The following is a 57,671-nucleotide window of genomic DNA, read 5'->3' as shown; positions in this document are numbered from 1 at the left end:
GCGCAGCACCGATTCCACCGCGATCGGCTTGGCCCAGCGGCGGCCGGAGCGGGCACCGGTGAGCACCGCGATGCTGTCCGCCATCCGGCCCGCCTGGGCGGTCGAGTGGTCCAGCCGCAGCAGGTCGCCGAGGACCTCCTCGTCGTGCCGGTGCTGCATCTCGCGCAGTTCGGCGTGCATGCTCGTGGCCAGCGCCTGGACCCGGCCGGCGGCGGTCGCGCAGACCGCGAGCGCGGCGGCCCGCAGCCGCTCGCCGCGGCCGACCTCCTCGCCGACCGCGCGCAGCAGCGCGTACTGGGGGTGCTGGCGGTGGGCGGCCAGCGCGCTGTCCACGGACGCGCCCCCGCGCAGCTTCTTCACCACCTCGGGCAGTGCGCCCTCGGGGATCCGCTCCAGTTCGGCCCGCTCGGCGGCGGCCCGCTCCCGCTCCGCGTCGGCCGCGGCCCGCTCGGCCTCCAGCTCGGCCCCCAGCCGGGCCAGCTCGGCGTGCGCGGCGGTGAGGTCCGCCTCGACCCGGGCGTGCTCGGCGCGGGCGGCGTCCCGTTCGGCGAACGCGGCGGCGGCCCGGTCCTGGGCGGCCGTCTCGGCCTGTCGGGCGGTGCCGGCGGCGACCAGCGCGGCCCGGGTCTCCTCGTGCTGGGCGGCCAGGTCCCCGGTCAGCCGGCGGGCGCGCTCGGCGCCGCTCGCGGCCAGGCCGACCACGATCAGCCAGAGCACCGCCACGGCGGCCACCGCGAGCGCGGTGAGCGGTTGGTGCGCGCCCAGGGCCCGGCCGATGCCGACCGGCGCGGCGACCAGCGCCAGCAGCACGGCGGCCGCGGTCAGGGCGACGGTGCGCGGCGCGGAGCGGCGGCGCGGCCGACCGTCGGGGCTGGTGGCTTCTCTCATCGGGGCGGTCCTCGGCAACGTCGGCGGGCGGCGGCGCGGGCGGCGGGTCGGCGACGGTTGCGGCCGCCGACAGCTGGTCGGGCGCATACCAGACCGCCCGGTGGCGTCGTGAAACGCCTCCGGGCGGCTGATCGGTTCACGCTTTCGGCCGATCATATCGATTCAGACATTGCCCTCAACCCGCTAGTTGACGGTCAATCTCCTTCATTCACACCGAGGACACCGCACGGCGACACCTTCCACCCCTTCCAGGCACCGCGCTCAGACCAGTTCGGCCTCCACCGCCCGCCGGACGGCCGCCGTGTCCAGCCCGTGGTCGGCGACGACCAGCACCCCGAGCCCCTCCCCCTCGCGGAGCACCCCGAGCAGTAGGTGCGCCACCCCGATCTCCTTCGACTTCAACCGCAGCGCCTCCCGCAACGACAGCTCCAGCGCCTTCTTCGCCGGGCGCGAGAACGGGATGTGCCCGGTCGCGGAACCCCCGGAGCGGAACCGGCCCCAGCGCTTGCGCCCCTCCTCCGGCGGGGCGTCCAGCGCCCCCTCCCCGAAAGCCGCCTCGACCGCCTCCCGCACCGCGTCCAGGTCGACCCCGATCGTGGCCAGCACCTGTCGGTCCCCCTTCCCCCGCAGGCGGCGCACCGCCTGCCGCACCGCCTCCTGGTCCAGCCCGGCCTCCGCCAGCACGGCGATGGCCGGGTCCTCCGGCCGGTCCAGGACCCCCAGCAGGAGGTGCTCCGTCCCGACCCGGTCGTCCCGCAGCTGCCTCGCCTCCTCCTGGGCGATGACCACGGCCCGCCGGGCCCCCTGGGTGAACCGTTCGAACATCGCTCAGCCTCCGTCCTCGCCCTTGCCGGGCCCCCGTCGTGCGTGCTTCTTGTGCACCGCCTGCCTGGTCACCCCGAGGCAGACCGCGATGTCCTGCCAGGACCAGCCCTGCGACCGGGCGTTGCCCACCTGGAGGGCCTCCAGACGGTCCGCCAGATCACGCAGGGCGCGGACCGCCCGGAGCCCCACGGCGGGGTCGCGACTGCTCGCGGCGGCCGCGAGCTCTCCACTCTCGCTCATGACGTCAACTCTGGTTGACATCCTCGGGAATGTCAACCTGTGTTGACAGCTCCGGCCGGCCGCCGCCGGGGGCTCAGCCGAACCGCCGCGCCAAGGCCTCCTCGAAGGTCCCCCGCCCCACCGCCCGCTCCGGCGTCGTCAGCCCACCCGCCCGCAACGCCCGCCCCGTCGCCCCCGGCACCCGCAGCGGCAGCACCGGCCGCCGCCGACCCGCCGCCCGCAGGTACGCCTGCGCCAACTCCCGGTAGGACCGCACCCGCGGCCCGCCCACCTCCGGCGCGAACCCGGCCGGCTCCCGCCCCACCAGCGCCACCAGCCGCTCCGCCACCTCCCGGACGTCCACCGGCTGCACCTCGGCGCCGCTCACCACCGGGAACACCGGCAGCCGCGCGCTCAGGTCGAAGGCCTTGAACAGCAGGTCGTGGAACTGCGTCGCCCGCAGCACCGTCCACCCCAGCCCCGACTCCCGCACCAGCCGCTCACAGTCGAGCTTCGCCCGGTAGTACGCGAGCGGCACCCGGTCGATCCCCACGATCGACACGTACACCAGGTGCCGAACCCCGGCCCGCCGGGCCTCCGCCACCAGCCGCCCGACCCCCGCCACGTCCTTCCGCCCCTGGGTGGTCGCGCAGTCCAGCACCGTCTCCACCCCGGCCACCGCCGCCGCGATCCCCGCCCCGCCCACCAGGTCCCCGACCACCCACTCGACCCCGTCCCCCGCCTCCCGCGCCCGCCGGCTCAACCCCCGCACCGCCACCCCGCGCGCCACCAGCAGCCGCACCACCTCCCGCCCCAACGTCCCCGTCGCCCCGGTCACCAGCACCGTCCCCGTCACCACACCACTCCTCTCACCGAGCACCGTCACCCCCTACGACCGGCCATCACCCCCATCCGTGACATCGGCGACCCGGGACAACGAGAAGAGGCGGGGCGAGGACGTGAAGTCCTCGCCCCGCCTCAGCGGTGGCTCACCCGCGCGGGGTCAGCGCCGCGGTCAGCTGCAGCCGCTGGTGGAGCCGCAGCCCTCGCAGAGGTAGCAGCTGCCGGCGCGGCGCATCTTGGTACCGCAGGAGAAGCAGAGCGGCGCGTCGGCGTTGAGGCCGAGCTGGATCTCCATCAGCTCCGTGGAGTTGTGGGCCTGCTTCGGGGCCGCCTTGGGCGCCTCGACAGCCGGGGCGGGGGCCGGGGACGGCTTGGCCGCGGCGACCGGGGCGGACTGGGCGAGGGACTCGGTGTCGAGCTCCTCGGCCTCCAGCGGCTCGTAGGAGCCGGTCTCCAGGTGGCGGGTGCGCTCCTCGACGGAGTGGATGCCCAGCGCCGAGCGGGTCTCGAACGGCAGGAAGTCCAACGCCAGGCGGCGGAAGATGTAGTCGACGATCGACTGGGCCATCCGCACGTCCGGGTCGTCGGTCAGGCCGGCCGGCTCGAAGCGCATGTTGGTGAACTTCGAGACGTAGGTCTCCAGCGGCACGCCGTACTGGAGGCCGACCGAGACGGCGATGGAGAAGGCGTCCATCATGCCCGCGAGGGTCGAGCCCTGCTTGGACATCTTCAGGAAGACCTCGCCGAGGCCGTCGTCCGGGTAGGAGTTGGCGGTCATGTAGCCCTCGGCGCCACCGACCGTGAAGGAGGTGGTGATGCCCGGGCGGCCCTTGGGCAGGCGCTTGCGGACCGGGCGGTACTCGACGACCTTCTCGACCACGGCGGCGGGGGCCTCCTCCGCCTTGGCCTCGGATTCCTTCTTCTTGGCCGAGAGCGGCTGGCCGACCTTCGAGTTCTCGCGGTAGATGGCGAGCGCCTTGACGCCCATCTTCCAGGCCTCGAAGTAGATCTCCTCGACGTCCTCGACGGTCGCGGCGGCGGGCATGTTCACCGTCTTGGAGATGGCACCGGAGATCCACGGCTGGATCGCCGACATCATCCGCACGTGTCCCATCGGGGAGATGGAACGCTCGCCCATCGCGCAGTCGAACACCTCGTAGTGCTCGGCCTTGAGGCCCGGCGCGTCCACCACGTTGCCGTGCTCGGCGATGTGGGCGACGATCGCCTCGATCTGCTCGTCCTGGTAGCCGAGGCGCTTGAGGGCGCGCGGGACGGTGCCGTTGACGATCTGCATCGAGCCGCCGCCGACGAGCTTCTTGAACTTGACCAGGGCGAGGTCGGGCTCGACGCCGGTGGTGTCGCAGTCCATCATCAGGCCGATGGTGCCGGTCGGGGCGAGGACCGAGGCCTGGGCGTTGCGGAAGCCGTTCTGCGCGCCGATGCGCAGCACGTCCTGCCAGGACTTGTTGGCCTGGAGCCAGACCGGGGCGTCCAGGTCGTCGAAGGAGACGGCGTCCAGGGAGGCGTCGGCGTGCTGCTTCATGACCCGCTGGTGGGCGGTGGCGTTGCGGGCGTAGCCGTCGTACGGGCCGACGACGCCGGCGAGTTCGGCGCCGCGGCGGTAGGCGGTGCCGGTCATCAGCGAGGTGATGGCGCCGGCCAGGGCGCGGCCGCCCTCGCTGTCGTAGGCGTGGCCGGTGGCCATCAGCAGGGCGCCGAGGTTGGCGTAGCCGATGCCGAGCTGGCGGAAGGCGCGGGTGGTCTCGCCGATCTTCTCGGTGGGGAAGTCGGCGAAGCAGATGGAGATGTCCATCGCGGTGATGACCAGCTCGACGACCTTGGCGAAGCGCTCGGCGTCGAACGAGTCGTCGTCGCGCAGGAACTTCATCAGGTTCAGCGAGGCGAGGTTGCAGCTGGAGTTGTCCAGGTGCATGTACTCCGAGCACGGGTTGGAGGCGTTGATGCGTCCGGACTCGGGGCAGGTGTGCCAGTGGTTGATGGTGGAGTCGTACTGGATGCCGGGGTCGGCGCAGGCCCAGGCGGCCTCGGCCATCTTGCGGAACAGCTTCTTGGCGTCGACGGTCTCGATGACCTCGCCGGTCATCCGGGCGCGCAGGCCGAATTCGGTGCCGTTCTCGACGGCGGTCATGAATTCGTCGTTGACGCGGACCGAGTTGTTGGCGTTCTGGTACTGGACGGACGTGATGTCGTCGCCGCCGAGGTCCATGTCGAAGCCCGCGTCGCGCAGGGCGCGGATCTTCTCCTCCTCCTTCACCTTGGTCTCGATGAAGGCCTCGACGTCCGGGTGGTCGACGTCCAGGACGACCATCTTGGCCGCGCGCCGGGTGGCGCCGCCGGACTTGATGGTGCCGGCGGAGGCGTCGGCGCCGCGCATGAAGGAGACCGGGCCGGAGGCGTTGCCGCCGGAGGAGAGCAGCTCCTTGGAGGAGCGGATCCGGGAGAGGTTGAGGCCGGCGCCGGAGCCGCCCTTGAAGATCATGCCCTCTTCCTTGTACCAGTCGAGGATCGACTCCATGGAGTCGTCGACGGACAGGATGAAGCAGGCGCTGACCTGCTGGGGCTGCTTGGTGCCGACGTTGAACCAGACCGGCGAGTTGAAGCTGAACACCTGGTGGAGGAGGGCGTGGGTCAGCTCGTGCTCGAAGATCTCGGCGTCGTCCTTGGTGGCGAAGTAGCCGTGCTTCTCGCCGGCCGCGCGGTAGGTGAGCACCACGCGGTCGATGATCTGCTTGAGGCTCCACTCGCGCTGGGGGGTGCCGACGGCGCCGCGGAAGTACTTGGACGTGACGATGTTGACGGCGTTGACCGACCAGAAGTCGGGGAACTCGACGCCGCGCTGCTCGAAGTTGATGGAGCCGTCGCGCCAGTTGGTCATGACGACGTCGCGCCGCTCCCAGCGGACCTCGTCGTAGGGGTGCACGCCAGGGGTGGTGTGGATGCGCTCCATCCGGAGACCGCCCTTCGGGGCCTTGGCACCCTTGGTCGCGGCCTTCTCGGACTTCGACCCGCGTGCGGAACCGCTCGTGGTGTCTGTCACTTCTCGCTCCTCCTCCTGGGCAAACGCCCGAAGTGCCCTGAAAAGTCCGGGCACCGCTGGTTCGTTCTTCCGGTATGCGGGCAGACGGGACCCGTCCGCTTGCGCACGGTTTGTAGTGTTCCGTGCCCCGATTTCGGGCACGCGTGGGCCCACGCGGGGCCGGTGTGCTGCTGCCGGCCCACGGGGGGCCGCATGGTGGTGGCTCCTGGGCGGGCCCGCGGGGGCCCGGCGCGCCTCCTAGGGCGCGGCGGCGGGAACGGGCACGCAGGTGCCGTCCGCCTCGGCGGCGGGCCGCTCGGCGCGGATCTCCGCGATGGCGGCCTCGAAGTCCTCGAGTCCGTCGTACGCCTGGTACACGCTGGCGAAGCGCAGGTAGGCGACCACGTCGAGGTCCCGCAGCGGGCCGAGTATGGCCAGCCCGACGTCGTGGGTGGTCAGCTCGGCGCTGCCGCTGGCCCGCACGCACTCCTCGACCCGCTGGCCGAGCTGGGCGAGGGCGTCCTCGGTGACCGGGCGGCCCTGGCAGGCCTTGCGGACTCCGGTGATGACCTTCTGCCGGGAGAAGGGTTCGGTGACGCCGCTGCGCTTGATGACCATGAGCGCGGCCGTCTCCACGGTGGTGAAACGGCGGCCGCAGTCCGGGCACTGTCGACGACGGCGAATGCAGCTGCCGTCCTCGGTGGTCCGGCTGTCGACAACGCGGCTGTCGGAGTGCCGGCAGAAGGGGCAGTGCACCTGGGGATCCCTCCCTGGCAGGACGTGCGGACCGGTTGAGTCTATGCGATGCGCCCCCGCCCTCGGCAAGCTGATCATGCGGCGCGACCACTAGTACTGGGCACGGAGAGGACTCTAGCCACTACATCTAGGTCTCAGGGGGAGGCGACACCCCTGGCGTGTCGGCGCCGATTAGACTTCCGGAGTCGACATCCGGTCGAACATTTACTCGATGTACAACAAAGCCTTGATCGAGTCAGTCAACTCCCGAATAATTCACTCGAACGTGTGTTTGGCGCAACCTTTCGATAGGAGGCGCGTTGGGCTGGAAAAGGGGAGAGGACAGCCGTCGAGAGGGGCCGCCGTGAACACCATCGAAACCAACACCATCCCGGTGCAGGAACACTCCCAGTTCAAGGTGGGGCAGCGCACCACGAATCAGCAGAGCGTGGACATCAGCATGGACCGTAGCGAAGACCACCGCCTCTCCGGCCCGGCCGTTTCCACCACGGGCCGCGTTCCCGACCAGCCGATCGAGCACTCCCCCACCATGGACGACACCACCCCCTCCCCGGCCCGCGCGATGCCCGGCCGCCCCCCCGGCATCCGCACCGACGAGGCCGGCCTCACCGAGCGCCAGCGCCGGGTGATCGAGGTCATCCGCGACTCCGTCCAGCGCCGCGGCTACCCGCCGTCCATGCGCGAGATCGGCCAGGCCGTCGGCCTGTCCAGCACCTCCTCGGTCGCCCACCAGCTGATGGCCCTGGAACGCAAGGGCTTCCTGCGCCGCGACCCGCACCGCCCGCGCGCCTATGAGGTCCGCGGCGTCGAGGTGGCCCGCCCCAACACCGCCGAGACGGCCGGGCGGCCCTCCACCTCCTACGTGCCGCTGGTCGGCCGGATCGCGGCCGGTGGTCCGATCCTGGCCGAGCAGACCGTCGAGGACGTCTTCCCGCTGCCCCGCCAGCTGGTCGGCGAGGGCGAGCTGTTCGCCCTCACCGTGCGCGGCGACTCGATGATCGAGGCGGCCATCTGCGACGGCGACTGGGTCACGGTGCGCCGCCAGCCGGTCGCCGAGAACGGCGACATCGTGGCCGCCATGATCGACGGCGAGGCCACCGTCAAGCGGCTCAAGCGCGAGGACGGCCGGATCTGGCTGATGCCGCACAACCCGGCCTACGAGCCGATCAACGGGGACAACGCCACCATCCTGGGCAAGGTGGTCGCGGTCCTGCGCCGCCTCTGACAGCGGCACCCGGCCGCCACCGCGCGCGGCCGGCACTACAACGGGAAGGGGCTCCACCGCGTCAGCGGGGAGCCCCTCCGTCGTCCTACCGCACGTGCCGGGCCGCTCAGCCCCGCTTCACCACCGGCCGCACCGGCGCCGCCGAGGCATCGATCGCCGCCAGCGAGCGCCGCACCTGGTTGCGGTCCGTGGTGTACCAGAACTCCGGCATCGAGGACCGGAAGAAGCCCCCGTACCGCTTGGTCTCCACCCGCGGGTCGAGCACCGCGACCACACCCCGGTCGTCCGCCGCGCGCACCAGCCGGCCCGCGCCCTGCGCCATCAGCAGCGCCGCATGGGTCGCCGCGACCGCCATGAAGCCGTTCCCGCCGTGCTGTTCGACGTCCTTCTGGCGGGCGCTCATCAGCGGGTCGTCCGGCCGCGGGAACGGGATCCGGTCCATCACGACCAGCTGGCAGGCCGAGCCGGGCACGTCCACGCCCTGCCAGAGCGAGAGGGTGCCGAACAGGCAGGTGGTGGCGTCCGAGGCGAACTCGCGGATCAACTCGCCGAGGGTGTCCTCCCCCTGGAGCAGGATCCGGTGGTCGAGCCGCTCCCGCATCGCCTCGGCGGCGGCCTGGGCGCCGCGCATCGAGGAGAACAGGCCCAGGGTGCGCCCACCGGCCGCTTCGACCAGCTCGGCCAACTCGTCGAGCATGTCGGGCCGTTCGGGGTCGCGACCGGGGTCCGCGAGGTGCTTGGCCACGTACAGGATGCCCTGCTTGGGGTACTTGAACGGCGAGCCGACGTCGATGCCCCGCCAGTGCGGGACGGAGTCCTCGCCGAAGCCGGAGCCGGCCTCCGGGTTGTCACCGGGGGTGCGCTGGTCCGGCAGCCTGGTCTCCTTGGGCAGGCCGAGCGAACCGGCCACCCCGTTGAAGTCCCCGCCGAGCTTGAGGGTCGCCGAGGTCAGGACGACCGAGCGCTCCTTGTACAGGCCCTCGCGCAGCAGCCCGGACACGCTCAGCGGCGCGACCCGCAGCGAGGCGGTGCCCAGCCCGTAGCGGTCGCTGCGCTCGATCCAGACCACGTCGTACTCGGAGCCCTCCAGCAGCCGGTCGGCGGTCTCGTGCAGGGTCTCCGCCGAGGCCATCGCCTGCTTGCGGACGGCGTCCTCGTCGCTGAGGCCCTTGTCCCGGGTCTCGCCGAGCGAGGTGATCACCTGCCGGGAGGCGTCCCGGATCGCGGTGACCGCGTACGCCAGGTACTCGGGCAGTTCCTCGACCCGGCCGGGCTGGGCGGTCTCCATCAGGCCGTGATAGTTCTCGGCGGCGGCCTGGAGGGCGTCCACGGCCTTCTCGTTGGCCAGCCGGGCGGCCCGCTTGACCGTCCGGTTGACGGCGCCGACGGTCAGCTCGGCGGTGGCCGCGCCGGTGACCCGGTTGACCAGCTCGTGCGCCTCGTCGACGATCAGCAGCCCGTGCTCGGGCAGCACCGGCGCGCCCTCGATCGCGTCGATCGCGAGCATCGCGTGGTTGGTGACCACGACGTCCGCGAGCTTGGCCCGCTCCCGGGCCTTCTCCGCGAAGCACTCCTGCCCGTACGCGCAGCGGGTCGCGCCCAGGCACTCCTTGGAGGTGACCGAGAGCTGCGCCCAGGCCTTGTCCGAGACGCCGGGGCTCATGTCGTCCCGGTCGCCGGTCTCGGTCTCGTCGGCCCAGTCGCGCAGCCGGAGCACGTCCTGGCCGAGCTTGCCGGTGGGGCCGCCGAGCGCGTCGACCGGGTCGAACAGGCCCTCGCCCTCGTCGCTCGGCGTGCCCTCGTTGGCCCGGTGCAGGCACAGGTAGTTGGAGCGGCCCTTGAGCATCGCGTACAGCGGGCGGCGGCGCAGCACCGGGTGCAGCGCCTCGACCGTACGCGGCAAGTCCCGTTCCACCAGCTGGCGTTGCAGGGCGAGGGTGGCGGTGGCGACCACCACCCGGTCGCCGTGGGCGAGGGCCGGCACCAGGTAGGCGAGGGACTTGCCGGTGCCGGTGCCGGCCTGGACGAGCAGGTGCTCGGAGTGGTCGACGGCGTCGGCGACGGCCTCGGCCATCCGCATCTGGCCGGGGCGCTCCACACCGCCGACGGCCTCGACCGCGGCGTGCAACAGCTCGGGGATCCGCGAGCGCGGAACGGCGACGGCTTCCTCGGCCTCGTCGCCGAGGTCCGTCGCGGGCTGGGATTCGGAGTCGTTCGTCATGACCCTTCCACCCTACGGGGCGGGGGCGACAATCCGGTCCCGTTGTCCGGGGCGGCGGCCGGGCAGCCGCACCTCCACGCCGACCAGGGCGTTCGGCACGGTGCCGTGCCGGACGGCGTGCGGGCGGTGCGGGCGGTCCTGGTAGCCGTCCATGAGCAGCCGGTTGCGGTTGAGGCAGAGCCGGTCGATCCGGGGCCGGAACAGGTCGAACAGGTCGAAGCGCTCGCGCAGCTCGGGGAAGCGGGCCTGGTAGCGGTGGATCTCCGCGCGCAGCAGGGCCCAGAACTCGGTCTCGGCGAGGCCGGACTGCGCCTCCAGCAGCGGGGCGAGGTAGCGGAAGACGCCGATGAACAGCCCGGAGTGGATGAACTGGCACAGCCCCTGGGGGTTCTCCCGCAGCAGCACGTCGGCGACCTCGGGGGGCAGTGCGCGCAGCTCGGGGAGGTCCTGGTCGCTGAGGTTGACGTCGTCGACGAAGTCCTTGACCGCGAGCCGGGCCGGGGTGCCGCGGTCGTCGAAGACCACGATGGCGTTCTCGCCGTGCGGGGAGAAGACCAGCCCGTAGCGGTAGAGGAAGTGCAGCAGCGGCGGCAGCAGCGCGGCGAACAGCCGGGCGGTCCACTCGGCGGGGGTGAGGCCGGAGCGGGCGATCAGTTCGACGGCGAGGGCGCGCCCGTCGGAGCCGCTCTGCAGCAGGGCGGCGAGGGTGCGGGCGCGCTCGTCGTCGGCCAGGAAGGGGCCGAGCGGTTCGCGCCAGATCGCGCCGAGCAGTTCCTTGTACTGGTACGGGGAGTCGGGCATCTCCCGGTAGAGCGGGTGGTCGACGGTGACGGAGGCGATCTCGCCGAGCAGGATCACCCGGCACTCGTCCCGCAGATACGGGTCGGCGTCGCGCAGCCCGTGCAGCCAGGCGGTGACGGCGGGCGCGGCGAGGGTGCGTTCGACCGGCAGTCCGCGCCAGACCAGGGTGTTGAGGATGGACAGCGGCAGCTTGACGGTGCAGCGCTCGGGGTGGGCGGTGTTGAAGAAGGAGCGGATGGACTGCTGGGGCAGCCGTGGGTCGCCGTCCGAGGCCAGCGGGACGATCTCGCCGGAGGCGATCCAGGGCGCGAACAGCGGCAGGACCGTCTCGTCCCACTGCCAGGGGTGGACGGGCAGCAGCAGGTAGTCGTCGGCGTCGGCGCCGAGCGGGGCGCGCAGTGCGGCCTCGTCGTCCAGTTCGCGGGCGTACAGCTGCTCGGGGCGTTCCAGGCCGGGCACGCCACGGTACTCGGCGAGCCGGCGGTGGACTGCGATCCAGGGCAGCGGCCGGGGGCTGCGGGCCTCCGGGGCCCAGCGGGCGGTGTCGGTGCCGGAGAAGCCGATCCGGCCCTTGCTGGGGACGATCCACGGGTGGCCGCCCTGCCGGCCCTCCAGGGCGGGGTGGTCGAGGTCGGCGAGCTCGGCGGCGGTGAGCGCGGTGGCGAGCTGGCGGGCGTCGGCGGTCAGCGTGGCGGACAGCTCGCGGACCAGGTGGGCGGTGGTGTCGCCGCGCATCCCGAGCGCGTCCCGGGCGTACGGGAGGAAGCGCAGCGGGTCCAGGCCGTCGGGGCGGGAGCAGCGGATCGACCCGGGGTCGACCTGCCAGCTGTCGTAGGCGCCGCGCCGGGCGGCGAAGCGGTACTCGGCCTCGGGGAGCTTCACCAGGTACTCGCCGTCGAGGGTGCCCGGGACGGGCTTGAGCAGGTCCTCGTAGGCGAACTCGCCGAGCATCTTGGCCAGCAGGGCGCGGCCGGCCCGCTGCCAGTGCCCGGCGGTGAGGTGCGGGGGCAGGTAGAGCGGCGGTTCAGCGGCCGACGGTTGCGGCACGGGTCAGCTCCTGGGGGTGGGGGACGACGGGGGTCTGCTCGATCGAGGCGCTCGCGGGCCCGGCGGCCGGGGCCGCCGTCCCGGGCGGCGCGAAGCCGGTCCAGGCGGTGCGGTCGGGCAGCCGGTGGACGGTCCGGCCGGTGACGGCGTTGAGGATGACGGCGGCCCGGTGGGCGCCGAGGCCGAGGTCGGGGGCGCCGACCCCGTGGGTGTGGAGTTCGGCGTTCTGGACGTAGAGGCCGCCGGTGAGCTCCGGCCGGGTGGCGACCCGGTGGTCGAGGTCGACCCGGTAGCGCCCGCTCTCGTCCCAGTCGATCAGGTGGGCGAGCGGTTCGAGCGCGGCCGGGCGGGCGGCGCGGTAGCCGGTGGCGAGCACCACGGCGTCGGTGCGCAGCAGGTGCTCGGCGCCGGAGTCGGTGTGCCGGCAGTCCAGTTCGAATCCGCCGCAGGGCCCGGGCCGGGCGGCGGTGACGGCGGTGCCGGGGGTGATCTCGACCGGGGCGGTGTCGATCGGGCGGCCGATGGTGCGCTCGTAGAGGTGGTCGTGGATCTCGGCGAGGGTCTCCGCGCTGGCGGCCTTGTGCAGCTGCCACTGGGAGGTGACCAGGGCGTCCCGGACCGGGCCGGGCAGGCCGTGGAAGTAGCGGGTGTAGTCGGGGGTGAAGTGTTCCAGGCCGAGCTTGGAGTACTCCATGGGGGCGAGTGCCCGGGTGCGGGTGAGCCAGCGCAGCCGGACCCCGTCGTCCTGGTGGCGGCGGAGCAGGTCGAGGAAGACCTCGGCGCCGGACTGTCCGCTGCCGACCACGGTGATGTCCCGGGCGCCCGCGAGCCCGGCCCGGCGGTCCAGGTACTCGGCGGAGTGGAAGGCCAGCGGGTGGTCGGCCAGGGCGGCGAAGGCCTCGGGGAGCACCGGCCGGGTGCCGACGCCGAGCGCGAGGTTGCGGGCCCGGACGGTGCTGCGCCGGCCGGTGGCGGTGTCGGTCAGCTCGACCCGGAACAGCGGGCCGTCCCGGTGCAGGGCGGTGACCTCGGTGCCGAAGCGGCAGTTGGGCAGCCGGTCGGCGGCCCAGCGGCAGTAGTGGTCGTACTCGCGGCGGGGCAGCTGGAAGCGTTCGGCGAAGTAGAACGGGAACAGCCGGTCCTGGGCGCGCAGGTAGTTGAGGAAGGACCACGGGTTGGTCGGGTCGACGAGTGAGACCAGGTCGGCCAGGAAGGGCACCTGCATCCGGGCGCCGTCCACCAGCATGCCGTGGTGCCAGCGGAATTCGGGGCGCTGGTCGCAGAAGAGCGTGCGCAGCCCGGGTACGGGTTCGGCGAGGGCGGCGAGCGAGAGGTTGAACGGGCCGATGCCGACGCCGAGCAGGTCGTAGGGGGGTTCGTGGGGTGTCGAGGTGTCCACAGGGGCGTCCTAGGCGGGAAGTGGCGCTTCGCGGTCGCGCACCATCAGGGCGGCGCGCTTGTCGGGCAGGTCGAGTTCGGCGGCGGCCCGGAATCCGGCCCGTTCGAAGGCTCGGACGGAGCGCCGGTTGCGGACGTCCGGTTCGGCCACCACCCGTCGGCAGTCGGGCCGGTGGCGCAGGACGAGGTCGGCGACGGCGGCGAGCAGCTGGGCCCCGAGGCCGCGGCCGCGGCTGGCGGCCGGGCCGAGCAGCAGGTGCACGCCGGTGTCGTGCGGGCGGGCGGGGTAGTGCCCGGCGAGCGGGTCGAGGTCGGCGCGGTAGACCTCCCAGTAGCTCATCGGGGTGCCGTCGAGCAGTCCGAGGCAGGGAAGGCTGCTTCCGTCGCCGTCCAGTTGGGCCCGGACGTGCCGTTCGGTGACGGCGGGCGGCCCGGCGAGCTCCCAGAAGGCGTCGACCTCGGGATCGTTCATCCATCCGGTGAGCAGCTCCAGGTGGTCGGGCAGCCGGACCGGGGCGAGCCGGAACCGGCCGGCCGGGGTGGGGACTTCGCCCCACCCGGGCAGCTCCTCGGGCATCAGGCGCCCGCCACCGGGTTGGGGATGTCCACGTACACGGACTGGGTGGCGACCGGGCCGACCAGTTCGTCGAGGCCGTTGATCCGGGTGAGCAGGTTGGCCTTGCAGGGCAGGGTGGGCGCGTCCAGCAGCAGGGCGGGCAGGGCGGAGCCGGTGGCGGCGGCCCGGGGGCCGGCCAGGAACCGGCGCAACCCGGCCAGCAGCACCGTTTCCTCGGCGAGGCCCTGGGAGCCGAAGGCGCCGATCAGCCCGAGCACGTGGTTGATGCCGAGGTAGTAGGCGAAGTGGTGGTCGATGACCTCGTCGGGCAGGAAGGTGTCGCTCTGCTCGCCGAGTCCGGGCAGCCGGGCGGTGAGCCGCTCGGCGGCGCTCTCCCGGTAGTAGTAGCCCTGGTTGTCGCGGTAGCGGCCGCCGCTGGGCCAGCCCTCGGCGTCCAGCAGGACGATGCTGTTCTGCTGGTGGGCCTCCAGGGCGATGCCGCCGCGGCCGTCCAGCCAGAGGACGGGCAGCACGACGGCGTCCAGGTAGCGCAGGAACCATTCGGCGGCCACGGTGCGCAGCGGGCGGCCGGTGCGGGCGGCGAGCGCGCGCAGGGTGTCGCCGAGGGCGGACGGCACGGTCACGCCGGTGCCGCGCGGCTGTTCCGCGACGAACCCGGCGACGCAGAGGGCGCGTTCGGCCGGTCCGAAGGGCTGGGCGCGCAGCACGGTGTCGAGCCCGCCGGGGTCGCCGAGGTCGGGGTGGTCGACACCGATCCAGGCGGGGTCGCGGACGATGTCGAAGCCGGGGTGGGCGGCCCGCCACTCGGCGGCGAGTCCGCGCTCCAGCAGCCGGTGCACCTCCAGGCCGCGGTGGAGTTCCTTGCGCAGGTTCTCCCGGCGGGAGTTGGTGATCCGCAGGCCGAGCGAGAGTTTGAGCATCCACGGGGTGCCGGGTCGGTAGACGGTGCGCACCGAGGAGGTGGGGTACCAGGGTTCGCCGGCCGGGCCGAGGTCGTGCAGCAGCCCGTCGGCGAGCAGCGCGGCGACGGTCGGGCGGTGGGCGAGTTCGCGGGCCTGCCAGGGGTGCAGCGGGAGGGCGGCGGTGCCGGGCGGGAGGGTCGCGTGGCCGCCGAGCAGGGTGGCGGTGATCCGGTCGGCGCTCTCGGCGACGGCGGAGCCGGCCGCGAGCAGGCCGCGGTCGACGGCGTACCAGTGGACCTGGAAGGAGCCGTGGAGTTCGGGCGAGTAGGCGGCGCTCTGGGCCGGGCCGAGGCCGTCGCGGCTCTTCGGGGTGGGGTGCAGGGGGTGGCCGAGCAGCAGGGACTGTTCGGCGGCGAGGAAGGCGGAGCGTTCCGGCCCGCCGGGTTCGGCGGCGGTGCGGCGGTGGGCGAGGATCTCGGCGGTGCGCACCACCGAGTCGGCGACCCGGGCGGCGAGGTCGGCGACCTGTCCGGGGTCGGGCCGGTCGGCGGCCGCGGCGGCGAGCAGGGCGGCGGCGGTGACGGCGTCGACCGGGGCCGCCGCGGTACCGTCCCCGGCCGAGAGGGTGGCCGGGCCGAAGCGGTGCCAGCCGCCGGGCGACCAGTGCCGGACGGCGGCGGTGAGCCGGGCGGCCCCGCCGAGGACGTCGATCCGCAGTCGGCCGTCCGCCCCGGGGCGGGCCCCGGTCTCCCGGGCCCAGCAGCGCAACAGGGCTTCCAGGGACGCCTGTTCGGCGGCGACGGCGGGGTCGGGGTGCAGCAGCGGGTCGGGGCCGGAGGCGGCCCGCTGCGCGGTCGGCGGCGGTACGGGCGGGGCTCCGGTGAGGGCGGTGCTCAAGGCTGCTCCTTGGTGCGCGTGGGGGTGCGGACGCGCGCGGGTGGTGGAGAGGATCGGCGGGCGCTCGCACCGTCGCGTCAGGTAAGGGTTACCTATCCCTGACGGGTGATCACAAGGACGGCTCACTCGTCCGGGTGAAGATCGGGGATAGTGCGTCACCGGCCGGGGCGGCCCTGCTGTGCCAACGAGGGGGCCGGTTCCGCGTCACGGATCGGTGACCCCCGGACGGTCCCGGAACCCGGGGGGCGGCCGCCGCCGTCCTGTACGGCGATGGAAGACTCCAGGGCGGCGAGCCGCCGCACCGAAGACCGACCCGACACAGTCCGACCGAGTACAGCGAGTACAGGGGGAAGCGCACCGATGCCACCGATCCACCGGTCAGCCCTGGCCGCCGCCCTGGTCGCCGGAACGCTGCTGGCCGTCAGCGCCTGCGGACCGGACGGCCCGGCGGGCACCGACCGGACCGTCGCCGCACCGCCGCCCAGCACGGACGCGAGCGGCTCCGCCGCCCCCGGCGGCGTCATCGGCGGGATCACCCTGCCGTCCGGCCTGCCGACCAGCCTGCTGGAGGGCCTGCCGAAGACCTGGGACGACCTCAGGAAGTGGAAGTACGACGACTGGGACAAGTGGGCGTCCAAGCACGTCTTCAACAACCCGGTGGTGAAGGACTTCTGGAACCCGGACAAGATGGGCGACGCCAAGCCCGCCGACCCGGCGCCGCCGACCGCCAAGCCGGCCGCCGCCGACGGCGTGACCGACCCGGAGCCGCCGGTGGTCAAGGCCGTCCAGGTGCCCCGCCCGTACCTCAAGCAGCCCTCCGGGAAGGTGTTCTTCTCCGCCCAGGGCGGCCGGGGCAACTGCTCGGCGACGGTGATCGCCGACCCGCAGCACCCGGGCAGGAGCAACCTGGTCTGGACGGCGGCCCACTGCGTGCACGAGGGCAAGGGCGGCGACTTCTACAAGAACCTGGTCTTCGTCCCGGCCTACAACAACTCGGGCGCCTCCAGCGGCGGCAAGAAGGCCCCGCTGTCCGAGCTGGCCCCGCTGGGCACCTGGTGGGCCGATCAGATCGTCACCTCCCCGCAGTGGATGGTCGAGGGCGGGCAGACCGGTGACGCCGCCAACCAGTACGACTTCGCGGTGATGCGCGTGCACAACCAGAACGACACCGGCAAGTCCCTGGAGGAGACGGTCGGTTCGGCCGTCCCGGTGTGGTTCGACGCGCCCCGCGACCAGCTCAAGGTCTCGGCCACCGGCTACCCGCTGGTCAAGCCGTTCGACGGCCAGGAGCTGTACAAGTGCGACGGCGGCAAGCCCGTCCGGCTGTCCTTCGACCCCAAGCGCCCGTCCATGCTGACCATCGGCTGCAACATGACCCAGGGCGCCAGCGGCGGCGGCTGGTTCGCCACCATGCCGGACGGGCGGACCGCCCTGGTCAGCAACACCTCGATCGGCACCCAGGAGCACACCTCGCTGAGCGGCCCGTACCTGGAGACGGTCGCCCAGCAGGCCCTGGACTGGATCTCCAGGAAGCAGTGACCGGCACCACCACGGGGGACTCCTCAGCTTGCGCACCGTCAGCACCATGAGCACCACCAGCTCCACCGGCACCACCCGTTCCACCCGCCGCTCCCCCCGCACCGGGGGGCGGCGGCCCGCCGCGGTCGGCGCCGCGCTGCTCGCCGCCCTGACGCTCACCGCGGCCGCCTGCGCGCCGGACGGCCCCGCCGCCCCCGCCACCCCGCCCGCGGCGCTGCCCAAGGCCGCGCCGACCAGCCTGGGCGACCTGAGCGGCTGGAAGCTGGAGGACTGGGCCCGCTACGTCGCCGACAGCGGCTTCGCCAACCAGGTGCCCCCGGGCTACTGGACGACGGCCCGGACGGAGGCCGCCAAGGCCCGGCCCACCCCCGAGTACGCCCCGACCGCCGCCGCACCCCCCGGCGTCGACCGGGACGCCCCGCCGGCCGCCGTCCAGGCCCGGCCGCAGCCGCACCCGTACGGCCCGGACGCGGCCGTGGTCGGCAGGCTGCTGATGACCACCCCGCAGGGCGACGCGGCCTGCTCCGGCACGGTGGTCGCCGACCCGCTCAACCCGGGCCGCAGCAACCTGGTCCTCACCGCCGCGCACTGCCTGCACGACGGCAAGGGCGGCGGCTGGGTGAAGAACCTGGTCTTCGTCCCCGGCTACAACCGGGACGGCCAGGCGGCCCGCGGCAAGCCGTACGGCGAGCAGCAGGCCGCCCCGTACGGCCGGTGGCCGGCGGTACGCGCCATGGTGTCGCCGACCTGGCTCCAGGAGAGCGGGGTCGGCGCCCACGACCAGTACGACTACGGGATCGTCCGGGTGCGCGGCGAGTCCGCCTCCGGCCCGTCCCTGGAGGAGGCGGTCGGCGGTTCCGTCCCGGTCTGGTTCAACGCCCCGCGCGAGCAGATCACCTCGGCGGTGGTCTTCGGCTACCCGGTGGAGCGGCCCTTCGACGGCACGGAGCTGGAGCGCTGCGACTCCCCCGCCCCGCCGGGCCGGCTGTCCTTCGACCGGTCCCGCCCGCCGATGTACGCGATCGGCTGCACCATGTCCGGCGGCGCGGGCGGTGGCGGCTGGTTCATCACCCGGGACGGCAGGCCCAACCTGGTCAGCGTCAGCTCGCTCGGCAGCCGCACCCCGGCGGGCTACCGGGCCGGTCCGTCCCTCCAGGACCAGGCCAAGCAGGCCTTCGACTACTTCGCCAAGAACGTGAAGTAGCCCCCGGACGCGGAACGTCCGGGGGCCACCTCGACGGGCGGATCAGCCCTGCAGGGCCACCGCGAAGTACTCCAGCTCGGCGGCCAGCTCGGCCGGCACCTTGGCGTGCAGCAGCGTGCCGTCGGCGGTGTGCTCGGTGGCGATCAGCTCGCCCTCCTTGTGCACCCGGGAGACCAGGGCGCCCTGGGTGTAGGGCACCAGGGCCCGCACCTCGACGGCCGGTCGCGGCAGCTCGTCGTCGATGAGCCTGAGCAGTTCCTCCATGCCGACCCCGGTGCGGGCCGACACCACGATGGCGTGCGGCTCGCGGCGCAGCAGGCGCTGCAGCACGTGCGGGTCGGCGGCGTCGGCCTTGTTGATCACCACGATCTCCGGCACGTTCTGCGCGTCGACCGAGACGATGACCTCGCGGACGGCGGCCAGCTGCGTCTCCGGCTCGGGGTGCGAGCCGTCGACCACGTGCAGGATGAGGTCCGCGTCGGCGACCTCCTCCATGGTCGAGCGGAAGGCCTCGACCAGGTGGTGCGGCAGGTGCCGGACGAAGCCGACGGTGTCCGCCAGGGTGTAGAGCCGCCCGCTCGGGGTCTCGGCCCGGCGCACGGTCGGGTCCAGGGTGGCGAACAGCGAGTTCTCCACCAGCACGCCCGCGCCGGTGAGCCGGTTGAGCAGGGAGGACTTGCCGGCGTTGGTGTAGCCGGCGATGGCCACGGACGGCACCTGGTGGCGCTTGCGCTCCCGGCGCTTGGTGTCGCGGCCCTTCTTCATGTCGGCGATCTCCTTGCGGAGTTTCGCCATCTTCTCGCGGATCCGGCGCCGGTCGGTCTCGATCTTGGTCTCACCGGGACCACGGGTGGCCATGCCGCCGCCCGAGGAGCCGGAGCCACCGCCACCCATCTGCCGGGACAGCGACTGACCCCAGCCGCGCAGGCGCGGCAGCATGTACTGCATCTGCGCGAGCGAGACCTGCGCCTTGCCCTCCCGGGACTTGGCGTGCTGGGCGAAGATGTCCAGGATCAGGGCCGTCCGGTCGACGACCTTGACCTTGACCACGTCCTCCAGGTGGATCAGCTGGCCGGGGGTGAGCTCACCGTCGCAGACCACGGTGTCGGCGCCGGTGGAGGCGACGATGTCGCGCAGCTCCTTCGCCTTGCCGGAGCCGATGTAGGTGGCCGCGTCGGGCTTGTCGCGGCGCTGGATGACGCCGTCCAGCACCTGGGAACCGGCGGTCTCGGCGAGCGCGGCGAGCTCGGCCATCGAGTTCTCCGCCTCCTCCAGGGTGCCGTCGGTCCAGACGCCGACGAGCACCACGCGCTCCAGGCGGAGCTGGCGGTACTCGACCTCGGTGACGTCTTCGAGTTCGGTGGAGAGGCCGGCGACACGGCGCAGGGCGGCGCGCTCACTGCGGTCGTACTGGTCGCCGTCGTAGCTGTGGCCGAGGTCCTCGTCGATGGCCGCGAGGTCCTCGTCCATGAGGGCTTCCGCTCGCAGACCGTCGAGGCGGCGCGGGGCGTCGGCGTGGTCGCGGGCTTCGAACGTGGAGGTCATTCTGTCCTTTGGTCGCTGGATGGCTTCGGCGTGGTCCCTTGGATCCCACCGGGGCTCCTGTGCCCTGAGAACGCCGTGGACCGGCCGTGAATTCCCCACGATGGTCGCACGCCCGGTGCGGGCCGGTCACCCCCATTTCCGCCGGAGTGCCGGGTCTGCGTCCCCTCCGGGGCGTGCGGGCGGCTGACGTCGTACACCCCGGAAACCCTGAGCATCGCCCGCATCAGGGCGGGCAGCGCGCCCGGCTCGGGCAGCTCGACGGTGTAGGTGTGCCGGACCCGCAGTTCCTGCGGCGGTTCGACCTCGGCGGAGACGATGCCGACGCCCTCGGCGGAGATCGCCGCGGTGAGGTCGGCGAGCAGCCGGGGCCGGTTCAGCGCCTCGGCCCGCAGGGTCACCCGGTGGCCGGCCGCCGGGGCGTCCTCGGGCTGCCAGCGGACCTCCAGTTCGGCCCGCCCGTCGGCGCGCAGCCGCTGCCCGGCGGGACAGGCGGTGCGGTGCACGGCCACCGCGCCGCCGCGGATCGGGTAGCCGGCCACCGCGTCCGGGGGCACGGGCGTGCAGCAGCGGGCCAGCCGCACCTGGGCCCCGGGCCGGTCGGCCACCACGACGGGGGCGGAGCGGCGCTCGCCCGCCCGGTGCGCGGGCGGGGCGGGCTGTCCGCCGGCCGGGCCGGTGCGCACCACCGGCAGCCCGGCCGGGTGGTCGGCCAGCCAGCGCTCGATGGCCAGCCGGGCGGCCGGGGTGCGGGTGTGCGCCAGCCATTCCGGGGACGGCCCGGACGGCTGGGCCCCGCCGCCGGGCGGGAGGCTCTCGGTGAGCACCGCCAGCACGTCCCCGTCCTGCAGCGGGGTGGAGAGCGCGGTGAGCCGGCCGTTGACCCGGGCGCCGATACATCGGTGCCCGGTCTCCTCGCCGAGCAGGTAGGCGGCGTCCACGCAGCTGGCCCCGGCCCTCAGCTGAAGCGTTTCACCGCTCTCCGTCACCACGGTGATCTCGCGGTCCCCGGCCAGGTCGGCGGTGAGCGCGGACCAGAAGGCGTCCGGGTCGGGGGTCTCCTGCTGCCACTCCAGCAGCCGGCTGAGCCAGCCGGGCCGGGCCGGGTCGGTGCGGTCCAGTTCGTCGGTGTCCTGGGCCGGCCCGGCGGGGGACGGGTCGCCGAGCGCGACCACCCCGGTCTCGGCCACCTCGTGCATCCGCCGGGTGCGGACCAGCACCTCGACCACCGCGCCGCCGTCCAGCGCCACGGCGGTGTGCAGCGACTGGTAGAGGTTGAACTTGGGGGCGGCGACGAAGTCCTTGAACTCCCCGGGCAGCGGCGTCCAGCAGGTGTGCAGCTCGCCGAGCACCGCGTAGCAGTCGGCGTTCTCCTCGACCACCACCAGCAGCCGCCCGAAGTCGGCCGGCTGCGGCTCCTGCGGCCGGCCGTCCCGGCCGGGCGCGGCGGCCCGCTTGATCAGCACCCGGTGCAGCGAGACGCAGTGCCGGGGCCGTACCGTCACCTCGGCGGCGACCCCGGTCTCGGCGAGCTGGCGGGCCAGCCGGCGGGCGAAGGGCTCCAGCAGGGCGTCCGGCTCGGCCTCGTGGCCGACCATCAGGCCCCGGGTGCGGGCGTGCTCCTCGGGGTGCAGGGTGGCGAAGACGATGTCCTCCAGCTCCGCCTTGAGCACCTGGATGCCGAGCCGCTCGGCCAGCGGGATCAGCACGTCCCGGGTGACCTTGGCGATCCGCACCTGGCTGGCCGGCTTCATGTGCCGGATGGTGCGCATGTTGTGCAGCCGGTCGGCGAGCTTGATCACCATCACCCGGACGTCGTCGCCGGTGGCGACCAGCATCTTGCGGAAGGTCTCGGCCTCGGCGGCGGCGCCGAAGTCGACCTTCTCCAGTTTGGTCACCCCGTCGACCAGGTAGGCGACTTCGGGCCCGAACCCGGCGCCCACCTGCTCCAGCGTCAACTCGGTGTCCTCGACGGTGTCGTGGAGCAGCGAGGCGACCAAGGTGGTCGTCCCGGCACCGAGTTGGGCCAGGATCATGGTGACGGCCAGCGGATGGGTGATGTACGGCTCGCCGCTCTTGCGCTTCTGGCCGCGGTGGCTGGCCTCGGCCAACCGGTACGCCCGGGCCAGCAGGGCGAGGTCCGCCTGCGGGTGGTGCCGCCGGTGCACCTGGACCAGCGGTTCCAGGGCGTCCGGCACCGGCGGCCGGCCGGTGGCCAGCAGGGCGGCCCGCCCGGCCCGGCCGAGCGCGGCCCGGCCGAGCTCCCCCAGGGGCCTCCTGGCCCCGGCCTGCCGTGCGGTCGTCGGCTGCCCCGTGAGGGACTGCCCGGCTTCGATGGTCATCGGCACCTCCGGCAACGTCGCCGGGCGCGGCCCCTCGTGGGGGATGATCCTGCTACCCCTCCCAGGGGCGATCGACCCGGTGGTCCATGCTACCGAGCAGAGCACGTTCCGCGACGCCGTGATTCCCGTCTGCGACCGCTATCACCCGATCGGGGGGATTCGTCACCGTACGAATTGGGCAAACCGGGCCGTCACCGCTGGCCGATCGACTCCCACCAGCGCGGGTCGAGCCGCCCCTCCGCCACGATCACCGCCGGACCGGTCATCTCCACCCGGCCGTCCGGGTGCTCGGTGATGACCAGCCGGCCGCCCAGCACGTCCACCGTGTAGGCGACCGCCTCGCCGGTGACCGCCGGGTCCGCGCCGTCCCGGCGGATGGCCGCCACCGCGACGGCGCAGGCGCCGGTGCCGCAGGAGCGGGTCTCGCCCGAGCCGCGCTCGTGCACCCGCATCGCCACGTGCCGCGGGCCGCGGTCCACCACGAACTCGACGTTGACGCCCTCCGGGTAGGCGCCCGCGGGGCTGGTGAGCGGGGCGGTGAAGAGGTTCCCGGCGTGGTCCAGGCTCTCCACGAAGGCCACCGCGTGCGGGTTGCCCATGTTGACGTTCAGCGCGGGCCAGCGGCGCTCGCCGACCGCGACCTCGATGCCGTCCGGCCCAGGCAGCTTCGCCCGGCCCATGTCGATGGTGACCTCGCCGGGCGTGCCGTCCTCGGCGTCCTCGGCGACCGTCGCGGTGAGCACCCCGGAGCGGGTGGCGATCGCCAGCTCGCCGGGCTTCGCCAGGCCCGCCTCGACCAGGAAGCGGGCGAACACCCGCAGGCCGTTGCCGCACATCTCGGCGATGCTGCCGTCGGAGTTGCGGTAGTCCATGAACCACTCGGCCCGGTCGGCCTGGTCCGCGGCGGCCGGGTCGGCGGCCGCGCGCACCACGCGCAGCAGCCCGTCGCCGCCGATGCCCGCCCGGCGGTCGCACAGCGCGGCGACGGCCTCCGGGCCGATCTCCAGCACGCCGTCCGGGTCCGGCACGATCACGAAGTCGTTCTGGGTGCCGTGGCCCTTGAAGAAGGGGAGACCGGCCCGCCGCTGAGGAGAGGATGCGCTCACCCCACCGATGGTACTGAGGGCGACGGCGGGGCAGCCCGGGGCCCGGCTCAGCGCAGGTAGGCGACCCGCCACACCGCGAGCGCGCAGGCGGCCAGCGCGATCAGGGTGTAGACCACGATGGCCTTCCAGCCGGCCCGCTGCCCGGAGCCCCGGCGCGGCAGCCCCGGCCACTTGTAGCCGGCGTGCCGGGCGGCCATCGCGCCCCAGCCGACCGAGGCGGCGGTGAACAGCAGCCCGAGCATCCCGACCATGGTGGCCCGCGCCCCGGCCGAGCCGAAGGCCAGCGGGAAGGCGAACATCAGCGAGCCGAGGGTGCCGAGCAGGGCGATCGGCAGGGTCTGCCACCAGCGGAGCCGGCGCCGCGGCCGGATCTCCCGCTCGTGCACGGCGGCGTCCGGCGGGGTGCGGGTGTCCAGTGCGGGCACCGCGGCCGCGTACGAGGTCGGCGCCTCCAGTCCGGTCAGCACGGGGAGGTCGCCCCTGGTCGACTCGTCGAACTCCTCGGCCGGTGCGGTGACACTCCCGCTCTGGCCGGATTCGGGGCCGGTACCCGTCGACACACGGCCTCCCCTGACAGTTCGACACGAGCGGACTCGCGGCCGGGCACGGTCGGCCCGTGCGGGCCGACCCTTACGGCATCGATGATGGCATGTCCAGGGGGGACGTTCGGGGCCTGACCGGGGTCCTCGGGTGATCCGTGGCCATCACGTGATCGGGCCGTGACCCCCGGTTCGTCCTGCACGGTCGCCTGCGCGCGCAGCTGCACCGCCGAATTGGCCGGAACAGGCCCTATGCGGCCGGAACTCCCTGACGGTCAATCAGTTCCAGGGACCGTTCCAGCAGCTCGACCGGGTCGGTCCCGGTCGGCCGGGCGAGCCAGTGGATGCGGTCGTCCCGACGGAACCAGGACTCCTGCCGACGGGCGAAGCGCTTGGTGGCCCGGACCGTCTCGGCCCGCGCCTCGTCCTCGGTGCACTCCCCGGCGAAGTGGTCGAGCACCTGCTGGTAGCCGAGCGCCCGGGAGGCCGTCCGGCCCTCCCGCAGCCCGACCCGTTCCAGCGCGCGCACCTCGTCCAGCAGCCCGGCCTCCCACATCCGGTCGACCCGCAGGGTGATCCGCTCGTCCAGCTCGGGGCGCGCCACCGCGACGCCGATCTGCACCGCCTCGTAGACCGCGGTGTTGCTCGGCAGGTTGGCGGTGAACGGCTGCCCGGTGATCTCGATGACCTCCAGGGCACGGACGATCCGGCGCCCGTTGCCGACCAGGATCGCCTCGGCGGCCGCCGGGTCCAGCCCGGCCAGCCTCCGGTGCAGCGCGTACGGGCCGTCCTGCTCCAGTTCGGCCTCCAGCCGGGCGCGGACCTGCGGGTCGGTGCCGGGGAACTCCATCTCGTCGATCGCGGCCCGGACGTACAGCCCGGAGCCGCCGACCAGGACGGGGGTGCGCCCGGCGGCGAGCAGCCGGTCGATCTCGGCCCGGGCCAGCCGCTGGTACTCGGCGACGCTGGCGGCCTCGGTGACGTCCCAGACGTCCATCAGGTGGTGCGGCACTCCCCCGCGCTCGGCCGCGGTCAGCTTCGCCGTGCCGATGTCCATGCCCCGGTACAGCTGCATCGAGTCGGTGTTGATCACCTCGCCGCCGAGGCTGCGGGCGATGGCGACGGCCAGGTCGGACTTTCCGGCGGCGGTCGCGCCGACGATGCTGATCACACGGGAGCTGCTCACCGCTCCAGTCTCCCAAACCGCGGCGGCACCCGGGGCCGGGCTGCCGCCCGCCGCCGACTGCGCGAGGATGTGACTGTTTCCCGGACTGCCTCCGGCCCGCCCCGGCCCGGCCCGGTTTTGCGAACTCTTGACCGGCCCCGTGCGTTGTGCAGGAGACAGGGAACGAAGGAGATCACCATGGGCCTGATGGACAACCTCAAGGGCAAGGCCGAGGAGCTCAAGGAGAAGGCCAGCGAGCTCGCGGGCAAGCACAGCGACCAGATCGATCAGATGGTCGACAAGGCCGGCGGTGCGATCGACAAGGCGACCAAGGGCAAGTACAGCGACAAGATCGAGCACGGCGCCGACAAGGCCAAGGGCGCGGTGGGCGACTTCGCCCACAAGCCGAAGCCGGGCGACGAGGGACAGCCCCCGCAGTCCTGACCGTGAGCCTGGCTATGCCCAGGACGCCACGAAGTACCCGACCCCGTACGGCGCGTCCCGGTAGCCCAGCCGCGCGGTGAGGCCGGCGCCCTCGGCGGCGCCGGCCAGCACCTGCCAGGGCGCCCGGCCCTCGGCCTTGAGCTCGGCGGCCAGCGCCGGGTCCAGGGCCGCCAGGGCGGGCAGGTCGGCCGAGCCGAGGGCGGCGGCCAGTACGGCGTCGAAGCCCTCGGCCCGCTCGTCCAGGTAGCCGGGAGCCTTGAGCGAGCGGCAGGCGCTGCCGTCGCCCAGCACCAGCAGGGCGACCTTGTCGGCCAGCCCGGCCAGGCCCTGGCCGAGGCCGAGCATCCGGTCGACGGGGGCGTCCGCGGGCACCGCGCAGGCGTGCGTCGGCACGGTCACCCCGGCGCGCTCCAGCAGCCAGGCCCCGACGGTCAGCGAGGGCGCCAGCTCCGGCCCCTCGACCCGCCCGCCGGGCAGCTTGGCGACCAGCGGCACCCCGTAACGGTGGAAGGACCCGGCCCCGCCCTCGGTCCACACCTCGGCCTCCGGCCCGGTGCCCACCACCACGACCAGCTCCGGCCCGGCCGCGACCAGGGCCGCCAGCGCCTCGTCGCAGGCCGCGCGCAGCCCGTCCAGCTCGGGTGCGGCCCCGGCGGCGACCTCGGGGACGAGCAGCGGCGGACAGGGGCACACGGCGGCGGCTACCAGCATGTGGATCACCTTAGCCGGAAAGCCGGACGGCCCGGCCGGAGCCGGGGGGCTCGGGCCGGGCCGTCCGGTCTCACGGCACGCGGGTCAGTCGCCGCAGCAGGCGCCGCCCGCCGGGGCGGCCAGTGGCAGCTCGGCCGGGGCCCCGATCTTCGGCAGGCCGAGCATGACGCCCGCCGGCTTGTCGGCCGGCTTGGCCTGGCGCTTCTCCCAGGCGTCGCCGGCCCGGGTGCGGCGCACCGCGAGGGTCGGGCCCTCGGCCAGCAGGTGGTGCGGGGCTGCGTAGGTGATCTCGACGGTCACCACGTCGCCGGGGCGCACCGGCTCGTCCGGCTTGGTGAAGTGGACCAGCCGGTTGTCGGGGGCGCGGCCGGACAGGCGCTGGGTCCGGTCGTCCTTCTTGCCCTCGCCCTCGGCGACCAGGATCTCCAGGGTGCGGCCGACCTGCTTCTTGTTCTCGTCCCAGGAGATCTCCTCCTGGAGGGCGATCAGCCGGTCGTAGCGGGCCTGGACGACCTCCTTGGGCACCTGGTCCGCCATCTCCGCGGCGGGGGTGCCGGGGCGCTTGGAGTACTGGAAGGTGAAGGCGTTGGTGAAGCGGGCCTCGCGGACGACGTGCATCGTCTCCTCGAAGTCCTCCTCGGTCTCGCCGGGGAAGCCGACGATGATGTCGGTGGAGATCGCCGCGTCCGGCATCGCCTCGCGGACCTTGCGGATGATCCCGAGGAAACGGTCCTGCCGGTACGAGCGGCGCATGGCCTTGAGGACCCGGTCCGAGCCGGACTGCAGCGGCATGTGCAGCTGGTGCATCACGCTCGGGGTCTCGGCCATCGCGGCGATCACGTCGTCGGTGAAGTCGCGCGGGTGCGGCGAGGTGAAGCGGATCCGCTCCAGGCCCTCGATCTGCCCGGCGGCGCGCAGCAGCTTGGAGAAGGCCTCGCGGTCGCCCAGGTCGGAGCCGTAGGCGTTGACGTTCTGGCCGAGCAGGGTCACCTCGATGACGCCCTCGTCGACCAGCGCCTCGATCTCGGCGAGGACGTCGCCGGGGCGGCGGTCCTCCTCCTTGCCGCGCAGCGCCGGGACGATGCAGAAGGTGCAGGTGTTGTTGCAGCCGACCGAGATCGCGACCCAGGCCGCGTACGCCGACTCGCGGCGGGTGGGCAGCGTGGAGGGGAAGGTCTCCAGCGACTCCAGGATCTCGACCTGGGCCTTGCGCTCGACCGCGGCCCGCTCCAGCAGCGCCGGCAGGTGCCCGATGTTGTGGGTGCCGAACACCACGTCCACCCAGGGGGCGCGCTTGACGATGGACTCGCGGTCCTTCTGGGCCAGGCAGCCGCCGACGGCGATCTGCATGCCCTGGTGGCGGCCCTTGACCGGCGCGAGCTGCCCGAGGTTGCCGTACAGCTTGTTGTCGGCGTTCTCGCGCACCGCGCAGGTGTTGAACACGACCAGGTCCGGGTCGCCCTCGGGACCGGCCTTGACGTACCCCGCGTCCTCCAGCAGGCCGGACAGCCGCTCGGAGTCGTGGACGTTCATCTGGCAGCCGTGCGTGACGACCTTGTAGCTCTTCAATCCGCTCTCACCGCTCACCAGACCAGGGTACGGGCAGCCACGGGCCGCCTTTCCCCGGATCTTCGCGGAACGGCTCCCCGAGCTTTCCACCGGTCGTTCCCCTCCCGTTCGGCCCGGGCGCCTGGCACTATCCCTGCATGACCCCCACCGATCCGTCACGCCTCGGCGCCGCCGTCCGCCGCGCGGCCCGCAGCCCGCTGTGGCGGACCGTGCTGGTCCTGGTGCTGCTGGTGGCCGGGTTCGGCGGCTGGTGGCTGTCCGCGGGCCGCTCGCCCGGCTACCCGCGCGGGGAGACCCGCTTCGCGACCGGCGTCCCGCGCGGGGTCTACGACCGGTACGGGCAGCTGCTGCAGAGCCACGTCTCACAGACCATGCCGGGGGTGCGGCTGGCCCTGGACAGTTCCGAGGGCTCGGTGGACAACCTCCGCCGGGTGATCGACGGCCAGGACACCTTCGCCATCGCCACCGCCGACGCGGTCGCCTCCTACGAGGGCCAGGGCAAGGACAGGCTCCGGGCGATCGCCCGGCTGTACGACGACTACCTGCAGCTGATCGTCCCGGCCGACTCCCCGGTGCACCGCACCGCCGACCTCAAGGGCCTGCGGGTGGGCGTCGGCCTTCCGCAGTCCGGGGTGAACCTGGTCACCCGGCGGCTGCTGACCGCGGCCGGCCTGAACCCGGACCGCGACATCACCCCCGTCCCCGGGGGCGTCAGCGACGGCTCGGACGAGCTGCGCGACCACAAGATCGACGCCTTCTTCTGGTCCGGCGGCCTGCCGACCAGCGCGCTCACCGACCTCTCCGACCACATGCGGATCCGGGTGGTCCCGCTGGGCGACCTCTCCGAGGCGCTGCACAAGGCCGAGGGCGACGGCGTGGACGCCTACCGGGCGGCCACCATGCCCAAGGGCACCTACCCGAACGCCGAGCCCAAGGACGCCGTCGCCACCATGGCCGTGCCCAACCTGCTGGTCACCCGGGACGACGTGGACCCGGGCCTGGTCGAGGGGATGACCCGCGCGGTGATCGACAGCCGGGACCAGATCGGCGCCCAGGTGCACGCCGCCCAGCTGGTCGACCTGCGCACCGCCGTCTACACCGACCCGCTCCCGCTGCACACGGGCGCCGCGCGCTACTACCGCTCGGTGAAGCCGTAGCGGCCGTAGCGGCCGTAGCCGACGTGGAAGCCGCAGCAGTCGGGGCCGCCGTGGAAGCCGCAGCGGCCGTGGAAGCCCGGGCCCCTACGGCCGTTCCGGCCGCGGCACCGCCAGCGTCACCGCGAGCCCGGTCGGCCTGACCGGGGCGAAGCCGAGCGAGCCGCCGCCCGCCGCCAGCAGGGTGCGGGCGATGGACAGGCCCAGCCCGGAGCCGTCCACGTTCTGGTGCCGCGCGCTGCGCCAGAACCGGTCCCCGGCCCGGGCGAGCTCGTCCTCGGTCAGCCCGGGCCCGGTGTCGCTGACGGTCACCGCGACCTCGTCCCGGCGCACCACGACCCGCAGCCGCACCTGGCTGCCGGCCGGGCCGAACTTGAGCGCGTTGTCCAGGACGGCGTCCAGCGCGGAGCCGAAGCCGATCGGGTCGGCCATCCCGATCGCCAGCGCCGGGCCGTCCCAGCGCAGCTCGATCCCGCGCTGCTCGGCGACCGGCCGCCAGCCGTCCACCCGGGCGAGGGTCAGCTGGGCGAGGTCGGTCTGCTCGGGTTCGGGGCGGGCGTGCTCGGCGGTGGCCAGCCCGAGCAGGTCGTCCAGCACCCGGGCCAGCCGGGAGCCCTCCTCCCGGACGCCGCTGAGCTCCTCCTCGTGCCCCTCGGGCAGCTCCAGACCGAGCACCTCGACCCGCAGCAGCAGGGCCGACAGCGGGTTGCGCAGCTGGTGCGAGGCGTCCGCGACGAAGGCCTTCTGCTGGTCCATGGCGTGCACCACGTGGTCCGCCATCTCGTTGAACGAGCGTGCCAGCCGCTGGAGTTCGGGCGGCCCGCCGCCGGGCGCGACCCGGGCGGCCATCTGGCCGGTGGCGATGTCGTGGGTGGCCCGGTCGAGGGTGCGGACGGGGCGCAGCACCCACTCGGTGAGCCGGACGGCCAGCAGCACGGCGACGGCCATCGCGGCCGCCTCGCCGCCGGCCAGCACCAGCCACTTGTGCAGCACCCGGGCCCGCAGCGCCCCGGTCGGCGACTCGCTCAGCACCACCGCGACCACGTCGCCGTCGCGCACCACGGGGGCGGCCACCGTGATCGTCCGGTCCTCGGTCCACGGCCAGACCTGCGGCGGGTTGTGGCTGCGCCGCCCGTCCAGCGCCTCCTGGAAGGCCTGGGCACCCCAGCCGACGGCGGGCACCCCCCAGTCGCCGGGCGCGACCGCTATCGACGTGCCGTCGCGCTGGAAGATGCCGAGCCGGACGCCGTACAGGTCGTAGTAGCGCTGGACCTCGGTGGCGATCGCGTGCCGCCGGCTGAGGTCGCCGGGGGCGGGCTCCGGGTCGCCCTTGCGGGCGGAGTCCAGGGTGGCGCCGGAGGTGGGCAGGTCCTGGGCGAAGCGGGCGGCGTCGTCGAGCCGGTCGACCACCACCCTGCTCTGCTCGGCCGCCGCGAACGCCGCCGCGAGCGGCAGCCCCAGGGCGGCCAGGACGCAGAGCATGAGGGCGATCAGGATGCCGAGCAGGCGGGTGCGCACGTGCGGTCAGTGCTCCGCGGGGGCGGACGGGGTCTGGTCGGTCCCGGGGGCGGCCGGGGAGTCGGGGATCAGCCGGTAGCCGACGCCGCGCACGGCCTCGACCAGGCCGGGCAGCGCCAGCTTGTTGCGCAGCGAGCCGATGTGCACCTCCAGGGTGCGGCCGTTGCCCTCCCAGCCGCTGCGCCAGACCTCGCTGAAGATCTGCTCGCGCCGGTAGACCACGCCGGGGCTCTGGGCGAGCAGCGCCAGCAGGTCGAACTCCTTGCGGGTGAGCGGCACGTCGCGGCCGTCCACGCTGACCCGGCGGCGCTCCCGGTCGATCCGGATGCCGCGGGACTCCAGCGGGCCGCGCTGCTGCGGCACGGCGTCGGGCGCGGGCACCGCCACCGAGGACGGCTGGGCGCCGCGGCGGGCGACGGCGTGGATGCGGGCGAGCAGTTCGCCCATGTCGTACGGCTTGGTGACGTAGTCGTCGGCGCCCAGGTTGAGACCGTGGATCCGGGAGCGGATGTCGGCGCGGGCGGTCACCATGATCACCGGGACTCCGCTGCCGGCCCGGATCCGGCTGCACACCTCGAAGCCGTCGCGGTCGGGCAGCCCGAGGTCGAGCAGCACGACGCGGTACGGGTCGTTGCCGTCCGGTACCAGGGCGTCCAGCGCCTCGTGCCCGCTGCGGGCGTGCCGCACCTGGAAGCCGTGCCGGCCGAGCACCGCGACCAGTGCCGCGGCCACGCGTTCGTCGTCCTCGACGAGCAGCAGTCGCATCCTGTTCTCCTCCTTCCCCCATGTGATCACCGGACCGATCGGTCCGGGACCGGTCCTGCGCAGTATGGGCCAGCACGCGGCCCGGCGCCAGGTTCGACCGCGGACCGGGCTCGCGGGGGACGGCGAGCACCGGCACGGATCCCCGCTGTGACATGCCCCGTCGACACACTCGCGAACAGTGCGTACGGATCGCGTGGCCGTTTCGTGATCCTCAAGTTCCGCTCAGATCGGCTGACGGGGGACCGTCACCGCTCCTATGGTCGCCCCACCGGGGGCTGCGGCTCCGCCGGTCGCGGCTCCCGGATTTCTTATCACCATTGCCGCCCAAGGGAGTTGGAACTTCCGGGGCAGGCAGGGTTCACCCCAGTTCGACACAGTAGGGAGCAGGCGCGATGTCCGAGAGCCCGGTCGAGGACTCCACCCCCGCAGCCGCCCCGCTGGTCGTGCTGAACAAGGTCAACAAGCACTACGGCGCGCTGCACGTGCTCCAGGACATCGATCTGGAGATCCGCCAGGGCGAGGTCGTGGTGCTGATCGGCCCGTCCGGGTCGGGCAAGTCCACGCTCTGCCGGACGATCAACCGGCTGGAGACCATCGACTCCGGGGAGATCACCCTGTCCGGCCGCCCGCTGCCCGCCGAGGGCCGGGAGCTGGCGCGACTGCGCGCCGAGGTCGGCATGGTCTTCCAGAGCTTCAACCTGTTCGCCCACAAGACCGTGCTGGAGAACGTCGTCCTGGCGCAGGTCAAGGTGCGCAAGGTGCTCCGCGGGCACGCCGAGAAGACCGCCCGCGAGCTGCTCGACCGGGTCGGCGTCGGCGCCCAGGCGGACAAGTTCCCGGCCCAGCTCTCCGGCGGCCAGCAGCAGCGCGTGGCGATCGCCCGGGCGCTGGCGATGAAGCCGAAGGTGATGCTCTTCGACGAGCCGACCTCGGCGCTCGACCCGGAGATGGTCAACGAGGTGCTGGAGGTCATGCGCCAGCTGGCCGCCGACGGCATGACCATGGTCGTGGTCACCCACGAGATGGGCTTCGCCCGCTCCGCCGCCAACCGGGTGCTGTTCATGGCCGACGGGAAGATCGTCGAGCAGAACACCCCGGACGCCTTCTTCACCGCGCCGCGCTCCGACCGCGCCAAGGACTTCCTCTCCAAGATCCTCCACCACTGACGCCCGACCCCCGGCCGGAACCGGCCGGGGCCGTCCAGGACCGTCTCCGAGACCACCGGGGCCGCCGCCGGCAAGGACGCCGGCCGACCCCGCACGTGTACCAACTTCCAGACGCCAGAGCCCGGTCGACGCCGTGGCCCAGCCCCAGGAGATCAACCCTCATGAGGACTTCCCGCACCCTCGCCGTGGCGCTCTGTGCCGTCGCGCTCACCGCCACCGCCGCCTGCGGCAAGGACGGCACCCCCGCCTCCTCCTCCAACGCGGCGAGCGCCAGCAACGCCCCGGCGCTGCCGACCTACACGGTCAAGACCGACGTCAAGGTCGACTCCCCGGTCCTGGCCGAGGCCAAGAAGCGCGGCCAGCTGATCATCGGCGCCAAGGCCGACCAGCCGAACCTCGGCTGGGAGGACGTCGCCAGCGGCGACCGCAGCGGCTTCGACATCGAGATCGCCAAGATGGTCGCCGCCGACCTCGGCTTCACCCCGCAGCAGATCAAGTGGCAGACCCTGGTCTCCTCGCAGCGCGAGCCGGCCATCGCCAAGGGCCAGATCGACTTCTACGTCGGCACCTACAGCATCAACGACGAGCGCAAGAAGACGGTCTCCTTCGCCGGCCCGTACTACATCGCCGGCCAGGACTTCCTGGTGAAGAAGGACAACACCTCGATCACCGGCCCGGAGAGCATCAGCGGCAAGAACGTCTGCACCGCCACCGGCTCGACCTCGATCAAGAACATCCAGCAGTACAACCCGAAGATCACCCAGTTCGACACCTACTCGGCCTGCGTCGAGAAGCTGCTCTCCGGCGAGGTCGACGCGGTCACCACCGACGACGCGATCCTCAACGGCTACGCCTCCAAGTACGCCCCCAAGCTCAAGGTCGTCGGCAAGCCCTTCACCAAGGAGAACTACGGCGTCGGCCTGAACAAGGACGACAAGGCACTGCGGGACGCGATCAGCGACGCCCTCAAGGCCCACGAGGACAACGGCGACTGGAAGAAGGCCTACGACGCCACCCTCGGTGCGTCCGGCTCGGCCGCGCCCGCCGTCCCCACCCTCGACCGCTACTGATCCTCCCCCGGTCCCCCGGGGGACCGGCCCCGACCAACCGATCCGACCATCTGTGAGAGGAGGGCCGCCGGATGGGGTTCCTGTTCGAGCAGGACAACTTCGCGTTGTTCCGCGACGGCTTCCTGCAGACGATCGAGCTGAGCGCGCTCAGCGCCCTGCTCGCCCTGCTGCTGGGCACCCTGCTGGCGGCCTTCCGGGTCTCCCCGGTGCCGGTCCTGCGCGCCTTCGGCACGACCTGGGTGACGCTGTTCCGCAACACCCCGCTGACCCTGCTGTTCTTCGCCGTCACCTTCGGCCTGCCGCCGCTGGGCGTGCATTTCAGCCACCTCACCTTCGCGGTGCTGGCGCTCGGCGGGTACACCGCCTCGTTCGTCTGCGAGGTGATCCGCTCCGGCATCAACACCGTGCCGCTCGGCCAGGCGGAGGCCGCCCGCAGCCTCGGCATGAACTTCTTCCAGACCCTCACCCTGGTCGTCCTGCCGCAGGCCACCCGGACCGTGCTGGCCCCGATGAGCAGCGTGTTCATCGCGCTGCCGAGGAACTCGGCGATCGCCGGCGCGTTCAGCGTCGGCGAGCTGTACAGCGCCCAGCAGACCTTCTCCGAGCGCGGCTACTCGATCTTCGCGATCTTCTTCTGGGTGGCCTGCGCCTACCTGCTGATCAGCGCGACGGTCGCCTCGTTCTTCCGCTTCCTGGAATCCCGACTGGCGGTGGCCCGATGAGTTTCTTCCAGCGCCAGGCGTCGGCGAGTGTCCTCTACGACACCCCCGGCCCCCGGGCCCGGGCCCGCTACCGCCTGTTCGGCGTCCTCGGGGCGATCGGCATCGCCGGCCTGCTCTGGTACGTGGTCTCCGCGCTCGCCGACAACGGCCAGTTCGACGCCGACCTGTGGGACCCGTTCCAGTACACCTTCGTCCAGCAGATGATCGTGGACGGCCTGCTGTCCACCCTCAAGGCCTTCGGCCTGGCGGCCGCCCTCTCGCTCAGCCTGGGCGCGCTGCTGGCCGCCGGACAGCTGTCCGACCACAAGCCGGTCCGCTGGACCTGCACCTCGATCGTCCAGTTCTTCCGGGCGATGCCGCTGCTGATCCTGATCGTCGCGCTCTACTACGCGTTCTTCGCCAAGGACCCGATGTGGGCCCTGGTCCTCGGCCTCACCCTGTACAACGGCGCGGTCCAGGCGGAGATCATCCGCAGCGGCGTCAACGCCGTACCGCGCGGCCAGGGCGAGGCGGCGTACGCCCTCGGGATGCGCAAGACCCAGGTGATGTCCGGCATCCTGGTGCCGCAGGCCGTCCGCTCGATGCTGCCGTCGATGATCGGCCAGCTGGTCGTCACCCTCAAGGACACCTCGCTGGGCTACATCATCACGTACAACGAGCTGCTGTTCATGGGCAAGAAGATCGCCAGCCAGCCGATGAACGCCGCGGGCTTCCCCTACATCCCCGTGGTCCTGGTGATCGCCCCGATCTACATCGTCCTGTGCCTCCTGTTGACCGCGCTCGCGCGGTGGATCGAAGCACGTGGCCGTCGCGGCGCGAACCGGCGCACTTCATCTGCTGCTTGACGGACACCCAGGCGAACTGTTGCATTGCTCTTCGTGACACCTCCCGGGAGCATCCACGCGGCATATGCGGCAGCGGTAACTGACGCCGGCCCATGGGCCGGTTCGTCCCCGGAGGTCCCCGCATGGATCCGGTGATCGTGGTCGGGGCCGGACCGGTCGGTCTGGCCCTGGCCCTCGCGCTGGCCCGGCACGAGGTGCCGACCGTCGTCCTGGACGAGGGTTCCGGGCTCTGCCCGGAGGGCCCCCGCAGCGTCGTCCTCGGCGCCGACTCCACCGCCTTCCTCACCCGGATCGGCTACTCCCGGGCCGCCTCCGACTCGGCCCTGTGGGACTCCTTCGAGGTCTGGCGCCGCCGTCAGGAGGTGCTGCGGATCGACCTCACCGACTCGCCCACCTTCCACCTCCCCCAGCACCGCCTCCAGCGCGGCCTGCGGGACGCCCTGACCGGCACCCCACTGGTCCGGCTGGTCCCGCTGAACCGGGTGGTCGAACTCGAACAGGACCGCGACGGGGTCAGCGTCCGCACCCACGGCACCCAGGACGGCTCCAGCACCTGGTGGCGCGGCAGCCACCTGGTCGGCTGCGACGGCGCCCGGTCCGCCGTCCGCAAGCTGTTGAAGATCCGGTTCCCCGGCCGCCCCGCGGTCGACCGCAACGCCATCGCCACCGTCCGGGTCGACCTGCCCTTCGACGGCGCCCGGCTGCACCGCGAACCCCCGTGGCGCGGCGACCGCGAGGCCACCGCCCGCCCGCTGCCCGACGGCGTCTGGCGGATCGACTGGCGCCTGCCCCCCGGCCGCCCCGCCCCCACCGAACAGGTCGACCCGCACGCCACCTGGCCCGGCATCGTCACCGGCGACACCCTGCTCACCCGGGTCACCGCCACCCTCACCGGCTGGTGCGGCGAACTCCCCCGCTACGAGCTGCTCGCCGCCGCCGACCACACCGCCCAGCAGCGCCTCGCCGCCCGCTTCCGCAACGGCCGCTGCTTCCTCGCCGGCGACGCCGCCCACCTGCACGGCGCCCTCGGCATGCAGAACCTCGCCGACGGGCTGCGCGACGCCGACAACCTCGCCTGGCGGCTCGCCCTCGCCTGGCACCTCCACTCCGGCGGCCCCCAGCCCGGCGGCTCGCTGCTGGACGGCTACGAGGCCGAACGGCGCGGCGCGGTCGGCGCCCGGCTGCGCGCCGTCGACCAGGCGATGCCGCTGCTGCGCCCGCTGCGCGGCTGGCAGCAGACCCGCCGCTCGCTGCTGGTCGGCGGCTTCCGCAAGCACGCCCCGATGCTCGCCGACGGCCAGCTGGGCAGCGGCCGCTTCGGCGGCGCGCCCGCCTACCCGGCGGCGCCCTCCGGCATCCCCGGGAGGGTCCCGGTCCAGCGCGGTGCCCGCGGCACCACCTCGCTCAGCGAACTGCTGCCCGCCACCGCCCCCGGCGTACTCGTCCCGGACCTCCCGGTGCTGGCCGCCGACGGCACCCCGGACCATCTGCACGCCCGGCTGGGCGTCACCTTCCTGCTGCTGCTGGTCGCCCCCGGCACCGCCGTCTGGTCGGCCGAGCACTGGCTGGGCGCCGGCCTGATGCCCCGGCTCGCCGAGGTCGCCGCCGCGCTGCCGGTGCCCGCCGAGGTGCTGGTCACCGAGGAGTACCCGGGCGCCGGGCCGCACACCGTCCTGCTGATCCGGCCGGACGGGCACCTGGTCGGCGTCACCCAGGGCGCCGCCTCCGAGGACCTCCTGGCCCTCGCCGACCGCGCCCGCGGCGGCCCGGCCCCGATCGCCGGTCCGCCCGAGCCGGAGCCCGAGTCCGAGAGCGCGCCGGAGACCGCGCCGGAGCCCGAACCCCAACAGGTCGACTCGGCGAGCTAACCCGCCACCGCCGTGGCCCGGCTCTCCCGCACCACCGTCACCCGGATCTGGCCCGGGTAGGTCAGCTCCGCCGAGACCTGCCGGGCCACCTCCCGGGCGATCAGCTCCGCCCCGAGGTCGTCCACCGTGTCCGGCCGGACCATCACCCGCACCTCGCGCCCGGCCTGCATCGCGTACACCTCGGCCACCCCGGCGTGCGAACGCGCGATCTCCTCCAGCCGGGCCAGCCGCCGCACGTACAGCTCCAGCGACTCCTTGCGCGCCCCCGGCCGCCCGCCCGAGCAGGCGTCCGCGGCCTGGGTCAGCACGGCGGTCACCGTACGGGGCTCCACCTCGCCGTGGTGGGCCGCGATCGCGTGCACCACCTCGGGGGACTCCCCGTGCCGCCGGGCGAAGTCCGCGCCGACCGCCGCGTGGCTGCCCTCGACCTCGTGGGTGAGCGCCTTGCCGATGTCGTGCAGCAGCGCCGCCCGGCGCACCGGCTCCGGGTCCACCCCCAGCTCGGCGGCCATCATCCCGGCCAGGTGCGCGGACTCCAGCAGGTGGCCGAGCACGTTCTGCCCGTAGGAGGCGCGGTAGCGCAGGGAGCCCAGGGTGCGGACGAGTTCGGGGTGCAGTCCGCCGATCCGGGCGTCCAGCAGGGCGTCCTCGCCGGCCCGGACGCAGCGCTGCTCGACCTCCGCCCGGCTGCGCTCGTGGACGTGCTCGATCCGGCTCGGCTGGATCCGGCCGTCCTCGACCAGCTGCTCCAGGGTGAGCCGGGCGGCCTCCCGGCGGACCGGGTCGAAGCAGGAGAGCTGCACCGAGGCCGGGGTGTCGTCGATGATCAGGTTGACGCCGGTGACCGCCTCGAAGGCGCGGATGTTGCGGCCCTCGCGGCCGATGATCCGGCCCTTCATCTCCTCGCCCGGCAGCCGGAAGACGGTGACGGCGGTCTCCGCGGTCTGCTCCGAGGCCAGCCGCTGGATCGCCCCGGCCAGGATGGACCGGGCCCGGTGCTCGCCCTCCTCCTTGGCCCCGCGCTCGATCTCCCGGACCGTGACGGCCGCCTCCCGCCGGGCCGACTCCTCGGCCTCGCGCAGCAGTTGGGCGTGCGCCTGCTCGGCGGAGAGCCCGGCGGCGTGCTCCAGGGCCGCCGCCCGGCGGGCCGCGAGCGCCTCGACCTCGCCCCGGGAGCGCTCCAACGCGGCCGAGCGCGCGGCCAGTTCGTCCTCGCGCTGGCGCAGCCGGCGGAGCTCCTGGGCCAAGTCCTCCTCGCGCCGGGCGAGTTCGGCCCGCCGATGTTCGGCCTCGGCCAGCGCCCGCCGCCGGGCGGCCTGTGAGCGCCTGAACACCAGAACGACCAGCACCGCGATCACCAGCAGGACGGCGACGGCCGACCCGACGATCGGCACCAGGGAGCCACCGGTAGCGGTGCCCGCCGAGATCCTCATGCGTGCGAGGCTAGGTGCGGGTCACGAAAGGGTCAAGACTCGGCCTGGTCCGGACCAAGAAAGCTACCGAACTGCCACTACTTCCACTCGGGCCCCGACGGCTCCGCGTCCGCCTCCTCCTCCAGCGCGGCACGCACCACCCGGAAGGCCAGGCCCTCGGAGTAGCCGCGCCGGGCCAGCACGCCGACCAGCCGCCGGGTGCGGACCTGAGGGTCCAAGCCGCGGGTGGACCGCAGCTTGCGCTCGACCAGCGCCCGGGCCGCGTCCGTCTCGTCGTCGTGGTCGACCTGGACGAGGGCCTGCTCGACCAGGTCGGCGGCGACGCCCTTGGTGCGCAGCTCCTGGGCCAGCGCCCGCCGGGACAAGCCCCGGACGGCGTGCCGGGACTCCACCCAGGCCGCGGCGAAGGCCGCGTCGTCGATCAGCCCGACCTCTTCCAGCCGGGTGAGCACCTGCTCGGCGACGTCCTCCGGGATCTCCCGCTTGCGCAGCGCGTCGGCGAGTTGCTTGCGGCTCTTGGCGGCGCCGGTGAGCAGCCGCAGGCAGATGTCCCGGGCCCGGGTCTCCGGATCGGTCTGCTCCTCGGCCCGCTTGCGGGAGCCGCGGGCGGTGCCCTTCTCCTCCGCCGGCAGGCCCTCGTCGGAGCGCTCGCCGCGCCGGGCCCGGCGCGGGCGGGCGGGCGGGGCGGCCGCACCCCCGTGACCGGCCGCCCCGGCCTCGCGCCACCCGCCGGCACCCGGCTCCTCGGCCGCCAACGCCGAGCGGCGCCGACGCCGGCCGGTGGGCAGCTCGGAGGCGGCGACCAGACCGAGCGCCTCGACCGAGGGCTCCGCCGGCTCCGGGCCGGACGCCGCGCCGCGCACCGCCCGGACCGGAGCCCGGTCGAACTCCGGCTCGCGGCCGGATGCCCACTGTTCGGTGGCCGCGCGCGCCCGCGACCGGGTCACCGACGGTCGCTGCTCCGGCTCCGGCTCCGGCGCCGGTTCCTCGGCGACCGCGGCGAACCAGTCCGGCGGGCCGAAGTCGTCGTCCTCGGGATCCGCCGGGCCGCCGCCCACCATGTCGTACTGCATCAACGGCTCAGGCCTTGGCAGCCGCCGTCTTCTTCGCCGCGGCCGTCTTGGCGGCGGTCGCGGTGATCGGCTTGGCCGCGCCGTCGGCGGCGACGGTCTCCGGCTCGCCCTCGGCCGGCTCCTCGGTCTTCGGGCCGATGCCGAGCTTGCCCTTGATCTTCCGCTCGATCTCGTCGGCGAGCTGCGGGTTGTCCCGCAGGAAGTTGCGGGCGTTCTCCTTGCCCTGGCCGAGCTGGTCGCCCTCGTAGGTGTACCAGGCGCCGGACTTGCGGATGAAGCCGTGCTCGACGCCCATGTCGATCAGGCCGCCCTCGCGGCTGATGCCGATGCCGTAGAGGATGTCGAACTCGGCCTGCTTGAACGGCGCGGCGACCTTGTTCTTGACGACCTTGACGCGGGTCCGGTTGCCGACCGCCTCGGTGCCGTCCTTGAGGGTCTCGATGCGGCGGATGTCCAGCCGGACCGAGGCGTAGAACTTCAGCGCCCGGCCACCGGTCGTGGTCTCCGGCGAGCCGAACATGACGCCGATCTTCTCGCGCAGCTGGTTGATGAAGATCGCGGTGGTGTTCGACTGGTTCAGCGCACCGGCGATCTTGCGCAGCGCCTGGCTCATCAGACGGGCCTGCAGACCGACGTGCGAGTCGCCCATCTCGCCCTCGATCTCGGCGCGCGGGACGAGGGCCGCGACCGAGTCGATGATCACCAGGTCGATCGCGCCGGAGCGGATCAGCATGTCGGTGATCTCCAGGGCCTGCTCACCGGTGTCCGGCTGGCTGACCAGCAGGGCGTCGGTGTCCACGCCGAGCTTCTTGGCGTACTCCGGGTCGAGCGCGTGCTCCGCGTCGACGAAGGCGACCGTGCCGCCGGCCCGCTGGGCGTTGGCGGCCAGGTGCAGCGTCAGGGTCGTCTTACCGGAGGACTCGGGGCCGTAGATCTCGACCACCCGGCCGCGCGGGATGCCGCCGACACCGAGGGCGACGTCCAGGGCCGTCGACCCGGTGGAGATCACCTCGACCGGCTCGTTCGCCTTCTCGCCGAGGCGCATCACCGAGCCCTTGCCGAACTGTCGCTCGATCTGGGCGAGCGCGGCCTCGAGGGCCTTCTCCTTGTCCGTACCTGCCATGGCTTTTTCCCTCGGGTTCTGTGCTGTGCGCTTCATCGTCCTCGACGCTAGCGCGTCCCACTGACAAACGAGCCCCACCCGGCTCGCCCTGTGGAAAACTCCACGCCGGAGAGTACAAAAGAACATCTGTTCGATTCAAGCCCCCACGGCCACCCGAACACGCCGCGGGGCGAGCAGCCGGATCCCTCCCGACCACCCGCCCCGCCGACCGTCATCCCCCGTCGCCGCCGACCATCCGCCGCAGCCGCCGCGCCGCCTCCCGGCGCAGCTCCCGCCGGGCCCGCCGCTGCTCCCCCCGGTCGATCCGCGGGTCGGTGGCCACCTCGTACCGCCGCACGTACGTCCCGACGAAGCCCTGCAGGGTCGCCGCCGCCGGGATCGCGATCAGCGCGCCCACCGCCCCCAGCAGCGCCGCCCCGGCGATCACCGCCCCGAAGGCCACCGCCGGGTGCACGTCCACCGTCCGGGCGGTGATCCTCGGGTGCAGCACGTAGTTCTCGACCTGCTGGTAGACCACCGTGAAGATCAGCACCCACAGCGCGTCCACCGGCTCCACGGTGAGCGCCACCAGCACCGGCAGCGCACCCGCCAGGTACGTCCCGATGGTCGGCACGAACTGCGACATGACGCCCACCCAGATCGCCAGCGCCGCCGAGTACGGCAGGTCGATCAGCGCGAACATCACCCAGTGCCCGGCCGCCGACACCACCGCCAGCACCGCCCGCGAGTACAGGTACCCGCCGGTCTTGGCCAACGCGATCTCCCAGGCCCGCAGCACCTCGGCCTGCTTGGCGGGCGGCAGCAGCGAACAGACCGTCCGGCGGACCCGCGGCCCCTCGGCGGTGAAGTAGAACGTGAACAGCCCCACCGTGAAGGCCTGGAACAGCCCCCCGAGCAGGGTGGAGGACACCCCCCAGACGTTGTCGGCGGCCTGCTGGACGTAGTTCTCCAGCGTCCCCGAGTCCTTCAACAGCCGCTTCTGCAGCTCCCCCAGCGACAGCTCCTGGTGGAACGTCCGGTTGACCCAGCCGATCAGGTTGTCCACCAGGTGCGGCAGGTCCCCCGCGATCTTCGCCACCTGGTCCACCAGCAAGGTGCCCAGCGCCGCCAGGAAGCCCACCACCGCGACCCCGACCGCGACGAACACCAGGAAGGTGCCCACCCCCCGGCGCACCCCCCGTGCCGCCATCCGGTCCACCGCCGGCTCCAGCGCCAACGACAGGAAGAACGCCACCAGCAGCATCACGAACAGGTCGATCAACTGCCGGAACGCCCAGTCCGCGAGCTGGAACAACCCCACCAGCACCAGGAACAGCACCATCGCCCGCGGCAACCAGGGCGGCATCCCGCCCCACGACCGCTCCCCCTCGACACCCCGCACCGGTTCGCCCCGGCCCTTCTGCTCTCCGCTCGTAGTCACCCGGACAGTCTGTCCCACCGCCCGTCAGCGCAACTGCGCCGAAACCCCCTGGGTCTCACACACCACCCGCCACACGTCCTTGGCCTCCCACCCCGCCTCCAACGCCTGGCGCACCGTCCGCCCGCCCAACTCGCTCATCACATGATCGGACGCGAACGACTCCGCGTACCCCTCCCCGAAGTGCGCGTACATCCGTCGCCAGAACTCGGTCAGCCTCATCCCCCCAGTATCCCGAACCCCCCGCAGCCCCACCCACCCCCACGCACCAGCCCCACGCACCACCGCCACGCACCGGCCCCGCGCGGCGGCCTTCACCGCGGTACGACCACCACCCCCACCCCGAAGTACTGCCGGTCCCCGCACCCCCGACCCCCCACCGGACACCCCCCGGCCGACCCCGCCGCCCCGGCCGCCGCCCCCGCCACCACGCCCGCCAGCTCCCCCGCCCCGAACCCCGGGTGCAGCGCCGCCGCCACCGCCACCGCCCCCGTCACGTGCGCCGCCGCCATCGAGGTCCCCGCCAGCGCCGCGTACTGCCCACCCGGCCAGTCCGAGACGATCGCCCCCTGCGGCCCCCCGTCCGGGTCGCCCCCGGGGGCCGCCAGCGAAACCCTGCCCCGCCCGTAGTTGGTGTAGGAGGAGGGCCGCCCGTCCCGGTTGACGGCCGCGACGGTCAGGACCCCGGGCAGCTCGCCGGGAAGGCGGACGCACTCGGTGCCCAGGTGGCGGATGAGGGCCGGCCCGGAGACCCGGTCGTTGGGGCTGCGCTCGTCGGTCCGGGCGGCGCCGAGGTCCTGTCCGTCGTTGCCCGCCGAGGCCACCACCACCGCCCCCTTGCGCTGGGCGTACGCGACGGCCCGTCCGACGGCCGCGATCAGGGCCGCCTGGTCCCGGTCCTCGGGGCAGTTGTACTTCCACGGGTCGGCGAAGTAGCTGTCGTTGACGGCCTTGGCCCCGTGGTCGGCCGCCCAGAGCATCCCGCAGACGATGTTCTCCGCGTAGTACTGCCCGAGCGGCCCGAGCAGCCGGACGGCGGCGATCCGCACCCCGGGGGCGACCCCGGTGACGCCCTGCCCGTCGTGGGCCGCGCCGATGATCCCGGCGACGTGGGTGCCGTGCCCGCTCTCCGCGACCCCGGGGTCGGGGCGCCAGGCGCCGGTGCGGGAGTCGGGGCGTCCGTCGGCGCAGGAGGCCGAGGCCTTGGGGTCGACGGCGGCCCGCAGGTCCGGGTGGGTGTCGTCGACGCCCGAGTCCAGCACGGCGACCAGCACCTTGCGCATCGCCTCGGCCCCCGGCGCGCCTGCTGCGGCGGCGTCCCCGGTCCGCCCCGGTTCCGCGTGCACCATGCTCAGGTTCCACGCCGCGCCCTCCGCCGGGTCCGGAACCGTCGCCGTCCCACCGTCCCGCCCCTCCGACCCCCGGACACCCCACCCCCCGCCTCCGGCCGTGCCGCGCCCAGCAGCCCCAACAGCACCGACAGCACCGACGCCCCTGGCCACGGCATCCCCCGCCGCGAAGTCCCCCGCCCCGTCCACCGCCCGCGGCGGCCCCACCACCGGCGCCGTCCGGGTGGCCCCGACCGCCGCGATCCCGGGCCGGGCCCGCACCCGGTCCGCGAAGCCGCCGGTCGCGTACGCCAGCACCGCCCCGATCTGCGGGTACTCCTGCACCACCTGCCCGCCCGCCGCCCGGCTCTCCGCCCCGGCCAGGGCGGCACCGGCCGCGTCGTCCTGCCGGGCCAGCACCAGATAGCTGAGGTACGCGCGTCCGGGCCCGGAGCCGTACGGCACGGCACCGCCGAGCACCAGCGCCGTGAGCAGCATCGCGAGCAGCACCCTGGTGGGCCCGCAGACCCTGCGCCGACGGCCCCCCGGGCGCCGACCCCCGTGAACGGCCCCGGACCGGTGCGCCTGTGCCATCCCCACGCCCTCCGCTCATCGGTCCGGTCTCGGTCACGGATTGATCACGCGCCCGATTTCTCACCATATGAGCGGATCATCATTCCCGCCCCCGCAGCTACACCCACCCCCGGCACTCACCCCGTAACGCCCCACCAACACCCCACTTGTCAGCCCCACCCGGCACCATGGGGGCATGGCGCCCCCGCACCCGACCCCACCCGGCGACCCCACCACCCCCGGCGACCCCGCGGACCCGCTGGCCGGCTTCGCCCCCGCCACCCGGGCCTGGTTCACCGGCGCCTTCTCCGCCCCCACCGCCGCCCAGTCCCAGGCCTGGCAGGCCATCCAGCGGGAGACCGACGTCCTGGTGGTCGCCCCCACCGGCTCCGGCAAGACGCTCGCCGCCTTCCTCGCCGCCCTCGACCGCCTGAGCAGCACCCCGCCCCCCGCCGAGCCCAAGCGCCGCTGCCGGGTGCTCTACGTCTCCCCGCTCAAGGCCCTCGCGGTGGACGTCGAGCGGAACCTGCGCGCCCCGCTGACCGGCCTGCGCCAGGCCGCCGTGCGGCTGGGCCTGCCCGAGCCCGAGGTCCAGGTCGCGATCCGCTCCGGCGACACCCCGGCCGCGGACCGCCGCCGCTTCGCCACCCACCCGCCGGACATCCTGATCACCACCCCCGAGTCGCTGTTCCTGCTGCTCACCTCGGCCGCCCGGGAGGCCCTGCGCGGGGTGGACACGGTGATCCTGGACGAGGTGCACGCGGTCGCCGGCACCAAGCGCGGCGCCCATCTGGCCCTCACCCTGGAGCGGCTGGACGAGCTGCTGGACCGCCCGGCCCGCCGGATCGGCCTGTCCGCGACGGTCCGCCCGGTCGAGGAGGTGGCCCGCTTCCTCAGTCCGCAGCGCGGCGCGGTCGTGGTCCAGCCGCCCTCCGCCAAGGAGTTCGCCCTCTCGGTGGTCGTCCCGGTCCCCGACCTGGACGACCTGCCCGCGGCTCCGGCCACCGGCGGCGCCGCCGACTCCGACCCGCAGCGCCAGGCCTCGATCTGGCCGCACGTCGAGGAGCGGATCGTCGACCTGGTCGAGGCGCACCGCTCGACCATCGTCTTCGCCAACTCCCGCCGCCTGGCGGAGCGCCTGTGCAACCGGCTGAACGAGATCGCGTACGAGCGCGCCACCGGCGCCGCCGCCCCCGAGGCGCACGCCCCGGCCGCGCTGATGGGCGGCTCGGGCGCCGCCCGGGGCGTGCCCCCGGTCATCGCCCGGGCCCATCACGGCTCGGTCTCCAAGGAGCAGCGCTCCCTGGTCGAGGAGGAGTTGAAGGCCGGCCGGCTGCCCGCCGTGGTCGCCACCTCCAGCCTGGAGCTGGGGATCGACATGGGCGCGGTGGAACTCGTCGTCCAGGTCGAGTCCCCGCCCTCGGTCGCCTCCGGCCTGCAACGGGTCGGCCGGGCCGGGCACCAGGTCGGCGCCGTCTCCACCGGCGTGTTCTTCCCCAAGTACCGGGGCGACCTGGTGCAGTCCGCCGTGGTCACCGAGCGGATGCGGGAGGGCCGGATCGAGGCGCTGCGGATCCCGCGCAACCCGCTGGACGTGCTGGCCCAGCAGTTGGTCGCGATGACGGCCCTGGACACCTGGCCGGTGGACGAGCTGCTCACCGTGGTCCGCCGCGCCGCGCCCTTCGCCACCCTCCCGCAGTCCGCCTTCGACGCCGTGCTGGACATGCTGGCCGGCCGCTACCCCTCGGACGCCTTCGCCGAGTTGCGCCCCCGCCTGGTCTGGGACCGCGTCGCCGGCACGGTCACCGGCCGCCCCGGCGCCCAACGCCTGGCCGTCACCTCCGGCGGCACCATCCCCGACCGCGGCCTGTTCGGGGTCTTCATCGCCGGCTCGACCGGGTCCGATTCGGCGGCCGGGCAGAAGAAGGGCGGCGGCCGGGTCGGAGAACTCGACGAGGAGATGGTCTACGAGTCCCGGGTCGGCGACGTCTTCACCCTCGGCACCACCTCCTGGCGGATCGAGGAGATCACCCACGACAAGGTGCTGGTCACCCCCGCCCCCGGCGTCCCCGGCCGGCTCCCGTTCTGGAAGGGCGACACCCTCGGCCGCCCGCTCGAACTCGGCCGCGCCCTGGGCGCGTTCACCCGCGAGCTGGGCGCGCTCGCGCCCGAGGCCGCCACCGCGCGCCTCAAGCGGGCCGGCCTGGACGACTGGGCGGCCGCCAACCTGCTGGACTACCTCGCCGAGCAGCGGAAGGCCTGCGGCCACCTCCCCGACGACCGCACCATCGTGGTCGAGCGCTTCCGGGACGAACTGGGTGACTGGCGGATCGTCATCCACTCCCCCTTCGGCGCCCAGGTGCACGCCCCCTGGGCGCTCGCCCTCGGCGCCCGGCTGCGCGAGAAGCACGGCCTGGACCCGCAGGTCATGCACGCCGACGACGGCATCGTGCTCCGCCTGCCCGACGCCGACCTGCTCTCCCCCGACTTCGATTTCAGCGGCCCCTCGGAACAGGCGGGTTCCGACGAGGCCCCGGTCGGCGCCGACGCCGCCCTGTTCGAGCCGGACGAGATCGAGCAGCTGGTCACCGAGCAGGTCGGCGGCTCCGCCCTGTTCGCCTCCCGCTTCCGCGAGTGCGCCGGCCGCGCCCTGCTGCTCCCCCGCCGCAGCCCGGGCCGCCGCACGCCGCTGTGGCAGCAGCGCCAGCGCGCCGCCCAACTGCTCGAAGTCGCCTCGGAGTACGGCTCGTTCCCGATCGTCCTGGAGGCGGTCCGGGAGTGCCTCCAGGACGTCTTCGACGTCCCCGGCCTGGTCGAGCTGATGGCGGACCTCGAATCCCGCGCCGTCCGCCTGGTCGAGGTCACCACCCCCGAGCCCTCCCCCTTCGCCCGCTCCCTGCTGTTCGGCTACGTCGCCCAGTTCCTCTACGAGGGCGACTCCCCGCTCGCCGAACGCCGGGCCGCCGCCCTGTCGCTGGACTCCCGGCTGCTGTCGGAGCTGCTCGGCCAGGCCGAGCTGAGCGAGCTGCTCGACCCGCAGGTGCTCGCCGAGCTGGAGGCCGAGCTCCAACGCCTCACCCCCGAGCGCCGGATCAGGGACGCCGAGGGCGTCGCCGACGCGCTGCGCCTGCTCGGCCCGCTCTCCGAGGCCGAGTTGACGGCGCGCGGTGCCGAGCCGCTCTGGCCCCTGGAGCTGGAGGCCGCCCGCCGGGTGATCCAGGTCCGGATCGCCGGCGAGCAGCGCTGGGCCGCGATCGAGGACGCCGGACGGCTGCGCGACGCCCTGGGCACCCCGCTGCCGGTGGGCGTCCCCGAGGCCTTCACCGAGCCGGTCAAGGACCCGCTGGGCGACCTGCTGGCCCGGCACGCCCGCACCCACGGCCCGTTCACCGCCGCCGAGGCCGCCGCCCGCTACGGCCTCGGCACCGCCGTCGTCACCGGCACCCTGCAACGGCTGACCGCCGCCGGCCGGCTGGTCCAGGGCGCCTTCCGGCCCGCCGAGAGCCACACCGCCACCGCCGAGTGGTGCGACGCCGAGGTGCTGCGCCGGCTGCGCCGCCGTTCGCTGGCCGCGCTGCGCCAGGAGGTGGAGCCCGTCCCGCCGCGCGCGCTGGCCGCCTTCCTCCCGCAGTGGCAGCACCTGGCCGGCCACCGGCTGCGCGGCCCGGACGGCCTGCTCCGGGTGGTCGAACAGCTCCAGGGCACCGCCCTGCCCGCCTCCGCCCTGGAGAAGCTGATCCTCCCGGCCCGGCTCGCCGACTACTCCCCCGGGCTGCTGGACGAGCTGACGGCAGCCGGCGAGATCGGCTGGTGCGGCGTCGGCGCACTGCCCGGCAAGGACGGCTGGCTCAGCCTGCACCTGGCCGAGAACGCCCACCTGCTGCGCCCGGAGCCCGTCCCGCCCGCGCTCACCCCGCTGCACAGCGCCCTGCTGCGGGCCCTGGCGGGCGGCTACGGCCTGTTCTTCCGCCAGCTCGTCCAGCAGCTCCCGGAGGAGACCCCGGAGCCCGAGGTCGTGACGGCCCTCTGGGACTTGGTCTGGGCCGGTTACGTCAGCAACGACACCCTGGCCCCGCTGCGCGCCCTGCTCGGTTCCGGCCGGACGGCGGGCGCGACCGCCCACCGCGCCCCCCGGGCGACCCCGCGCGGCCGCTACGGCGGCGCCGGCCGCGCCTTCGGCCGGGAGGGCGGAGCACTGCGCAGCGGCCCGCCGACGGTGGCCGGGCGCTGGTCCCTGCTGCCCTCCTTCGCCGGCGATCCGACCGTCCGGGCGACGGCCCGGGCGCAGAGCCTGCTGGACCGGCACGGTCTGCTGACCCGCGGCACGGTGGCCGCCGAACGGGTGCCCGGCGGCTTCGCCGGGGTGTACCGGGTGCTCGCCGCGATGGAGGAGCGCGGCCGGGCCCGCCGGGGGTACTTCGTCGAGGGCCTGGGCGGTGCCCAGTTCGCCATGGAGGGCGCGGCCGACCGGCTGCGCTCGGTCAACAGCCGGCTGGAGCGGGCCCGGGCCACCGAGTGGCCGGCCGCACCGGCCGCCGAGCCGCCGCAGCTGCTGGTGCTGGCCGCCGCCGATCCGGCGAACGCCTACGGCGCCGCGCTGCCCTGGCCCGAGCCGCCCGCCGCCGCGGGGGCCGCGGACGCCAAGGCGCACCGCCCGGGCCGCAAGGCGGGCGCCCTGGTGGTCCTGGTGGACGGTGAGCTCGCGCTGTACGTGGAGCGGGGCGGCAAGTCGCTGCTGGCCTGGCCGGAGGACGACGCGACCCTGGCCCTGGCCACCGGGGCACTCGCGGGGGCGGTCCGCGCGGGCGCGCTCGGCAGCGTCACGGTCGAGCGGGCCAACGGCGGGCCGGCCCTGGGCTCCGAGCTCGGCCGCGCCCTGGAGGAGGCCGGCTTCCACGCGACCACCCGCGGGCTCCGGCTGCGCCCCTAGCCAGGGTCCGCCCGGAACCGGAGAGCGCGGAGGCCGCGGAGTCAACGACCCCGCGGCCTCCGGTCACGTCTGTTCACCCGATCGGCGGAGGCGGCGCCTCCACTCGGCCGACTGCCTCCTCGCGCCCGCTCGGGCGCCGGGCCGGTCCGGTCGCGTTCCGGTCGGCATGGACCGGGATCAGACCGAGTCCCCAGCCGCCGGCCGCCAGCAGGCCGAGCACCGCGCCGTCGGCGAGCTGCCCACGGACGGCCACCAGCCACCAGGCGAGCCCGCCCGCGAGTGCCACCAGGACCCAACGGGCCGGCCAGGGCACCAGGCGCCGCAGCCGTATTCGGGCCACCGCGCACACCGTCGCGAGTCTCCGCACGACCGCCCTCCTCCGCTCGCCCCGGGGTTCCTCGGGCCCGTCGTGGGACGGGCACCCGGGAGGTGCGAGGCCGGGTCAGGCAGCGACCACGTCCATCGCGGCGGCCTTGGGCGACATGTTCGCCCGGTCGGCGCCGGGGGCGGGCAGCGGAACCGGTTCGAGTACCGGCCTCAGCAGATCACCTTCGGAGAGGGTGGCCATCGCCGCAAGTTCGGCGAGCGACAGTTCGTCGCTGACCTCGCGCATGACCTCGGACATCCGGACGTCGAGTGCGTCGCAGATGGCGGAGAGCAGCTCCGAGGAGGCCTCCTTCTGTCCCCGCTCGACCTCGGAGAGGTATCCGAGCGAAACCCTGGCGGCCGCCGACACCTCGCGGAGTGTGCGGCCCTGGCGCTGGCGCTGCCGACGCAGTACATCGCCCAGTAGGCGACGGAGCAGGATCATCGGTGCCTCCCTCCTCGGACTGCGGATCGAGATGTCACGCCCCCACCGTACCGCCTTGCCCGCTTCGCGTGCGGGGACCCTGGTCGTGTTCACTCTGGGCTGCAAGGCCGTCCCCCTCCTCGTGCCGGTGTCCTACCCGGGTTCGCGGGCCCCTCGTGGTACCCGCCTCGGCCCGCCCGGCCACCGTCACGCAACTCGTTCGCCACCTGGTTTCTGCCCAACCAGGCCGTTGGATGTAACACGATCCTCCAGCTGTGTCATACCCCGCGCGCCGGTTCGGCAGATCTCGGTTGGGTGGAGATCCGTCCGCGGGCCCCGTCATCGAGCGAGCCGGCCGACGAGCAGCTCCAGCGCGGCGGTCACCGCGCCGTGACGGATTGTGGCACGGGCGCCCGACAGCAGGGGCGAACTGACCAGAGTTCCCCCCGGGCCGGCGACCGCCAGGTGTACCGTGCCCACCGGCTGCCCGTCCTGCGGCTCCGGACCGGCCACGCCGGTCGTCGCGAGCCCGTAGGTGGCCCCCAGCAACCCGCGTACGCCCTCGGCCATCTGCCGGGCCACCACCGGGTGGACCGGACCGTACACGTCCAACAGGCCCTCGTCCACACCGAGCACCGAGGCCTTCACCTCGGTCGCGTACGCGGTGACCGACCCGCGGAAGGTCGCGGACGCCCCGGGGACGTCCACCAGGGCGGCGGCGAGCAGCCCACCGGTCAGCGACTCGGCGACGGCCAGCGTGCCGCCCTCGGCCCGCAGCGCCGCGTGCGCCCGCTCGGCCAGCCCGTACAGCTCGTGGTCCGTCACCCCGGCCCCCTCCGTCCGCTAGCGGTCCGCGTGCTCCGCGGTCATGCCCTCGCGGCGCAGGCGCAGCGCCTGGCCGATGTAGTCCAGCGCGGTGCCGACGGTCAGCAGCACCGCCGCGGCCATCAGGACGGCCCGCCCGGTGGCCAGCCAGCCGGTCAGCGGCAGCACGTACATGCCGACCGCCGTGCCCTGGGTCAGCGTCTTGAGCTTGCCGCCGCGGCTGGCCGGGATGACGCCGTAGCGGATCACCCAGAAGCGCATCAGGGTGATGCCGAGCTCGCGGGCCAGGATCACCACGGTGACCCACCAGGGCAGGTCGCCCAGCACCGAGAGGCCGATCAGCGCCGAGCCCATGATCGCCTTGTCGGCGATCGGGTCGGCGATCTTGCCGAAGTCGGTGACCAGGCCCTTGCGGCGGGCGATCTCACCGTCGAACAGGTCGGTGATCATCGCGATCGCGAACGCCGCCCAGGCGACCGCGCGCCACTTGGGGTTGTGCCCGTCGTCGGCGAACAGCAGGGCCACGAAGACCGGGACCAGCAGCACCCGGACCATGGTGAGCACGTTGGCGATGTTCCAGACCCCCGGCGCCGGCGGAACGGCGGCCGCCGGTCTGCCCGGGTGGGCCGCGGCCGGGGCCCCGGGCCCCTTGGTCATTCCCCGGCTCCCGGAGCCTCGGCCCCCGACGTCGCGGGCCGTCGCACCTGTTCCAGCGCCTCGGCGATCAGGTCGACGCCCTCGCTGGCCACCACGGTGGCCCGCCAGAACTGCCCGACCCGCGGGTCCTCGACGCCGTGCAGGGTGGTCAGGCCGTCCGTCTCGGGCGCCTGGTGGGCGGAGCGGCCCTCGACCACGCCGTCCTCGATCGACTCGATCAGCACCTCGACCTCGGTGCCGATCCGCTGCTCGGCCCGCTGGGCGGTCATCTCCTCGGCGAGCCGGCTCAGCCGGGCCAGCCGGTCGGCGACGACGTCCTCGGGCAGCTTGCCGTCGTAGGTGGCCGCCTCGGTGCCGTCCTCGTCGGAGTAGCCGAAGACGCCGATCGCGTCCAGCCCGGCGTGGGTGACGAAGCGCTCCAGCTCGGCGAAGTCCTCCTCGGTCTCACCGGGGAAGCCGACGATGAAGTTGGACCGGGCGCCGGCCTGCGGGGCCTTGTCCCGGATGGTCCCGAGCAGCTGGAGGAACTGGTCGGTGGAGCCGAAGCGGCGCATCCGGCGCAGCACGGCGGGCGCCGAGTGCTGGAAGGACAGGTCGAAGTAGGGCAGCACGTCGGCGGTGCCGGTCATCGCGTCGATCAGGCCGGGGCGCATCTCGGCCGGCTGCAGGTAGGAGACCCGCACCCGCTCGACGCCCTCGATCGCGGAGATCTCGCCGAGCAGGGTCTCCAGCAGCCGGATGTCGCCGAGGTCCTTGCCGTACGAGGTGTTGTTCTCGCTGACCAGGACGATCTCGCGGACGCCCTGCCCGGCCAGCCACTGGGCCTCCTGCAGGACGTCGGAGGGGCGGCGGGAGATGAAGGAGCCGCGGAAGGCGGGGATGGCGCAGAAGGAGCAGCGCCGGTCGCAGCCGGAGGCGAGCTTGACCGAGGCGACCGGGCTGTCGTCCAGCCGCTTGCGCAGGGTGCGCGGGCCGGAGGCCGGGGCGAGGCCGTCGGGCAGGTCGCTGATCGGCTCGGCGGCGGCCTCGGCGCCGTGGCCGGGCAGCGCGACGGACTCGGCGGCGGACTGCCGCTCGGCCGGGCTGATCGGCAGCAGCTTGCGGCGGTCGCGCGGGATGTGCGGGGCGTGGTGGCCGCCGGAGAGGATGGTCTGCAGGCGGTCGGAGATGTCGGAGTAGTCGTCGAAGCCGAGCACCCCGTCGGCCTCCGGCAGCGCGTCGGCGAGCTCCTTGCCGTACCGCTCGGCCATGCAGCCGACCGCGACGACGGCCTGGGTGCGGCCGTGCCCCTTGAGGTCGTTGGCCTCCAGCAGGGCGTCGACGGAGTCCTTCTTGGCGGCTTCGACGAAGCCGCAGGTGTTGACGACGGCGACATCGGCCTCGGCGGCATCGTCGACGAGCAACCAGCCGTCGGCTTCCAGTCGCCCGGCGAGTTCCTCGGAGTCCACCTCGTTGCGGGCGCATCCGAGCGTGACAAGGGCGACAGTGCGGCGTTCAGGCATAGGGCCAAGATTAACGCGCGGCCTCCGGTGCCGTTCGCCCCGGAGGCCGCGTGCCACGGATCAGCTGATCATCGACGGCCCTCGGCGGGCCCTGTGGTCAGCCCGCCTGCGGGTCGCCGGGGGTGTACGTGACGTGCACCACCTGGCCGTCCTTGCCGAGGACACCGAGGTCCTTGCCGTTGACGTACGCGTGCACGGCCCCGCCGTTGCCGAGCACCAGCTTGATCTGCTTGGGGTCGGTGAAGGTCTGGTCCTGGCCGTCGCTGATGTTGTTCTGGAACAGCGACTTGCCGCTGCCGTCCGTCGCGGAGACCCAGCTGGTGCCCTCGGCGACCAGCTTCACGGTGACCTTGTCGGCCGGGACGGCGGCGATCGCGGCGGCGCTCGGCGCGGGCGCCGGCGGCTGGACGGTCGGCGTGGCCGGGGCGACCGAGCCGGTGCCGGAACCGCTGGGCAGCGGCGCGCTGGCCGAGCCGGTGGTGCCGTGGCCGCTCTTGCCGCTGACCAGGTTGAAGCCGATCAGCGCGACCACCGCGACGATCGCGGCGACCATGGCGGCCGCCCAGTTCGGCCGGCTGCGGCCGGGCACCTTGATCGGGCCGCTGTCCATCAGCTGGGTGGCGGGGCGCTTGGAGGCCGGTGAGCCGCCGTGCGCGGCGTCGTAGCGGGCGACCAGGGCCTCGCCGTCCGCGCCGACCGCCTGGGCGATCGCGCGGATGTGCCCGCGGGCGTAGAAGTCGCCGCCGCAGCGGTCGAAGTCGTCCTCCTCGATGGCATGGACGATCGGCACCCGGACACGGGTGGCGGTACTCACCTGGTCCACCGTGAGTCCCGCCTCGAGACGGGCGGCGGACAGCACCCGGCCGATGCTCGGGGCATCGGCCGCCTGCACCACGTCGTCGGTCGGCTCGACGGATGACGGGGCGTTCTCGCGGTCGGAGGACTTGCCGATGGTCACGGGGCACGCCTTTCGAGCGGATGGCCACCTGCTGGAGAACAGTCTAGGGGCGCGGGCGGATCGTTTCTCAAGCGGAACGGGACCGAATGCGCGTGCCCGCCCCGGCCGGGCGCCGGCCCCCCGCTGAACGGTCGTCAGCGAGGGCGGGCCGGGGAACCCGGAGTGCGCTTTCCGGCCAGTGACGCCGCGTACGCACATTCGGTTCCCCGTACCGCGCCTACCCTCCTCCGAACGAGTGAACCCACCCGGAGGGCACGCCCCGTCAGCCCTGCGGGGCCGGTCCCGGGCCCCGGCTCAGCCCCGCGGCCGGCGCAGCCCGGCGGCCCGGCTCAGCCCCGCAGGGTGACCAGCACGCCGTCCAGCTCGTCCGGCTTCACCAGCACGTCGCGGGCCTTGGAGCCCTCGCTCGGGCCGACGATCCCGCGCGACTCCATCAGGTCCATCAGCCGGCCCGCCTTGGCGAAGCCGACCCGGAGCTTGCGCTGGAGCATCGAGGTCGAGCCGAACTGGGTGGAGACCACCAGCTCGGCCGCCTGGATCAACAGGTCCAGGTCGTCGCCGATCTCCTCGTCGATCTCCTTCCTGGGCCCGCCCCCGACCGTCACGTCGTCCCGGTAGACGGCGGACAGCTGGTCCTTGCAGTGCTGCACCACCCTGGCGATCTCCGCCTCCGTGACGAAGGCGCCCTGCATGCGGATCGGCTTGCTCGCACCCATCGGGAGGAACAGCGCGTCGCCCTTGCCGATCAGCTTCTCCGCGCCGGGCTGGTCCAGGATGACCCGGGAGTCGGCCATCGCGGAGGTCGCGAAGGCCAGCCGGGACGGCACGTTGGCCTTGATCAGGCCGGTCACGACGTCCACCGAGGGCCGCTGGGTGGCGAGCACCAGGTGGATGCCGGCCGCGCGGGCCAGCTGGGTGATCCGGACCACCGAGTCCTCGACGTCGCGCGGCGCGACCATCATCAGGTCGGCCAGCTCGTCGACGATCACCAGCAGGTACGGGTACGGCCGCAGCTCCCGCTCGCTGCCCAGCGGCGGGGTGACCTTGCCGGCCTTCACCGCCGCGTTGAAGTCGTCCACGTGCCGGAAGCCGAAGGCCGCCAGGTCGTCGTAGCGCAGGTCCATCTCGCGCACCACCCACTGGAGGGCCTCGGCGGCCTTCTTGGGGTTGGTGATGATCGGCGTGATCAGGTGCGGGATGCCCTCGTACGCGGTCAGCTCGACCCGCTTGGGGTCGACCAGCACCATCCGCACCTCGTCCGGGGTGGCCCGGGCGAGGATCGAGGTGATCAGGCAGTTGATGCAGGAGGACTTGCCCGCGCCGGTGGCGCCGGCCACCAGGATGTGCGGCATCTTGGCGAGGTTGGCCATCACGGTGTGGCCCTCGACGTCCTTGCCCATGCCGACGACCATCGGATGGGTGTCCTCGGCGGCCGTGCGCGAGCGCAGCAGGTCGCCGAGGTTGACCATCTCGCGGTCCCGGTTGGGGATCTCGATGCCGACCGCGGACTTGCCCGGGATCGGGCTGATGATCCGCACGTCCGGGCTGGCCACCGCGTACGCGATGTTCTTGGCGAGCGCGGTGATCCGCTCCACCTTGACGGCCGGGCCGAGCTCGACCTCGTAACGGGTGACCGTCGGGCCGCGGGTGAAGCCGGTGACCTTCGCGTCCACCTTGAACTCGGCGAAGGTGCCGGTGAGCTGGGCCACCACCTCGTCGTTGAGGGCGCTGCGGGCCTTGGCCGGGCCGCCGCGCTCCAGCAGGTCGAGCGAGGGCAGCGCGTAGGTGATCCCCTCGCCGAGCTGGAGCTGCTCCATCCGCACCGGGGCGGGGCCGTGCTCCGCGGGTGCCCCCGGGCCGCCGCTGCGGGCGGCCGGGACGGCGGGCTCCTCCGGCGCTGCGGTGAGGTCCTTGACCTGGTGCATCATGTCCGCCACCGCCGAGGAGGCGGGCACCCCGTAGACCAGGGCGCCGTCCAGGTCGGCGGCGGCGCCGGCGGCCAGGTCGCGGGTGGCGTACGGGTCCAGCGGCTCCTGGTCCAGTGGCTCCTTGTCCAGGGAGATGCGGCGGACGGCCTCCGGCTGCCCCTCGTCGTCCTCGACGGACTGCTTGCGCCGGCGGCGGCGCCGCCGGGCGCCCACCTCGTCGAGGGGGCCGTCACCGTCGGTGTCGACGGTGTACGGCAGCGCCTCGGGGTCGGCGTCCTCCGGCGGATCGGTGGACGGCTCGTGCTCCGGCGTGCGCCCCCAGCGCAGCTGGTCCTCGGGCCCCGGCTCGACCACGCCGAGCCTTATCCCCAGCCCGCGCACCCGCTCGCCGATCCGGTTGACCGGGGTCGCGGTGACCACCAGCAGCCCGAAGAAGGCCAGCAGCAGGAGCAGCGGCACGGCCAGCACCGCACCGGCGGCGGCCATCATCGGGGTCGAGGCGGCCCAGCCGATGATCCCGCCCGCCGCCCTTATCCGGGAGGCGCCGCTGCCCATGGTGGGAGCGCCGCAGCCGATGTGGACCAGGCCGAGGATGCCGATCAGCAGGGTGCTCAGCCCGATCACGATCCGGCCGTTGGCCTCCGGCAGCTCCGGGTGGCGCCAGAGCCGGATGGCGATCGCGGCCAGCAGGAACGGCACCAGCACGTCGAGTCGCCCGAACAGCCCGGACACCACGGCGGTGGCCGCCCCGTTCAGCCAGCCCTCCGAGCTGAACCAGGTGCCGGCCGCGACCACCAGCGCCAGCGCGAACAGCAGCAGGCCGATGCCGTCCTTGCGGTGGTCCGGGTGGAGGTTCTTGGCGCCGTCGCCGAAGCCGCGGAAGATCGCGGCGATCGGGCTGGCGAGGGCGTTGAGGGCGCCCATCACGAGCCCCCGGCGCGGCGGGGGCGGCGGGGCCGACTTGGCCGCCGTCCTCTTCGCGGGGGCCCGGCGGGTGGCCGCCTTCTTGGCGGGCGGCTTGCCCGGGGCCTTGGCCGCGGCCTTCTTGGACGGTCCCGGACTCGGTTTGCGTGCGGCGTTTCCGGGCGTACGAGTGGCCATGGGTCAGCAGCCTACCGGGGCAGGGGACCAGTGCCCACGCGGCCGAGCCCGGGCGACGGGACGTGTCGCAGACACACCGTCACGCTGACCAGGTTTCACCCGGGCGCAGCAGCAAACCACCCGGAAGAGTGAACATCCGGGGGTCGACCTACGGCGTACCGGGGCGCATCGCGTCGAGGGCCCGGCGCAGTCCGGCGAGCTTGCGCTCCAGGTGCGCCGCGGTGGCGGCCACCCCGGCGTCCTCGGCCCCGTCCAACTGCTTGCCCAGCGCCTCCGCCTGCTCCTCGACCGCCGCCAGCCGCGCGGACAGCTCGCCGAGCAGCGCCCCGCCGAGGGCCGGCTCGCCGCCGCCCGCCTCCAGCTGCAGCCGCAGCAGCGCGGCCTGCTCCTTCAACTGGCAGTTCTTGACGTACAGGTCGACGAAGACCGAGACCTTGGCGCGCAGCACCCACGGGTCGAAGGGCTTGGAGATGTAGTCCACCGCACCGGCCGCGTAGCCGCGGAAGGTGTGGTGCGGGCCGTGGTTGATCGCGGTCAGGAAGATGATCGGGATGTCCCGGGTGCGCTCGCGGCGCTTGATGTGGGCGGCCGTCTCGAAGCCGTCCATCCCGGGCATCTGGACGTCCAGCAGGATCACCGCGAAGTCGTCCGTCAGCAGCGCCTTGAGCGCCTCCTCGCCGGAGGCGGCGCGGACCAGCGTCTGGTCCAGGGCGGAGAGGATCGCCTCCAGCGCCAGCAGGTTCTCCGGCCGGTCGTCGACCAGGAGGATCTTCGCCTTCTGCATCGGGGCTCGCCCTCCTGTCGCCTGCCTGCCGCCCGGTGCGGGCACTCGCGTACTGCCCACCGCTACCCCGGTCATGCTAGCCGCACCCCCTCGCCCGGCACATCGCTCCGTCGGGACCCGATCCGGAGCGGCGCACAGCCGGTGCTCCGGCGCACGCTCAGCAGCATGTCGCCGTCCGGTCACTGTTCGCAACGCTCGGTGACCCTACCGGGTTCCCGGGCCGGTCCGCCAGCAAACCGGCCGACCGGCAGGGGGGGGGGGAAGGGGGGGGGGGGGGGGGGGGGGGGGGGGGGGAGGGGGGGGGGGGGGGGGGGGTCAGGCAGCAACAAGCCCCCCAAAAAAAA

At 73.8% G+C, this 57,671-nt stretch carries 45 protein-coding genes (1 of these 45 only partly in view); 11 read left to right on the top strand and 34 right to left on the bottom strand.

What is annotated here, in order from left to right:
• The 6 genes from ACZ58X_RS30085 to nrdR all read right to left on the bottom strand — a co-directional run.
• A protein-coding gene (locus tag ACZ58X_RS30085; RefSeq protein WP_470336732.1) for a sensor histidine kinase crosses the window boundary here: on the bottom strand, positions 1-888 show its 5' end (the start). The gene continues 954 nt to the left of window position 1, outside the view; the window shows 888 of its 1,842 coding nt (coding positions 1-888); it begins with the start codon at positions 886-888; its stop codon lies beyond the left edge, outside the window.
• 261 nt (positions 889-1,149) lie between these two features.
• A complete protein-coding gene (locus ACZ58X_RS30080) occupies positions 1,150-1,713 on the bottom strand; it encodes a Clp protease N-terminal domain-containing protein (protein ID WP_470336731.1) in 564 nt (187 codons plus the stop codon).
• A 3-nt stretch (positions 1,714-1,716) separates the two neighbouring features.
• Entirely contained in the window at positions 1,717-1,953 is a 237-nt protein-coding gene (locus tag ACZ58X_RS30075) for an RNA polymerase subunit sigma-70 (protein WP_350513675.1), read from the bottom strand.
• 73 nt (positions 1,954-2,026) lie between these two features.
• Entirely contained in the window at positions 2,027-2,788 is a 762-nt protein-coding gene (locus tag ACZ58X_RS30070) for an SDR family oxidoreductase (protein WP_470336730.1), read from the bottom strand.
• A 159-nt stretch (positions 2,789-2,947) separates the two neighbouring features.
• The gene (locus ACZ58X_RS30065) at positions 2,948-5,833 is read right to left on the bottom strand and encodes a vitamin B12-dependent ribonucleotide reductase (protein WP_470336729.1); all 2,886 of its coding nucleotides are present in this window, start codon (positions 5,831-5,833) and stop codon (positions 2,948-2,950) included.
• Between the two features lie 237 nt (positions 5,834-6,070).
• Positions 6,071-6,568 (bottom strand): transcriptional regulator NrdR, encoded by a 498-nt coding sequence (gene nrdR / locus ACZ58X_RS30060; protein WP_470336728.1) that lies wholly within the window; start codon positions 6,566-6,568, stop codon positions 6,071-6,073.
• Between the two features lie 529 nt (positions 6,569-7,097).
• On the opposite strand from nrdR, the gene lexA reads away from it, so the two are divergent.
• Positions 7,098-7,793: a transcriptional repressor LexA gene (gene lexA / locus ACZ58X_RS30055; protein WP_470336785.1), complete on the top strand. Its 696-nt coding sequence runs from the start codon at positions 7,098-7,100 to the stop codon at positions 7,791-7,793.
• A gap of 106 nt (positions 7,794-7,899) precedes the next feature.
• Here the strand turns inward: lexA and ACZ58X_RS30050 are convergent, their stop codons facing one another.
• The 5 genes from ACZ58X_RS30050 to ACZ58X_RS30030 are packed head-to-tail and all read right to left on the bottom strand — an operon-like array spanning position 7,900 to position 15,636.
• Positions 7,900-10,014, bottom strand: a complete 2,115-nt coding sequence (locus tag ACZ58X_RS30050) for an ATP-dependent DNA helicase (protein ID WP_470336727.1) — start codon at positions 10,012-10,014, stop codon at positions 7,900-7,902.
• 12 nt (positions 10,015-10,026) lie between these two features.
• Positions 10,027-11,862, bottom strand: a complete 1,836-nt coding sequence (locus ACZ58X_RS30045; RefSeq protein WP_470336726.1) for an IucA/IucC family protein — start codon at positions 11,860-11,862, stop codon at positions 10,027-10,029.
• Positions 11,840-13,261: a lysine N(6)-hydroxylase/L-ornithine N(5)-oxygenase family protein gene (locus ACZ58X_RS30040; protein WP_470336725.1), complete on the bottom strand. Its 1,422-nt coding sequence runs from the start codon at positions 13,259-13,261 to the stop codon at positions 11,840-11,842. Before ACZ58X_RS30040 ends, ACZ58X_RS30045 begins: the two co-directional genes overlap by 23 nt.
• Positions 13,262-13,270: 9 nt before the next feature.
• Positions 13,271-13,945 carry a GNAT family N-acetyltransferase gene (locus ACZ58X_RS30035; protein WP_470336784.1) on the bottom strand — a complete coding sequence of 225 codons (675 nt, stop codon included), beginning with the start codon at positions 13,943-13,945 and terminating at the stop codon, positions 13,271-13,273.
• A complete protein-coding gene (locus tag ACZ58X_RS30030) occupies positions 13,837-15,636 on the bottom strand; it encodes an IucA/IucC family protein (RefSeq protein WP_470336724.1) in 1,800 nt (599 codons plus the stop codon). The genes ACZ58X_RS30035 and ACZ58X_RS30030 overlap by 109 nt, the downstream gene beginning before the upstream one ends.
• Before the next feature lie 360 nt (positions 15,637-15,996).
• Between ACZ58X_RS30030 and ACZ58X_RS30025 the strand changes: the two genes are divergently transcribed.
• Positions 15,997-17,175 (top strand): trypsin-like serine peptidase, encoded by a 1,179-nt coding sequence (locus tag ACZ58X_RS30025; protein WP_470336723.1) that lies wholly within the window; start codon positions 15,997-15,999, stop codon positions 17,173-17,175.
• 46 nt (positions 17,176-17,221) lie between these two features.
• Positions 17,222-18,379 (top strand): trypsin-like serine peptidase, encoded by a 1,158-nt coding sequence (locus tag ACZ58X_RS30020; protein ID WP_470336722.1) that lies wholly within the window; start codon positions 17,222-17,224, stop codon positions 18,377-18,379.
• A gap of 42 nt (positions 18,380-18,421) precedes the next feature.
• Here ACZ58X_RS30020 and hflX read toward each other — a convergent pair whose 3' ends face one another.
• From hflX to miaA, 5 genes are all read right to left on the bottom strand, one after another.
• Positions 18,422-19,924: a GTPase HflX gene (gene hflX / locus ACZ58X_RS30015; protein WP_470336721.1), complete on the bottom strand. Its 1,503-nt coding sequence runs from the start codon at positions 19,922-19,924 to the stop codon at positions 18,422-18,424.
• Positions 19,921-22,263, bottom strand: a complete 2,343-nt coding sequence (locus ACZ58X_RS30010) for a RelA/SpoT family protein (RefSeq protein ID WP_470336720.1) — start codon at positions 22,261-22,263, stop codon at positions 19,921-19,923. Before ACZ58X_RS30010 ends, hflX begins: the two co-directional genes overlap by 4 nt.
• A gap of 191 nt (positions 22,264-22,454) precedes the next feature.
• Positions 22,455-23,369 carry a diaminopimelate epimerase gene (gene dapF, locus ACZ58X_RS30005; RefSeq protein WP_470336719.1) on the bottom strand — a complete coding sequence of 305 codons (915 nt, stop codon included), beginning with the start codon at positions 23,367-23,369 and terminating at the stop codon, positions 22,455-22,457.
• A 47-nt stretch (positions 23,370-23,416) separates the two neighbouring features.
• The gene (locus tag ACZ58X_RS30000) at positions 23,417-23,929 is read right to left on the bottom strand and encodes a hypothetical protein (RefSeq protein WP_360237487.1); all 513 of its coding nucleotides are present in this window, start codon (positions 23,927-23,929) and stop codon (positions 23,417-23,419) included.
• 229 nt (positions 23,930-24,158) lie between these two features.
• Positions 24,159-25,094 carry a tRNA (adenosine(37)-N6)-dimethylallyltransferase MiaA gene (gene miaA / locus ACZ58X_RS29995; RefSeq protein ID WP_470336718.1) on the bottom strand — a complete coding sequence of 312 codons (936 nt, stop codon included), beginning with the start codon at positions 25,092-25,094 and terminating at the stop codon, positions 24,159-24,161.
• 177 nt (positions 25,095-25,271) lie between these two features.
• On the opposite strand from miaA, the gene ACZ58X_RS29990 reads away from it, so the two are divergent.
• A complete protein-coding gene (locus ACZ58X_RS29990) occupies positions 25,272-25,517 on the top strand; it encodes an antitoxin (RefSeq protein WP_470336717.1) in 246 nt (81 codons plus the stop codon).
• 12 nt (positions 25,518-25,529) lie between these two features.
• Here the strand turns inward: ACZ58X_RS29990 and ACZ58X_RS29985 are convergent, their stop codons facing one another.
• Both ACZ58X_RS29985 and miaB read right to left on the bottom strand, forming a co-directional pair.
• Positions 25,530-26,228, bottom strand: a complete 699-nt coding sequence (locus tag ACZ58X_RS29985; RefSeq protein ID WP_470336716.1) for a class III extradiol dioxygenase subunit B-like domain-containing protein — start codon at positions 26,226-26,228, stop codon at positions 25,530-25,532.
• 84 nt (positions 26,229-26,312) lie between these two features.
• On the bottom strand, positions 26,313-27,815 hold the full coding sequence (gene miaB / locus ACZ58X_RS29980; RefSeq protein ID WP_470336715.1) for a tRNA (N6-isopentenyl adenosine(37)-C2)-methylthiotransferase MiaB: 1,503 nt from the start codon (positions 27,813-27,815) through the stop codon (positions 26,313-26,315).
• A gap of 119 nt (positions 27,816-27,934) precedes the next feature.
• Between miaB and ACZ58X_RS29975 the strand changes: the two genes are divergently transcribed.
• Positions 27,935-28,954 (top strand): TAXI family TRAP transporter solute-binding subunit, encoded by a 1,020-nt coding sequence (locus ACZ58X_RS29975; protein ID WP_470336714.1) that lies wholly within the window; start codon positions 27,935-27,937, stop codon positions 28,952-28,954.
• 84 nt (positions 28,955-29,038) lie between these two features.
• Here the strand turns inward: ACZ58X_RS29975 and ACZ58X_RS29970 are convergent, their stop codons facing one another.
• On the bottom strand, positions 29,039-30,469 hold the full coding sequence (locus ACZ58X_RS29970; protein ID WP_470336713.1) for a sensor histidine kinase: 1,431 nt from the start codon (positions 30,467-30,469) through the stop codon (positions 29,039-29,041).
• A gap of 6 nt (positions 30,470-30,475) precedes the next feature.
• Entirely contained in the window at positions 30,476-31,234 is a 759-nt protein-coding gene (locus ACZ58X_RS29965) for a response regulator transcription factor (RefSeq protein WP_470336712.1), read from the bottom strand.
• Positions 31,235-31,626: 392 nt separating this feature from the next.
• Between ACZ58X_RS29965 and ACZ58X_RS29960 the strand changes: the two genes are divergently transcribed.
• The 5 genes from ACZ58X_RS29960 (at position 31,627) to ACZ58X_RS29940 (ending at position 36,905) form a co-directional block, all read left to right on the top strand.
• Entirely contained in the window at positions 31,627-32,400 is a 774-nt protein-coding gene (locus ACZ58X_RS29960) for an amino acid ABC transporter ATP-binding protein (protein ID WP_360237471.1), read from the top strand.
• 161 nt (positions 32,401-32,561) lie between these two features.
• On the top strand, positions 32,562-33,470 hold the full coding sequence (locus tag ACZ58X_RS29955; protein ID WP_470336711.1) for a glutamate ABC transporter substrate-binding protein: 909 nt from the start codon (positions 32,562-32,564) through the stop codon (positions 33,468-33,470).
• Positions 33,471-33,541: 71 nt separating this feature from the next.
• A complete protein-coding gene (locus ACZ58X_RS29950) occupies positions 33,542-34,192 on the top strand; it encodes an amino acid ABC transporter permease (RefSeq protein WP_470336710.1) in 651 nt (216 codons plus the stop codon).
• The gene (locus ACZ58X_RS29945) at positions 34,189-35,037 is read left to right on the top strand and encodes an amino acid ABC transporter permease (RefSeq protein ID WP_470336709.1); all 849 of its coding nucleotides are present in this window, start codon (positions 34,189-34,191) and stop codon (positions 35,035-35,037) included. The genes ACZ58X_RS29950 and ACZ58X_RS29945 overlap by 4 nt, the downstream gene beginning before the upstream one ends.
• 122 nt (positions 35,038-35,159) lie before the next feature.
• A complete protein-coding gene (locus tag ACZ58X_RS29940) occupies positions 35,160-36,905 on the top strand; it encodes an FAD-dependent monooxygenase (RefSeq protein WP_470336708.1) in 1,746 nt (581 codons plus the stop codon).
• Here ACZ58X_RS29940 and rny read toward each other — a convergent pair.
• The 6 genes from rny to ACZ58X_RS29910 all read right to left on the bottom strand — a co-directional run bounded on the left by rny (position 36,902) and on the right by ACZ58X_RS29910 (position 43,777).
• Entirely contained in the window at positions 36,902-38,338 is a 1,437-nt protein-coding gene (gene rny / locus ACZ58X_RS29935) for a ribonuclease Y (RefSeq protein ID WP_470336707.1), read from the bottom strand. The two genes, ACZ58X_RS29940 and rny, sit on opposite strands and share 4 nt — an antisense overlap.
• Positions 38,339-38,415: 77 nt before the next feature.
• Positions 38,416-39,411 carry a regulatory protein RecX gene (locus ACZ58X_RS29930; protein ID WP_470336706.1) on the bottom strand — a complete coding sequence of 332 codons (996 nt, stop codon included), beginning with the start codon at positions 39,409-39,411 and terminating at the stop codon, positions 38,416-38,418.
• Positions 39,412-39,418: 7 nt separating this feature from the next.
• On the bottom strand, positions 39,419-40,534 hold the full coding sequence (recA, locus tag ACZ58X_RS29925) for a recombinase RecA (protein WP_470336705.1): 1,116 nt from the start codon (positions 40,532-40,534) through the stop codon (positions 39,419-39,421).
• 211 nt (positions 40,535-40,745) lie between these two features.
• The gene (locus tag ACZ58X_RS29920) at positions 40,746-41,954 is read right to left on the bottom strand and encodes an AI-2E family transporter (protein ID WP_470336704.1); all 1,209 of its coding nucleotides are present in this window, start codon (positions 41,952-41,954) and stop codon (positions 40,746-40,748) included.
• Between the two features lie 24 nt (positions 41,955-41,978).
• Entirely contained in the window at positions 41,979-42,173 is a 195-nt protein-coding gene (locus ACZ58X_RS29915) for a DUF3046 domain-containing protein (RefSeq protein ID WP_350507756.1), read from the bottom strand.
• A 92-nt stretch (positions 42,174-42,265) separates the two neighbouring features.
• Complete coding sequence (locus tag ACZ58X_RS29910) at positions 42,266-43,777, bottom strand: S8 family serine peptidase (protein WP_470336703.1); 1,512 nt, start codon at positions 43,775-43,777, stop codon at positions 42,266-42,268.
• Positions 43,778-44,048: 271 nt separating this feature from the next.
• Between ACZ58X_RS29910 and ACZ58X_RS29905 the strand changes: the two genes are divergently transcribed.
• On the top strand, positions 44,049-48,782 hold the full coding sequence (locus ACZ58X_RS29905; protein WP_470336702.1) for an ATP-dependent helicase: 4,734 nt from the start codon (positions 44,049-44,051) through the stop codon (positions 48,780-48,782).
• A 73-nt stretch (positions 48,783-48,855) separates the two neighbouring features.
• Here ACZ58X_RS29905 and ACZ58X_RS29900 read toward each other — a convergent pair whose 3' ends face one another.
• The 8 genes from ACZ58X_RS29900 to ACZ58X_RS29865 form a co-directional block, all read right to left on the bottom strand.
• Positions 48,856-49,149 carry a hypothetical protein gene (locus ACZ58X_RS29900; RefSeq protein ID WP_470336701.1) on the bottom strand — a complete coding sequence of 98 codons (294 nt, stop codon included), beginning with the start codon at positions 49,147-49,149 and terminating at the stop codon, positions 48,856-48,858.
• A gap of 75 nt (positions 49,150-49,224) precedes the next feature.
• The gene (locus tag ACZ58X_RS29895) at positions 49,225-49,593 is read right to left on the bottom strand and encodes a helix-turn-helix domain-containing protein (protein WP_030290911.1); all 369 of its coding nucleotides are present in this window, start codon (positions 49,591-49,593) and stop codon (positions 49,225-49,227) included.
• Positions 49,594-49,911: 318 nt separating this feature from the next.
• The gene (locus ACZ58X_RS29890) at positions 49,912-50,397 is read right to left on the bottom strand and encodes a CinA family protein (RefSeq protein WP_375889416.1); all 486 of its coding nucleotides are present in this window, start codon (positions 50,395-50,397) and stop codon (positions 49,912-49,914) included.
• Positions 50,398-50,415: 18 nt separating this feature from the next.
• Complete coding sequence (gene pgsA / locus ACZ58X_RS29885) at positions 50,416-51,054, bottom strand: CDP-diacylglycerol--glycerol-3-phosphate 3-phosphatidyltransferase (RefSeq protein ID WP_470336700.1); 639 nt, start codon at positions 51,052-51,054, stop codon at positions 50,416-50,418.
• The gene (gene rimO / locus ACZ58X_RS29880) at positions 51,051-52,556 is read right to left on the bottom strand and encodes a 30S ribosomal protein S12 methylthiotransferase RimO (RefSeq protein ID WP_470336699.1); all 1,506 of its coding nucleotides are present in this window, start codon (positions 52,554-52,556) and stop codon (positions 51,051-51,053) included. The genes pgsA and rimO overlap by 4 nt, the downstream gene beginning before the upstream one ends.
• A 97-nt stretch (positions 52,557-52,653) precedes the next feature.
• Positions 52,654-53,514, bottom strand: a complete 861-nt coding sequence (locus tag ACZ58X_RS29875) for a helix-turn-helix domain-containing protein (RefSeq protein WP_470336698.1) — start codon at positions 53,512-53,514, stop codon at positions 52,654-52,656.
• 329 nt (positions 53,515-53,843) lie between these two features.
• On the bottom strand, positions 53,844-56,543 hold the full coding sequence (locus ACZ58X_RS29870; protein ID WP_470336697.1) for a DNA translocase FtsK: 2,700 nt from the start codon (positions 56,541-56,543) through the stop codon (positions 53,844-53,846).
• Positions 56,544-56,691: 148 nt separating this feature from the next.
• A complete protein-coding gene (locus ACZ58X_RS29865) occupies positions 56,692-57,327 on the bottom strand; it encodes a response regulator (RefSeq protein WP_360245486.1) in 636 nt (211 codons plus the stop codon).
• Positions 57,328-57,671: the final 344 nt, after the last annotated feature.

Source organism: Kitasatospora sp. NPDC040550, assembly GCF_055594965.1.
This window is presented reverse-complemented; position numbering and strand designations above follow the sequence as displayed.

Coding starts and splice junctions, on each gene's coding strand:
- ACZ58X_RS30080 (WP_470336731.1), bottom strand. CDS start 1,713: ATGTTCGAACGGTTCACCCAGGGGGCCCGGCGGGCCGTGGTCATCGCC.
- hflX (WP_470336721.1), bottom strand. CDS start 19,924: ATGACCTCCACGTTCGAAGCCCGCGACCACGCCGACGCCCCGCGCCGC.
- ACZ58X_RS29975 (WP_470336714.1), top strand. CDS start 27,935: ATGACCCCCACCGATCCGTCACGCCTCGGCGCCGCCGTCCGCCGCGCG.
- pgsA (WP_470336700.1), bottom strand. CDS start 51,054: ATGACCAAGGGGCCCGGGGCCCCGGCCGCGGCCCACCCGGGCAGACCG.
- ACZ58X_RS29940 (WP_470336708.1), top strand. CDS start 35,160: ATGGATCCGGTGATCGTGGTCGGGGCCGGACCGGTCGGTCTGGCCCTG.
- ACZ58X_RS29955 (WP_470336711.1), top strand. CDS start 32,562: ATGAGGACTTCCCGCACCCTCGCCGTGGCGCTCTGTGCCGTCGCGCTC.
- ACZ58X_RS29865 (WP_360245486.1), bottom strand. CDS start 57,327: ATGCAGAAGGCGAAGATCCTCCTGGTCGACGACCGGCCGGAGAACCTG.
- ACZ58X_RS29870 (WP_470336697.1), bottom strand. CDS start 56,543: ATGGCCACTCGTACGCCCGGAAACGCCGCACGCAAACCGAGTCCGGGA.
- ACZ58X_RS29985 (WP_470336716.1), bottom strand. CDS start 26,228: ATGCTGGTAGCCGCCGCCGTGTGCCCCTGTCCGCCGCTGCTCGTCCCC.
- ACZ58X_RS29965 (WP_470336712.1), bottom strand. CDS start 31,234: ATGCGACTGCTGCTCGTCGAGGACGACGAACGCGTGGCCGCGGCACTG.
- rimO (WP_470336699.1), bottom strand. CDS start 52,556: ATGCCTGAACGCCGCACTGTCGCCCTTGTCACGCTCGGATGCGCCCGC.
- ACZ58X_RS29895 (WP_030290911.1), bottom strand. CDS start 49,593: ATGATCCTGCTCCGTCGCCTACTGGGCGATGTACTGCGTCGGCAGCGC.
- ACZ58X_RS29990 (WP_470336717.1), top strand. CDS start 25,272: ATGGGCCTGATGGACAACCTCAAGGGCAAGGCCGAGGAGCTCAAGGAG.
- ACZ58X_RS30010 (WP_470336720.1), bottom strand. CDS start 22,263: ATGACCATCGAAGCCGGGCAGTCCCTCACGGGGCAGCCGACGACCGCA.
- ACZ58X_RS29910 (WP_470336703.1), bottom strand. CDS start 43,777: ATGCTGCTCACGGCGCTGGTGCTCGGCGGTGCCGTGCCGTACGGCTCC.
- recA (WP_470336705.1), bottom strand. CDS start 40,534: ATGGCAGGTACGGACAAGGAGAAGGCCCTCGAGGCCGCGCTCGCCCAG.
- ACZ58X_RS29950 (WP_470336710.1), top strand. CDS start 33,542: ATGGGGTTCCTGTTCGAGCAGGACAACTTCGCGTTGTTCCGCGACGGC.
- ACZ58X_RS29915 (WP_350507756.1), bottom strand. CDS start 42,173: ATGAGGCTGACCGAGTTCTGGCGACGGATGTACGCGCACTTCGGGGAG.
- ACZ58X_RS30020 (WP_470336722.1), top strand. CDS start 17,222: ATGAGCACCACCAGCTCCACCGGCACCACCCGTTCCACCCGCCGCTCC.
- ACZ58X_RS30050 (WP_470336727.1), bottom strand. CDS start 10,014: ATGACGAACGACTCCGAATCCCAGCCCGCGACGGACCTCGGCGACGAG.
- ACZ58X_RS29945 (WP_470336709.1), top strand. CDS start 34,189: ATGAGTTTCTTCCAGCGCCAGGCGTCGGCGAGTGTCCTCTACGACACC.
- ACZ58X_RS29960 (WP_360237471.1), top strand. CDS start 31,627: ATGTCCGAGAGCCCGGTCGAGGACTCCACCCCCGCAGCCGCCCCGCTG.
- ACZ58X_RS29905 (WP_470336702.1), top strand. CDS start 44,049: ATGGCGCCCCCGCACCCGACCCCACCCGGCGACCCCACCACCCCCGGC.
- lexA (WP_470336785.1), top strand. CDS start 7,098: ATGGACGACACCACCCCCTCCCCGGCCCGCGCGATGCCCGGCCGCCCC.
- ACZ58X_RS30075 (WP_350513675.1), bottom strand. CDS start 1,953: ATGAGCGAGAGTGGAGAGCTCGCGGCCGCCGCGAGCAGTCGCGACCCC.
- ACZ58X_RS30025 (WP_470336723.1), top strand. CDS start 15,997: ATGCCACCGATCCACCGGTCAGCCCTGGCCGCCGCCCTGGTCGCCGGA.
- rny (WP_470336707.1), bottom strand. CDS start 38,338: ATGAGGATCTCGGCGGGCACCGCTACCGGTGGCTCCCTGGTGCCGATC.
- ACZ58X_RS29930 (WP_470336706.1), bottom strand. CDS start 39,411: ATGCAGTACGACATGGTGGGCGGCGGCCCGGCGGATCCCGAGGACGAC.